The sequence below is a fragment of the Arthrobacter sp. SAFR-023 genome (assembly GCF_051965295.1).
Taxonomy (GTDB): Bacteria; Actinomycetota; Actinomycetes; order Actinomycetales; family Micrococcaceae; genus Arthrobacter.
Genome location: NZ_JBQCMF010000016.1, coordinates 56,769 through 110,258 on the forward strand (window position 1 = coordinate 56,769; position 53,490 = coordinate 110,258).

60 protein-coding genes (2 of these 60 running past the window's edge) are annotated in these 53,490 nt (G+C 66.7%); 30 read left to right on the top strand and 30 right to left on the bottom strand.

Features of this window, described 5'->3' with window-relative positions; translation table 11 throughout:
• The 5 genes from ACTHQX_RS16990 to ACTHQX_RS17010 all read left to right on the top strand — a co-directional run.
• A protein-coding gene (locus ACTHQX_RS16990; RefSeq protein WP_440158407.1) for a hypothetical protein crosses the window boundary here: on the top strand, window positions 1-450 show its 3' portion. 18 nt of this gene lie to the left of the window's left edge; 450 of the gene's 468 nt are visible here — the last part of the coding sequence; the start codon falls outside the window, past its left edge; the stop codon is at window positions 448-450.
• Window positions 451-1,338 (top strand): LssY C-terminal domain-containing protein, encoded by an 888-nt coding sequence (locus ACTHQX_RS16995; RefSeq protein WP_440158406.1) that lies wholly within the window; start codon window positions 451-453, stop codon window positions 1,336-1,338.
• 164 nt (window positions 1,339-1,502) lie between these two features.
• Window positions 1,503-1,988, top strand: coding sequence for an ASCH domain-containing protein (locus tag ACTHQX_RS17000; protein WP_440158458.1), 486 nt, complete (start codon window positions 1,503-1,505; stop codon window positions 1,986-1,988).
• Between the two features lie 786 nt (window positions 1,989-2,774).
• Window positions 2,775-3,377: a DUF1992 domain-containing protein gene (locus ACTHQX_RS17005; RefSeq protein WP_440158405.1), complete on the top strand. Its 603-nt coding sequence runs from the start codon at window positions 2,775-2,777 to the stop codon at window positions 3,375-3,377.
• 28 nt (window positions 3,378-3,405) lie between these two features.
• Window positions 3,406-4,248 carry an HNH endonuclease gene (locus ACTHQX_RS17010; protein WP_440158404.1) on the top strand — a complete coding sequence of 281 codons (843 nt, stop codon included), beginning with the start codon at window positions 3,406-3,408 and terminating at the stop codon, window positions 4,246-4,248.
• A 51-nt stretch (window positions 4,249-4,299) separates the two neighbouring features.
• Here ACTHQX_RS17010 and ACTHQX_RS17015 read toward each other — a convergent pair whose 3' ends face one another.
• Genes ACTHQX_RS17015 through ACTHQX_RS17025 form a run of 3 tightly spaced genes read right to left on the bottom strand, consistent with a single transcriptional unit; the run spans window position 4,300 to window position 7,460 of the window.
• Complete coding sequence (locus ACTHQX_RS17015; protein WP_236805158.1) at window positions 4,300-4,623, bottom strand: DUF6221 family protein; 324 nt, start codon at window positions 4,621-4,623, stop codon at window positions 4,300-4,302.
• Between the two features lie 39 nt (window positions 4,624-4,662).
• Window positions 4,663-5,622 (bottom strand): NUDIX hydrolase, encoded by a 960-nt coding sequence (locus tag ACTHQX_RS17020; protein WP_440158403.1) that lies wholly within the window; start codon window positions 5,620-5,622, stop codon window positions 4,663-4,665.
• Window positions 5,619-7,460 carry an ABC transporter ATP-binding protein gene (locus ACTHQX_RS17025; protein ID WP_440158402.1) on the bottom strand — a complete coding sequence of 614 codons (1,842 nt, stop codon included), beginning with the start codon at window positions 7,458-7,460 and terminating at the stop codon, window positions 5,619-5,621. The genes ACTHQX_RS17020 and ACTHQX_RS17025 overlap by 4 nt, the downstream gene beginning before the upstream one ends.
• 262 nt (window positions 7,461-7,722) lie before the next feature.
• Here ACTHQX_RS17025 and ACTHQX_RS17030 point away from each other — a divergent pair, with 262 nt between their 5' ends.
• Window positions 7,723-8,082, top strand: a complete 360-nt coding sequence (locus ACTHQX_RS17030; protein ID WP_440158401.1) for a hypothetical protein — start codon at window positions 7,723-7,725, stop codon at window positions 8,080-8,082.
• Here the strand turns inward: ACTHQX_RS17030 and ACTHQX_RS17035 are convergent.
• From ACTHQX_RS17035 to ACTHQX_RS17045, 3 genes are all read right to left on the bottom strand, one after another.
• Window positions 8,079-8,378 carry an antibiotic biosynthesis monooxygenase family protein gene (locus tag ACTHQX_RS17035; RefSeq protein ID WP_236805154.1) on the bottom strand — a complete coding sequence of 100 codons (300 nt, stop codon included), beginning with the start codon at window positions 8,376-8,378 and terminating at the stop codon, window positions 8,079-8,081. The genes ACTHQX_RS17030 and ACTHQX_RS17035 overlap by 4 nt on opposite strands.
• Before the next feature lie 103 nt (window positions 8,379-8,481).
• Window positions 8,482-10,347, bottom strand: a complete 1,866-nt coding sequence (locus ACTHQX_RS17040) for a Na+/H+ antiporter (protein ID WP_440158398.1) — start codon at window positions 10,345-10,347, stop codon at window positions 8,482-8,484.
• Window positions 10,348-10,413: 66 nt separating this feature from the next.
• A complete protein-coding gene (locus ACTHQX_RS17045) occupies window positions 10,414-10,575 on the bottom strand; it encodes a hypothetical protein (protein ID WP_236805152.1) in 162 nt (53 codons plus the stop codon).
• Window positions 10,576-10,806: 231 nt separating this feature from the next.
• Between ACTHQX_RS17045 and ACTHQX_RS17050 the strand changes: the two genes are divergently transcribed.
• Window positions 10,807-11,418 carry an NADPH-dependent FMN reductase gene (locus tag ACTHQX_RS17050; RefSeq protein WP_236805151.1) on the top strand — a complete coding sequence of 204 codons (612 nt, stop codon included), beginning with the start codon at window positions 10,807-10,809 and terminating at the stop codon, window positions 11,416-11,418.
• An 84-nt stretch (window positions 11,419-11,502) separates the two neighbouring features.
• Here ACTHQX_RS17050 and ACTHQX_RS17055 read toward each other — a convergent pair whose 3' ends face one another.
• From ACTHQX_RS17055 to ACTHQX_RS17065, 3 genes are read right to left on the bottom strand one after another with little or no spacing between them, the layout of a single operon-like run.
• A complete protein-coding gene (locus tag ACTHQX_RS17055; RefSeq protein ID WP_440158456.1) occupies window positions 11,503-13,026 on the bottom strand; it encodes a carboxyl transferase domain-containing protein in 1,524 nt (507 codons plus the stop codon).
• 20 nt (window positions 13,027-13,046) lie between these two features.
• Complete coding sequence (locus tag ACTHQX_RS17060) at window positions 13,047-14,285, bottom strand: CaiB/BaiF CoA transferase family protein (protein WP_440158397.1); 1,239 nt, start codon at window positions 14,283-14,285, stop codon at window positions 13,047-13,049.
• A 52-nt stretch (window positions 14,286-14,337) separates the two neighbouring features.
• Complete coding sequence (locus tag ACTHQX_RS17065; protein WP_440158395.1) at window positions 14,338-15,726, bottom strand: SLC13 family permease; 1,389 nt, start codon at window positions 15,724-15,726, stop codon at window positions 14,338-14,340.
• 128 nt (window positions 15,727-15,854) lie between these two features.
• On the opposite strand from ACTHQX_RS17065, the gene ACTHQX_RS17070 reads away from it, so the two are divergent.
• The 6 genes from ACTHQX_RS17070 (at window position 15,855) to ACTHQX_RS17095 (ending at window position 22,118) form a co-directional block, all read left to right on the top strand.
• Window positions 15,855-16,556, top strand: a complete 702-nt coding sequence (locus ACTHQX_RS17070; RefSeq protein ID WP_440158393.1) for a FadR/GntR family transcriptional regulator — start codon at window positions 15,855-15,857, stop codon at window positions 16,554-16,556.
• Window positions 16,557-16,560: 4 nt separating this feature from the next.
• A complete protein-coding gene (locus tag ACTHQX_RS17075) occupies window positions 16,561-17,292 on the top strand; it encodes a glutamine amidotransferase (RefSeq protein ID WP_440158391.1) in 732 nt (243 codons plus the stop codon).
• A gap of 308 nt (window positions 17,293-17,600) precedes the next feature.
• The gene (locus ACTHQX_RS17080) at window positions 17,601-17,945 is read left to right on the top strand and encodes a hypothetical protein (RefSeq protein ID WP_440158390.1); all 345 of its coding nucleotides are present in this window, start codon (window positions 17,601-17,603) and stop codon (window positions 17,943-17,945) included.
• Window positions 17,946-18,181: 236 nt separating this feature from the next.
• Window positions 18,182-18,580 carry a cupin domain-containing protein gene (locus ACTHQX_RS17085; RefSeq protein ID WP_440158388.1) on the top strand — a complete coding sequence of 133 codons (399 nt, stop codon included), beginning with the start codon at window positions 18,182-18,184 and terminating at the stop codon, window positions 18,578-18,580.
• A 144-nt stretch (window positions 18,581-18,724) separates the two neighbouring features.
• Window positions 18,725-19,741 carry a magnesium and cobalt transport protein CorA gene (locus ACTHQX_RS17090; RefSeq protein ID WP_440158386.1) on the top strand — a complete coding sequence of 339 codons (1,017 nt, stop codon included), beginning with the start codon at window positions 18,725-18,727 and terminating at the stop codon, window positions 19,739-19,741.
• A gap of 313 nt (window positions 19,742-20,054) precedes the next feature.
• Window positions 20,055-22,118, top strand: coding sequence for an Ig-like domain-containing protein (locus ACTHQX_RS17095; RefSeq protein ID WP_440158385.1), 2,064 nt, complete (start codon window positions 20,055-20,057; stop codon window positions 22,116-22,118).
• A 94-nt stretch (window positions 22,119-22,212) separates the two neighbouring features.
• Here the strand turns inward: ACTHQX_RS17095 and ACTHQX_RS17100 are convergent, their stop codons facing one another.
• Together ACTHQX_RS17100 and ACTHQX_RS17105 are read right to left on the bottom strand one after the other, a co-directional pair.
• Window positions 22,213-22,743 (bottom strand): hypothetical protein, encoded by a 531-nt coding sequence (locus ACTHQX_RS17100; RefSeq protein WP_440158383.1) that lies wholly within the window; start codon window positions 22,741-22,743, stop codon window positions 22,213-22,215.
• Between the two features lie 299 nt (window positions 22,744-23,042).
• Window positions 23,043-23,879, bottom strand: a complete 837-nt coding sequence (locus tag ACTHQX_RS17105) for an alpha/beta fold hydrolase (protein WP_440158381.1) — start codon at window positions 23,877-23,879, stop codon at window positions 23,043-23,045.
• 141 nt (window positions 23,880-24,020) lie between these two features.
• On the opposite strand from ACTHQX_RS17105, the gene ACTHQX_RS17110 reads away from it, so the two are divergent.
• From ACTHQX_RS17110 to ACTHQX_RS17120, 3 genes are read left to right on the top strand one after another with little or no spacing between them, the layout of a single operon-like run.
• Entirely contained in the window at window positions 24,021-25,055 is a 1,035-nt protein-coding gene (locus tag ACTHQX_RS17110) for an LLM class flavin-dependent oxidoreductase (protein WP_440158379.1), read from the top strand.
• A 40-nt stretch (window positions 25,056-25,095) separates the two neighbouring features.
• Entirely contained in the window at window positions 25,096-25,827 is a 732-nt protein-coding gene (locus tag ACTHQX_RS17115) for a DUF4386 family protein (RefSeq protein WP_440158377.1), read from the top strand.
• Between the two features lie 53 nt (window positions 25,828-25,880).
• Window positions 25,881-26,126, top strand: coding sequence for a hypothetical protein (locus ACTHQX_RS17120; RefSeq protein ID WP_440158375.1), 246 nt, complete (start codon window positions 25,881-25,883; stop codon window positions 26,124-26,126).
• On the opposite strand, the gene ACTHQX_RS17125 is transcribed toward ACTHQX_RS17120, so the two are convergent.
• From ACTHQX_RS17125 to ACTHQX_RS17135, 3 genes are all read right to left on the bottom strand, one after another.
• Window positions 26,127-26,792: a nucleoside/nucleotide kinase family protein gene (locus ACTHQX_RS17125; protein ID WP_440158373.1), complete on the bottom strand. Its 666-nt coding sequence runs from the start codon at window positions 26,790-26,792 to the stop codon at window positions 26,127-26,129.
• A 54-nt stretch (window positions 26,793-26,846) separates the two neighbouring features.
• Window positions 26,847-27,320, bottom strand: coding sequence for a sensor histidine kinase (locus ACTHQX_RS17130; protein WP_440158372.1), 474 nt, complete (start codon window positions 27,318-27,320; stop codon window positions 26,847-26,849).
• Between the two features lie 153 nt (window positions 27,321-27,473).
• A complete protein-coding gene (locus ACTHQX_RS17135) occupies window positions 27,474-27,704 on the bottom strand; it encodes a hypothetical protein (protein ID WP_236805135.1) in 231 nt (76 codons plus the stop codon).
• A gap of 156 nt (window positions 27,705-27,860) precedes the next feature.
• Between ACTHQX_RS17135 and ACTHQX_RS17140 the strand changes: the two genes are divergently transcribed.
• Window positions 27,861-28,475: a TetR/AcrR family transcriptional regulator gene (locus ACTHQX_RS17140; protein ID WP_236805134.1), complete on the top strand. Its 615-nt coding sequence runs from the start codon at window positions 27,861-27,863 to the stop codon at window positions 28,473-28,475.
• 50 nt (window positions 28,476-28,525) lie between these two features.
• Here the strand turns inward: ACTHQX_RS17140 and ACTHQX_RS17145 are convergent, their stop codons facing one another.
• Window positions 28,526-29,011, bottom strand: a complete 486-nt coding sequence (locus tag ACTHQX_RS17145) for a hypothetical protein (protein ID WP_440158370.1) — start codon at window positions 29,009-29,011, stop codon at window positions 28,526-28,528.
• Window positions 29,012-29,568: 557 nt separating this feature from the next.
• Here ACTHQX_RS17145 and ACTHQX_RS17150 point away from each other — a divergent pair.
• Complete coding sequence (locus ACTHQX_RS17150; RefSeq protein ID WP_440158368.1) at window positions 29,569-30,057, top strand: Hsp20/alpha crystallin family protein; 489 nt, start codon at window positions 29,569-29,571, stop codon at window positions 30,055-30,057.
• A 6-nt stretch (window positions 30,058-30,063) separates the two neighbouring features.
• Here the strand turns inward: ACTHQX_RS17150 and ACTHQX_RS17155 are convergent, their stop codons facing one another.
• Window positions 30,064-30,807, bottom strand: a complete 744-nt coding sequence (locus ACTHQX_RS17155) for a GAF and ANTAR domain-containing protein (RefSeq protein ID WP_236805130.1) — start codon at window positions 30,805-30,807, stop codon at window positions 30,064-30,066.
• A 289-nt stretch (window positions 30,808-31,096) separates the two neighbouring features.
• Between ACTHQX_RS17155 and ACTHQX_RS17160 the strand changes: the two genes are divergently transcribed.
• Window positions 31,097-31,969, top strand: a complete 873-nt coding sequence (locus ACTHQX_RS17160) for an NAD-dependent epimerase/dehydratase family protein (RefSeq protein WP_440158366.1) — start codon at window positions 31,097-31,099, stop codon at window positions 31,967-31,969.
• Between the two features lie 32 nt (window positions 31,970-32,001).
• On the opposite strand, the gene ACTHQX_RS17165 is transcribed toward ACTHQX_RS17160, so the two are convergent.
• From ACTHQX_RS17165 to ACTHQX_RS17175, 3 genes are all read right to left on the bottom strand, one after another.
• Complete coding sequence (locus tag ACTHQX_RS17165; protein ID WP_440158364.1) at window positions 32,002-33,588, bottom strand: alkaline phosphatase D family protein; 1,587 nt, start codon at window positions 33,586-33,588, stop codon at window positions 32,002-32,004.
• A 163-nt stretch (window positions 33,589-33,751) separates the two neighbouring features.
• Window positions 33,752-33,949: a hypothetical protein gene (locus tag ACTHQX_RS17170; protein ID WP_236805119.1), complete on the bottom strand. Its 198-nt coding sequence runs from the start codon at window positions 33,947-33,949 to the stop codon at window positions 33,752-33,754.
• A gap of 124 nt (window positions 33,950-34,073) precedes the next feature.
• Window positions 34,074-34,316, bottom strand: coding sequence for a hypothetical protein (locus ACTHQX_RS17175; protein WP_236805118.1), 243 nt, complete (start codon window positions 34,314-34,316; stop codon window positions 34,074-34,076).
• A gap of 124 nt (window positions 34,317-34,440) precedes the next feature.
• Here ACTHQX_RS17175 and ACTHQX_RS17180 point away from each other — a divergent pair, with 124 nt between their 5' ends.
• Complete coding sequence (locus ACTHQX_RS17180) at window positions 34,441-35,217, top strand: phosphatase PAP2 family protein (protein ID WP_440158362.1); 777 nt, start codon at window positions 34,441-34,443, stop codon at window positions 35,215-35,217.
• A gap of 4 nt (window positions 35,218-35,221) precedes the next feature.
• Window positions 35,222-35,527 carry an MmcQ/YjbR family DNA-binding protein gene (locus ACTHQX_RS17185; RefSeq protein ID WP_440158361.1) on the top strand — a complete coding sequence of 102 codons (306 nt, stop codon included), beginning with the start codon at window positions 35,222-35,224 and terminating at the stop codon, window positions 35,525-35,527.
• A gap of 10 nt (window positions 35,528-35,537) precedes the next feature.
• On the opposite strand, the gene ACTHQX_RS17190 is transcribed toward ACTHQX_RS17185, so the two are convergent.
• The gene (locus tag ACTHQX_RS17190) at window positions 35,538-35,852 is read right to left on the bottom strand and encodes a MerR family transcriptional regulator (protein WP_236805116.1); all 315 of its coding nucleotides are present in this window, start codon (window positions 35,850-35,852) and stop codon (window positions 35,538-35,540) included.
• Window positions 35,853-35,989: 137 nt separating this feature from the next.
• On the opposite strand from ACTHQX_RS17190, the gene ACTHQX_RS17195 reads away from it, so the two are divergent.
• From ACTHQX_RS17195 to ACTHQX_RS17205, 3 genes are all read left to right on the top strand, one after another.
• Window positions 35,990-36,412: an Hsp20/alpha crystallin family protein gene (locus tag ACTHQX_RS17195; protein ID WP_236809437.1), complete on the top strand. Its 423-nt coding sequence runs from the start codon at window positions 35,990-35,992 to the stop codon at window positions 36,410-36,412.
• A 90-nt stretch (window positions 36,413-36,502) separates the two neighbouring features.
• Window positions 36,503-36,841, top strand: a complete 339-nt coding sequence (locus tag ACTHQX_RS17200; RefSeq protein WP_440158359.1) for a J domain-containing protein — start codon at window positions 36,503-36,505, stop codon at window positions 36,839-36,841.
• A 32-nt stretch (window positions 36,842-36,873) separates the two neighbouring features.
• Window positions 36,874-37,263 carry a hypothetical protein gene (locus ACTHQX_RS17205; protein WP_236805114.1) on the top strand — a complete coding sequence of 130 codons (390 nt, stop codon included), beginning with the start codon at window positions 36,874-36,876 and terminating at the stop codon, window positions 37,261-37,263.
• A 12-nt stretch (window positions 37,264-37,275) separates the two neighbouring features.
• Here ACTHQX_RS17205 and ACTHQX_RS17210 read toward each other — a convergent pair whose 3' ends face one another.
• Window positions 37,276-38,802, bottom strand: a complete 1,527-nt coding sequence (locus ACTHQX_RS17210; RefSeq protein ID WP_440158357.1) for an AAA family ATPase — start codon at window positions 38,800-38,802, stop codon at window positions 37,276-37,278.
• Between the two features lie 154 nt (window positions 38,803-38,956).
• Here ACTHQX_RS17210 and ACTHQX_RS17215 point away from each other — a divergent pair, with 154 nt between their 5' ends.
• Both ACTHQX_RS17215 and ACTHQX_RS17220 read left to right on the top strand, forming a co-directional pair.
• Entirely contained in the window at window positions 38,957-39,349 is a 393-nt protein-coding gene (locus tag ACTHQX_RS17215; RefSeq protein ID WP_440158355.1) for a VOC family protein, read from the top strand.
• 66 nt (window positions 39,350-39,415) lie between these two features.
• Window positions 39,416-40,984 (top strand): glycoside hydrolase family 1 protein, encoded by a 1,569-nt coding sequence (locus ACTHQX_RS17220; RefSeq protein ID WP_440158354.1) that lies wholly within the window; start codon window positions 39,416-39,418, stop codon window positions 40,982-40,984.
• A gap of 13 nt (window positions 40,985-40,997) precedes the next feature.
• Here ACTHQX_RS17220 and ACTHQX_RS17225 read toward each other — a convergent pair whose 3' ends face one another.
• Genes ACTHQX_RS17225 through ACTHQX_RS17235 form a run of 3 tightly spaced genes read right to left on the bottom strand, consistent with a single transcriptional unit; the run spans window position 40,998 to window position 43,558 of the window.
• Window positions 40,998-42,071 carry an App1 family protein gene (locus ACTHQX_RS17225; RefSeq protein ID WP_440158352.1) on the bottom strand — a complete coding sequence of 358 codons (1,074 nt, stop codon included), beginning with the start codon at window positions 42,069-42,071 and terminating at the stop codon, window positions 40,998-41,000.
• A gap of 52 nt (window positions 42,072-42,123) precedes the next feature.
• Complete coding sequence (locus ACTHQX_RS17230; RefSeq protein WP_440158351.1) at window positions 42,124-42,861, bottom strand: DUF72 domain-containing protein; 738 nt, start codon at window positions 42,859-42,861, stop codon at window positions 42,124-42,126.
• Between the two features lie 10 nt (window positions 42,862-42,871).
• Window positions 42,872-43,558, bottom strand: coding sequence for a GAF and ANTAR domain-containing protein (locus ACTHQX_RS17235; RefSeq protein WP_236809434.1), 687 nt, complete (start codon window positions 43,556-43,558; stop codon window positions 42,872-42,874).
• A 197-nt stretch (window positions 43,559-43,755) separates the two neighbouring features.
• On the opposite strand from ACTHQX_RS17235, the gene ACTHQX_RS17240 reads away from it, so the two are divergent.
• The 3 genes from ACTHQX_RS17240 (at window position 43,756) to ACTHQX_RS17250 (ending at window position 46,703) form a co-directional block, all read left to right on the top strand.
• The gene (locus ACTHQX_RS17240; RefSeq protein WP_440158349.1) at window positions 43,756-45,561 is read left to right on the top strand and encodes a glycoside hydrolase family 15 protein; all 1,806 of its coding nucleotides are present in this window, start codon (window positions 43,756-43,758) and stop codon (window positions 45,559-45,561) included.
• A 75-nt stretch (window positions 45,562-45,636) separates the two neighbouring features.
• Entirely contained in the window at window positions 45,637-45,972 is a 336-nt protein-coding gene (locus tag ACTHQX_RS17245) for a YegP family protein (RefSeq protein ID WP_440158348.1), read from the top strand.
• An 11-nt stretch (window positions 45,973-45,983) separates the two neighbouring features.
• Entirely contained in the window at window positions 45,984-46,703 is a 720-nt protein-coding gene (locus ACTHQX_RS17250) for an HAD family hydrolase (RefSeq protein WP_440174633.1), read from the top strand.
• Between the two features lie 58 nt (window positions 46,704-46,761).
• On the opposite strand, the gene ACTHQX_RS17255 is transcribed toward ACTHQX_RS17250, so the two are convergent.
• The gene (locus ACTHQX_RS17255) at window positions 46,762-47,064 is read right to left on the bottom strand and encodes a hypothetical protein (protein WP_440158346.1); all 303 of its coding nucleotides are present in this window, start codon (window positions 47,062-47,064) and stop codon (window positions 46,762-46,764) included.
• A gap of 196 nt (window positions 47,065-47,260) precedes the next feature.
• Here ACTHQX_RS17255 and ACTHQX_RS17260 point away from each other — a divergent pair, with 196 nt between their 5' ends.
• On the top strand, window positions 47,261-48,436 hold the full coding sequence (locus ACTHQX_RS17260) for a zinc-dependent alcohol dehydrogenase (RefSeq protein WP_236805104.1): 1,176 nt from the start codon (window positions 47,261-47,263) through the stop codon (window positions 48,434-48,436).
• Between the two features lie 100 nt (window positions 48,437-48,536).
• Here ACTHQX_RS17260 and ACTHQX_RS17265 read toward each other — a convergent pair whose 3' ends face one another.
• From ACTHQX_RS17265 to aceB, 5 genes are all read right to left on the bottom strand, one after another.
• Window positions 48,537-49,346 (bottom strand): SDR family oxidoreductase, encoded by an 810-nt coding sequence (locus tag ACTHQX_RS17265; protein WP_440158345.1) that lies wholly within the window; start codon window positions 49,344-49,346, stop codon window positions 48,537-48,539.
• A 33-nt stretch (window positions 49,347-49,379) separates the two neighbouring features.
• Window positions 49,380-49,736, bottom strand: coding sequence for a VOC family protein (locus ACTHQX_RS17270; protein ID WP_111904956.1), 357 nt, complete (start codon window positions 49,734-49,736; stop codon window positions 49,380-49,382).
• A gap of 169 nt (window positions 49,737-49,905) precedes the next feature.
• Window positions 49,906-50,718: a bifunctional allantoicase/(S)-ureidoglycine aminohydrolase gene (locus ACTHQX_RS17275; protein WP_236805102.1), complete on the bottom strand. Its 813-nt coding sequence runs from the start codon at window positions 50,716-50,718 to the stop codon at window positions 49,906-49,908.
• Between the two features lie 15 nt (window positions 50,719-50,733).
• Window positions 50,734-52,008, bottom strand: coding sequence for a DUF6986 family protein (locus ACTHQX_RS17280; RefSeq protein WP_440158344.1), 1,275 nt, complete (start codon window positions 52,006-52,008; stop codon window positions 50,734-50,736).
• A 3-nt stretch (window positions 52,009-52,011) separates the two neighbouring features.
• Window positions 52,012-53,490: the 3' portion of a malate synthase A gene (aceB, locus tag ACTHQX_RS17285; RefSeq protein ID WP_440158343.1), read on the bottom strand. It continues 120 nt past the right edge of the window; only the last 1,479 of its 1,599 coding nucleotides appear in the window; its start codon lies beyond the right edge, outside the window; it ends in the stop codon at window positions 52,012-52,014.

Consider the following 53,490-nt stretch of genomic DNA (forward strand, 5'->3'; position numbering starts at 1 on the left):
CTCGTGAACGGAGCGCTCGCCGGCGCGGCAGGAACCACGGCGCTCAATGCCGTCAGCTACCTGGACATGGTGTGGCGGGGCCGGGCGGCCAGCACGACGCCCTCCGACTCAGTGGAGCGGCTGGCGGAACGGGCAGGTGTGACCATTCCGGGAACCGACGCCCAGCGAGGGAACCGGGTGGAAGCCCTTGGCCCGCTGCTCGGGATCGCCACCGGCATGGGCCTCGGCGCTGTGCTGGGGGCGGCCGGATCACTGGGCGTGCGCACCGGGCCAGCCCGGTCGGTGGCGGTGGCCTCCGTGGCCGCCCTGCTCGTCTCCAACGTGCCCATGACCGCCCTTGGCGTGACTGATCCGCGGACCTGGAGTGCCGCGGACTGGGTCAGCGACATCGTGCCCCACGTCGCATACGGCGCTGTCACGGGGCACCTGCTGGAGCACCTGCCCAAGTAAGTGGCCAGCCAAACGATTCAGGAGCCGGAGCACTCCCGGCCGGAGAGCCGGAAGGCGCGCTGGGGCACCCGCTGGGCCACCGTCGTCGCCGTCCTCCAGCGGCTGCTGTACGTGGCCATCACCGGAGCCATGGGCTGGGCGGTCTATTTCTTCCTGCTCGCCCGGCTGGCCAGGGGACCTGAGCAGGTGTGGGTGTTCCTGCCCGTCTGGCTCATTGCGGCCTATGCCTTCCTGCCCCGCGTCCACAAGATCTTCAGCAGCCTGTACCTGCCGAATTACTTCATCGGGCGTGCCCGCACCGGCGACGGCGTGCTGGGCGATCCGGTCAACCTCGCGGTCATCGGACCCGCGGACGAGCTCCGCACCGCGATGCTCACGGCAGGATGGATTGAGGCCGACCCCGTCACCCCTGCCACTGCGTGGCGGACGCTCACCGCGACCCTTCTGGGCCGGAGCTATCCGCAGTCACCGGTCAGTGCCCTGTATGTCTTCGGCAACAAGCAGGACATGGTGTTCCAGCGGGAGATCGATGGGAACCCGCGCAAGCGGCACCATGTGCGGTTCTGGAAATGCCCGGACGGCTGGATGCTTCCCGGCGGGTTCGCCGTCGACTGGGTGGGCGCCGGTACCTACGACAAAAGCGTTGGCCTCTCGCTCTTCACGTTCCAAATCACACACAAGATCGCCGACGGGACCGATGAGGAGCGCGACTTCATCATCGGCACGCTGCAAGCGGCCAAGGCCGTGGAATCCGTGCACGTGATTAGGCATTTCTCCTCGGGATACCACCACCGCAACGGTGGCGGGGACAGCATCCGCACGGACGGGCACCTTCCGATCATCGACCTCCGCCCGCCCGGCCGGACGGACCCAGTGCGGCCCTTTTAGTACTGGGCGGGAGAACGACGGCGGGACGCACCCGGCGTCGTCCTCTCACCTTTGGCGCAATTGTTCTTTGGCACAATGGCCGTGGGAATTGACCGCGTGCCGGCGCCTGTTCCTGACCGCCGGCTGAAGGAGGCGCTCGCGTGAGTGACGCAGATTTTTTCGGCATGGACACAGCGGCGGCCAAGCTTTTCTGGTCCGAATATGCCGCCGCCTGCCCCGGAGCCGTCCGCCTTTGCCCTGACTACACGGTGGGGCGCTTCGGGGATTCCGCGGCCCTGGCCGACGAGCTGCTGCGGGCAGTGACGGAGGGGCCCAAGCGCGCCACCTCTGAACTCGCCGACGAATTCCTTGCGGCCGGGGACAGCCTGCCCCGCATCGGGTCGCATTGGATAGCCTGTGACGGTGCCGGCATCCCGCGCGTCGTGCTGCGGACCGTCGAGCTGCGCCTCGGCCCGTTTACCAGCGCCGACGAAGGCTTCGCGCGGGATGAGGGCGAGGATGACGGGTCGCTAACCAGCTGGCAGGCGGAGCACCGTAAGTACTGGACCCGGACCCGCGCCCGCCGTGGGCTGGAATGGACGGAATCCGACGAGATTGTTTTTGAACGGTTTCGGGTGGTCTGGCCGCCCGAGCTGGCGGACCCGGTCTAGGTCCGCCGGCCGGGCCAGCCTGGCCGGCTCGCTCCGCCCCAACGAGTGCCCAAGTAGCGGCCACCGCGTAAATTCGAGTACCTGCTGCCGGTGCCGTTTCGCGTCTCAGCCCCTAGGGTTGACCTACTGGGTGGCGGAAAGAGTGACGGTGGAAGCAAATGCCGGCACGCTCTGGGCTGGGACGGCCGCCACGGTTGTTGCCGGACCGGCCGGTCCTCCCCGGCTGATTCGGCACGTCGGTGATCGCTGAGAATCTAGCCGAAGGGCCCGGAAGGCCCCGGCTGAGGACCGGCGATCATTGTTGAGTACCCGATCCGGCCTAAAGTTGCCGCCCCACCTGCGAGGGCCCCCATGAAGATTCCGAGGTCTGAACTTCCCGCCATCACGGCGGCTGTGAAAACGGCACCTGTGAAGGTGATCCCCGACCAACCATCCGGCCCGGCCGCAGCAGCCGGGCCCCGCAAAACTGCGACAACTCAGGCCCCGCCCGGTCACGGTTCGGCTGCCGCCGCCCCCAGCGGTGCGGGCGCGCGGGCCCAAGGCGACGAGGTCGCCGCCGTTCCGGCGCGTGCGAACATCGGCAACTGGCCCGATCCCATGTGAGCCGGGTCCACACTGCACGCGCACGACGACGGGAAGTCCCGCCGTCGTTGTTATAGCCCGTACCTGCCACTACTGCTGCCAGTGCAGAAAAGCACTCTCTAGACGCAACGCTCCGTTGAAGACTCCGGCACGCGCCGGAATACTGGAAACGGGACAGTGTCCGGCGGCAGGGGCGGTGAAAACGTGACGGGTTCAGCAGCAGGCGGCAACTTCAGGCGGAAGGTGGAGCGCGCGGCCGAACTCCGCGCCCTCCGGTACTCCGGCGGGACAGCGGAGGATGACGCGGAGCTGTCCGCCGCGGAGGCGGAATTGCGGGACAAGCGCCGGAAGGTCGGCAATGCGGCCCGGGCTGATTACCTGATCCGGGACGCGATGGCGCAGGGAAAATTCGACAACCTGAAATACTCCGGCAAACCGATTCCCGGGCTGGGGGAGGGCTACGACCCCGACTGGTGGGTCAAGGGCTTCATTGAGCGTGAGCACCTTAGCGGCCTGGGACCAGCTGCGATCCTGCTGCGCACCGAGGACGCGGAGCTGGACGCCAGCCTGGACGCCCAGTTCACGGAAAAGCAGGTGCGCGGCATGGTCGAGGACTTCAATGCCCGCGTCATCGACGCCCGCCGGCAGCTGCAGGGGGGACCGCCCGTGGTCACGAACACACGTGACGCAGACGCCGAGGTGCAGCGGTGGCGCGAGCGCCGGGCAGCGGCGGCCGCGGCCGAACCGGAACCTGCCACGGAAGCCAAACCGCGGTGGTGGCGGCGCCTGGGCAACCGCTCCTCCTAAAAGCCACATCAGGTGGCACGATAAGGGAATGGTGGCTGTTCTGCTGGGCTGGAACCCGGGTGTAGGCGATACCTGGCCGGGCTATTCGCGGGTGGTGGAAGAGGTGGGCGCTGCAGGCGTGCACCGCCGCGTGTGGCCCACCGGAACCGGCGCCCAGCCGGAGCCGGGAGCGGACGCATGGCTCCTATTGCACGGAAAGACAGGCAGCGGGCTTATTGGCCACGGCGTTGTGGCCTCCGCGCCTTATCTTGCTGGGGCCGAACCCTGCGTGGACGTGGACTTTGACGTGCTGCTGCCGCTCGGAGACCAGATTCCGGTGGACATCCTGGCCGCCCGCGCGCCGCTGACGGACTGGGCTGCTGCTGCGACGGGCGCGTGCCAACCGGTTCCGGAGGAGCAGGCACGCGCCGTCCGGGAACTCTGGGCAGAGTGCCGGCCGGCCGACGAGATCGATCCTGTCCTGCCGGTGCCCGGCACGCTGCCGCAGGGCGCCCTGGCCCGGGTGTGGGTGAACCGCTACGAGCGCAACCCGCACGCGCGGCGTATCTGCCTGGCGCACCACGGAACCTCATGCGCCGTTTGCGGGTTTTCCTTCGACGCCGCGTACGGCCCGGAAGGCGAGGGCTTCATCCATGTCCATCATCTGGTCCCGGCTGCCCAGTTGGGCCCGGGCTACGAGCTGGACCCTGTGGGGGACCTGGTGCCGCTGTGCCCCAACTGCCATGCCATGGCGCACCGGCGCCGGATCCCCTATACCGTGGCGGAACTCCGCGCCATGAGGGCCCGCGCGGGGTACATCAGCGGGTCGGTCGTGTCCCAGCAGGAGCTGGACGCCCAGGCCGATGCCCGCCGCATCCTGGGCAGCACCTGAGCCGCGCCCACTGCGTTCCTCCTGACTGCGTTCCGCCTGGCGGCGTTCTGCCTACGGGGACCAGAGCCAGTCCCGGTTGAAGTCGGGATGGTCACTGTAGGGGACTGCCAGCGCATTGAGGGACAGGGTGGTCCACTCCAGCGCCTGCGGAATCCACTCGGTCTCGTCGCCGAAGGGATCGCTCACGAGCGTGGCCAGAGCGGTCTGCCTGGCCGCCTCGACGATGCCGATCAGGCGCCGCTTGGCTTCGCACTCCAGCAGCAGGCGGCGTTCGTACCACTTACCCGATTCCGACGTGGTGCGGTCGCCGAGCAGCTTGCGCGCCACGGCCTCGTCTTCGGCAATGCGCGCGGACAGGAACTCCACAATGTCCACTGTTTGAGCGTACGCCCGCCGCAATGCCGGCACACGAAGCTAGACAGCGGGGCGAAGATCCGCAGCGGGGCTGAGGTCCAATGCCGTGCTGAGGTCCGCCGGGGACAATGGCAGGTAGTAGGCGGAACGGTAGCGGGTGCGGTCGCCGGTCACCACCCAGGCCGATCCCTTGCGGACGCGAAAGCGCTTGGTCAGGAGCGTCCGGTCGTGATGGACGAGGTGGGTCAGGACATCTGCCATGACATCCTCGTGCGTGCACAGGACCGTTCCTGTCCCGCGGGCCTGGGCCACGAGATCCAGCGTTGCCGCCAGCCCGCCGCCGGCCAGGTGGTTTGAACGCTCCACTTCGAGGGATTCCCGCCGCGCAAGTTCCGCCACGGTTTCGACACAGCGGTCCGAAGGCGCGGCGAGGATGCGTTCGATGGCAAACATGGCTCCCAGCGAAGCCAGCGACCTGGCGGCCTGCTCGCCGGCCGGCGCCAGCGGCCGGCTGCCTGCTGCTGGGTCCCACTGGTCCCGCTTCGTCATTTCGGCCCCGCGGACCAGCAGCAGCATTTTTTCCCGCCTGACCGCCGGATGGACGCCCAGCTCATGCTGGAGCAGGCTGCCCAGGGCAATAATGGCGGGCCTGTCCCGCGGCTCGGTCACCGTGCGCAAGGCCTCCGGCAGCGAAAGCCACCGGACGGCGTCGACCTCCTCATTAGCGGTGAAGCGGCCTGACTCCGCCGCGGCAGCCCAGTAACGGATGGTCTTTATCCGGTGCTTGCTGTCCTCGTAGCGGATGCTGGGCAGTTCCGTGCCCAGGCGGCAACGCAGCCCCGTTTCCTCCCGCACCTCACGTTCCGCGCATTCGCGGCCGGTTTCCCCGGGATCCGCCTTGCCTTTGGGGATGGACCAGTCGTCGTGCGCCGGCCGGTGGATCAGGAGCACCTCAAGGGCTCCCTTTTTTCCGATCCGCCAGGGCAGTGCACCGTACGTGGGGGCCTTCGTCTTGCTCATGCGCTTGTCTCCGTCTGAAGGCTGCCGCTCTCGGCAGGAACGAGGGTGAGGGCCGGGGCGACTTTGGCGTGCTGCAGATTGTCCAGCAGGCTGTACAGGCCCCCGGACGCGGCGAGTTCGGCATGCCTGCCGCTTTCCACGATCCGCCCCTGGTCCAGCACGTAGATGCAGTCGGCCCGTTTGAGCGTCGAGAGCCGGTGCGCGATGACGATCACCGTGCGCCCCGCCATCAGCCTCTCCAGACCATGCATGACGTATTGCTCCGAGATCGCGTCCAGGCCGGACGTCGGTTCGTCGAGGATAACGATGGGGGTGTCCCGGACCAGCGCCCGGGCAATGGCGATGCGCTGGCGCTGCCCGCCCGAAAGCGTGACGCCCCGTTCGGCCACGGGGGTGTCGTATCCGAGGGGCAGGTTGCGGACGAACTCATCCACGTGGGCTGCCTCGGCTGCGGCCAGAACCTGCTCCCTGCTGGCGCCTTCCGAGCCGTAGGCGATGTTGTCGTAGATGGTCCCCCGGAACAGGATCGATTCCTGCAGCACGATGGATATCTGCCTGCGCACGGTTGCCACCTGCAGGTCCCGCACATCGATGCCGTCAAGGAGAACTTCCCCCTCGTCCGCATCGTAAAGCCGCGGAATCAGGCTGACGACGGAGGACTTGCCGGCGCCCGTCGGGCCCGTGATCGCCACGACGCTGCCAGGTTCGGCCTTAAGGTCAATCCCGTGCAGCACATGCCGGGCACCCTGGTAGCCGAAGCTCACGGAGCGCAGTTCCACTGAACCGGCCAGCGGCGGGGCCGGCCGCGCGCCGGGCAGGTCCGAGATGGCCGGTGCGGTGTCCAGGATTTCCAGAATGCGTTCGGCGCTGGCCTGGCCGCGGCTGATGACGGTGGTGAGCTTGGCCAGGGCCTTCATGGGGGAATACATGGCCTTCAGGTAGGCGATGAAGACGAGGAGCAGGCCCAGCGTCAGGGTCCCGTCCATTACCCGCTGGGCGCCTATCCAGAGGACCAGCACCGTGCCCAGGGTCGCGATGACATCAACCAAAGGCGAGAACATGGACTGCAGCCGGATGACCCTCAGGCCGGCGTCCCGCCGTCCGTTATTCCGGGTGCGGAAGTCCTCCTCGTGGCGCGCCTCGCTGGTGTAGGTCTGCATCACCCGGACCGAGGCGAACGTCTCCGACATTGTGGCCGCGATATCGCTGTCCCTCTTGCGGGCCTCCTTCGACGCGCCCTTGATGCGCCGCCGGTAGAAGAGGACCGTGGTGTACAGCAGTGGTGCCACCGCCAGGCCGATCAGTGCGAAGGTCGGGTCGATCAGCACGCAGATCGTGATGACAAACCCCAGAATGAAGATGTTGGGCAGCAGCACGGCCAGGATCGACACCATGAGCGCCCGCACGTAGTCGACGTCCGTCGTGGTGCGGGTCACCAGGTCGCCCAGCCGCTGCTTGTCGTGGAAAGCCAGGGACAGCCGCTGCAGATGGGTGAAGACTTCGGCCCGGATGGTGGCCATGGCCTTCTCACCAACGCCGTTGAGCAGGCGGGTGCCGAGGTAATCCGCTCCCGCGTTGAGCACTGTCATGGCAAGGAGTGCCGACGCCGCGAGCAGGAGCAGTTGGAGCTGGCTTAGGCCAGCCAGGCCGAGGAACGCGGGCATCTCGTGGACCTTGGAGCTGCCTGTCGGCTGCAGCACGTCGTCGACGATGACCTTCATGGGCCAGGGCAGGGCCACTTCCATGGCGGCGACGAACACCACCAGCAGCGCGCCTCCTGCCAACGCCCAGATGTGCGGGGCTATCGCCCCGCGGAACCGCCAAAAGGTTTGCAACATCTCTCCCCCTCAAAACCGGCGGCCGCGGGCATAGCCGAACGCTTGCGTTGGCTGTGCTCTGAGACCGGCCAGGGTTGATCCCTGGTCCGGCCCACTATTGCCTGAGGAGCTTTGGGAAAACCTGCCGGAGCTTGGGGAAAACCTGCTGGCAGTTTGGAGCCCGACGGCGGCCGCACGGTTTGGGGGGCTTACATCCGGGCTTTCACGGACTACCGTTTGCAAGTAGAGGCAAATTCAAGCCTCCGGCAGCAAAGGAGACCCGATGGGTGACGTGTGGATCCGCACGATCAGCCATAGCCTGGTGCGGGCCGATAAGGTAACGGAGATCGCCTCGTCCCGCGGTTCGGTTCATGAGGAGCGCGGGTACTCGATCAAAGCGGTGGCCGAGGGCAAGGCCTATATCCTCGTCGACAACAGCGACTTCGAGGGCACGGTGAGCTCAAGGTTCGGTCATGCCAGCCGCATGCAGGCGGCACTGCTGCTCGCCATAGACGCCGCAAGCAATGCCGCCGCGGCCATGGTGATCAGTTACGAAGAGCACGGGGAACGCTGGATCCTCACCCCGGCGTCGGACATTGCAGGCGTATCTGTGCCGGCCGCGCCGATGGCGGCCAGCACCTAGACGGATACCGCGAGGTCGAAATCGGCGCCGTGCATGTTCTCGCACAGGGCCACGCACGCACCCATGCGGTTCTTGAACTCAGGTGCTTGCTTCCAGGCGTCCCGCGACGCCTCATCGGTCCACTCGGAAAACGAGACGTAATGACCGGCGGTGCCCCTGTCCCGGAGCAGTTTCGCTTCTACCATGCCTGGATGGTTTTCCCGCGACCACTGCAGAAACTCCCGCCACCGCTCCACGAATTCGTCATCCTTGCCCTGTTTGACCTGCCAGACCCCCGAGGCGTAATGCTCTGCCATCGGTCTCACACCCTTTCCAAGATGCCGGATACGACAATTTTAGGTCCGCGGCATGGAGGAGGGGAGGGCAGGCCAGCCTTGCGCTGGGCGGGCAGGAACGTCACTATCCGAGCAGATCGTCCTCGTAGCACCACCGCCAGTCCTCGCCCGGTTCGATGCTGCGCATGACGGGGTGCCCGGTCGCCTTGAAGTGCCGGGACGCGTGGGTGGCGGGCGAGGAGTCACAGCAGGCCACATTCCCGCACTCCAGGCACATGCGCAGATGGACCGTGACGGTGCCTTCGCGGACACACGCGTCACAGCGTGCGTCGCGGGGAACCTCGGGATCGGGTGCGGCCTCCAGATGCGTGCAGTCGCCTCCCGGTCTGGCGACGGCGCGGGAGCCGGAAACATCGGCCTCCTCGATGACGGCGTCAAGCATCGACTCTTCGACGTCGAGCCTCTCCAGGACGTTGCTCAGAACGTCGTGCGCGTAGTTTCCGCCGCTCCTGAGTTCGAGGACCTTCGCCCGCTCCGCCTCGAGCATGGCGAGCCGCAGCTGGGCATAGCGCTGGCTGGGAGTGGCGGCCTCCGCCGTCGGCCTGCCCAGGCGTTCCCACGCTGCCAGCCCGCGCTCCAGCGTCCGCCGCTTGAGCATGGCCACCACCTCCGGAGGGTCATCGTCGGTCCGCAATTCGTGCAGCCGCTCCACTCCGGCCGCCGTGGCCTGCTGCGTCAGCGAGGCCTGGGCCAGCGCGTCCTCGCCCGCATCTGGCCCCTGCACGCGGAGCAGCCGCACCAGGGCCGGCAGCGTGAACCCCTGCAGCGCCAGGGTGCCGGCCACCACCACCATCGCCGCGAGGATCAGCACGGTGCGGTGCTCCAGATCCTTGGGCAGCGTGAGGGCTGCGGCGAGCGTCACCACGCCACGCATGCCGGCCCAGGAGATGATGGCCGGGTACTGCCAGGGCGGCGAAGGGTCCTTCCGGGCCACGGCGGGAATAAGCCTGGGCAGGTAGGTGGCCGGAAACACCCAGACCGGCCGCAGCAGCAGCACGGCCAGCAGGATCACAGCGCAGCCCGCCCAGATTCTGGCAGCGCCCAGGGAGTCGTCCTGGACACCCTCGATGATGGTGCGCACCTGCAGGCCGATGAGGAGGAACACCGAGTTTTCCAGCAGGAACTGCACCGTCTCCCAGTTGCTCCGCTGGCTCTGCCGGGCGGCACCGTTGGGCATGGAAGGCGCCTTGGTGCCCATGATCAGGCCGGTGACCACCACGGCCAGGACGCCCGACGCGTGGATTGCCTCCGCGGGCAGGTACGCCACAAAGGGCGCCATCAGGGACGTTGAGGTATTGATGGCAACGTTGCGGATCCGCAAGCGCAACTGCGTGAGTACGTAGGCTGCGGCCAGCCCCACCACCAGCCCGCCGCCGGCGGCCAGCAGGAAGTCGGCGCCGATCTCCACCACGGACACGGTTCCGGCAAGGGCGGCGACGGCTGCGCGCAGGCACACCAGGGCGGTGGCGTCGTTGACCAGCGATTCGCCTTCCAGGATGCTGACGATCCTGCGCGGCATCCCCACCTTGCGCGCAATGGCCGTGGCAGCCACCGCGTCCGGCGGCGCCACCACGGCGGCGAGTGCGATGGCAGCAGCCAGCGGTATCTCCGGGAACAGCCACCAGACCACCAGCCCGACGACGATGGTGCCGAAGATGACGTAGCCCACCGAGAGCAGCCCGATGGCCCGCCGGTTGGAGCGGAAGTCGAACAGCGAGGTCCGCAGGGCGGCGGCGTAAAGGAGGGGCGGCAGCAGTCCCACGAGGACAAGCTCAGGGTTGAGGTCGACCCGGGGCACGAACGGGAGGAAGGAGCCGGCCACCCCGGCGAGCACCAGTAGCAGCGGGACCGACACGTCAAGCTTGCGGCCCAGCGCACTGACCGCGCAGACCACCGCGGCGAGCGCCAGCAACCCCAGGGCGACTTCCATGCGGCTATTCTCTCAACCCGATTCTCTGCACGGACGCAGCTGCCCGACGGCGGGCGGGGACTTCCGTCAAGATGTCCCCGCAGGCTTGGGCGCAGGTTCTGCGACGTCGTCAGCACCTTCCGCCGGATCCTGCGAATGCATGCGGATGTCGGTGGGGTCTGCCGTTTCATCCCCTTCGGCTGGGGCCTCGCTGTGGATGCGCTGCAGCGACTCCGGGATCTCGCTCATGACTGCCGCTCCTCTGTTGCGGGTGGGTGGTGTGGCCATCGCTTACGTTCATCTAGCTACCGCGCCAGTCACACTGTCAAGGACCGGCGCCTGCGCTCTGGCCGGGGCTGGTGTTCTGTGCTGAACTGTGGGGGTTGCACCCGAAATGCCCCCGCGGCTGCCAGCCGCAGCACTGCCCTTTGCACCGTTTACCCAGCCGGTCCGCGCCGGCTGTTGGGAAGGAACACCACTATGGCAACGCACAAGATCGGCTATTTCGTAGGGAGCCTGGCCAGCGGCTCCATCAACCGCACGCTCTCCCAGGCACTCATCAAGCTTGCCCCCGAGGACCTCGAGTTCACCGAGATCCCCATCAAGGATCTGCCGCTGTACAGCTACGACTACGACGCCGATTTCCCGCCCGAAGGACGTGCCCTCAAGGAGGCCGTCGAAGGCTCCGACGGCATCCTCTTTGTCTCGCCCGAATACAACCGCTCCATTCCGGGGGCGCTGAAGAACGCCATCGACTGGGGCTCCCGTCCCTGGGGCACCAACTCGTTCGCCCGCAAGCCCACCGGCATCATCGGCGCCTCGCCCGGGAGCATCGGCACAGCGGTGATGCAGTCCTCCATGCGGGCCGTGCTGAGCTTCCTGGACGCCCCGCAGCTCAATGCCCCCGAGGCGTACGTGAAGTTCAACCCGGACGTGTTCGGCAGCGACGGCGAGGTCAAGGACGAATCCACTGCGGCCTTCCTGCGCCACTACATGGAGGAGTACTGCGCCTTCGTCCAGCGTGTCCTGGCGGCCAATGCACCGGGCCACATCGGCGATCCGGAACCCGACACCCAGAAGCTTTCCCGCTGAGTCTCGAGTTTTTGTCCAGATAATGGCCGCTCGGAGGCTCCGAAGCCCCATCATCTGGACAAAAACTCCTTGCGGGGGCGGCTTCTAGAGGGGGAGGGGGACCAGACCGCCGAGGTTGCGGTACTTTTCGAGCCGCTGCGGGAGGAGTTCGTCCACCCCGGCCGCCGAGAGCGCGGCCAGCTCGTACTCGATCGCCTGCCCCAGGCGCTGGCAGAAGGCCCTGCCCTCGTGGGCGGCGTCGGGGCGTTCGTCCACGATGTGCTCCACCATGCCGTGGGCGTGGAGTGAGGCGACGTTGACGCCCTGCGCCTCGGACATGGCCGGGGCGAACTCGGTGCTGCGGTGCACGATGGCACTCGCGCCCTCGGGCGGCAGCGGGGACAGCCAGGCATGCTGGGCCGCGATGGTGCGGTCGGCAGGAAACAGCGCCAGCGCCCCGCCGCCGGTTCCCTGGCCCATCAGAACGGACACCGTGGGGGAGTTCAGGCCGATGAGATCGTGCAGGGACCGCGCGATTTCGCCGGCGAGCCCGCCTTCTTCCGCTTCCTTGGACAGTGCCGCGCCGCCGGTGTCAATCACCGTCACCAGGGGCAGCCCGAGCTCCTCGGCCAGCCGCATGCCGCGGCGGGCTTCGCGCAGCGACGCCGGGCCCATGGCGGTCTGCTGGGAGGGCCGGGGACGGGTGTGCCCGATCACCACGCAGGACTTCTGCCCGAAGCGGGCCAGAGCCAGCAGCAGCCCCGGGTCCTTTTCGCCCTGGCCGGTGCCGTTGAGTGGAAGCACGTCGCGGGCGCCGTAGGCGAGTAGTTGCCGCAGGTCCGGGCGGCGCAGGTTCCGGGAGATTTCAATCGATTCCCAGGCTCCGGCGTCGGACGGTTTTACGGACAGCGTCCGCGGCGGCCGGATCTGCGCGGGAGGGCCGGCGACGAGGATGCTCAGGGCGCGGTCGACGACGTCGGACAGCTGCCACGGCGGGACCACAGCGTCCACGAGCCCCTTGTCGAAGAGGTTCTCGGCCACCTGGACGTTCTCCGGAAACGGTGCACCGTAGAGCGCCTCGTAGACCCGTGGCCCCAGGAACCCGAGGAGGGAGCCGGGTTCGGCCACGGTGATGTGCCCGAGGGAGCCCCAGGAGGCCATGACGCCTCCGGTGGTGGGGTGCCGGAGATAGACCAGGTACGGCAGGCCCGCCTGCCGGTGTGCCCGGACCGCCGCGCTGATTTTCACCATGGAAAGGAACGCGATGGTGCCCTCCTGCATGCGGGTGCCGCCCGACGCCGGACCGGCCAGGAGCGGAAGCCCTTCCCGGGTGGCGCGTTCGACGGCGTTCACGATCCGTTCCGCTGCGGCGAGGCCGATGGAGCCGGCCAGGAACCGGAACTCGCTGACAATGACGGCCACCCGGCGGCCGCGGATGAGGCCCTCACCGGTGAGGACGGATTCGTCGACGCCGGTCTTCTCCCGGGCCGCCGCCAGTTCCTTCCGGTATTCCGGGCTGGGATCCGGGTCCACCACGGGCGAGTCCCAGGATTGGTAGGAGCCGGGATCGAGCACGGTGGCGATGAGCTCGGCAGCATCAAGGTGCCGGACCTTCTGGCCTGTGCCCATACTCTGATCAGCCGCCATGCTCAGCGGCCTTCCCCGGAGGCGGCGGCAGCGGCGGCGTCGGCCGGGACAAGCCCCAGCCACTGACGGATCTGATCGCCGTCCTGGTCCAGCAGCGGCGGCGCAGTGTGGTCCTTGAGCGTGGTTTCGGCGGTGTCCGCGGCGCTGAAGAAGCGCAGCGGCGGGCCGGGCAGGGTGACGTTGCCGAGAATCTTGTGGTCGACGTCGATCACCAGGCCCTGCGAATGGACCTGTTCCCATTCATAGACCTCGTCCAGGGTGCGGACCTTGCCGGCCGGGATCCCGGCGTCGTTCAGCTTCGCGAGCAGCGGCTCCGCCTCGTAATCGGCGAATGCGCGCTCCACCTCCTCGATGACCTTTTCCCGGTTCCGGACGCGCTCTGCGTTGGACGCGAACTCCGGACGGTCTGCGTCAATCCCGAACGTGGATGCGAACGTGCGCCACAGCTTCTCGCTGCCCACGCTGATCTGCACGCGGCCCTGCCGGCAGTGGAACAGGCCGTATGGGGCGATGGACGGATGGTGGTTGCCCTGCGCCTTGGGCACCTCACCCGCAACGGTGGCGCGCGTGCCCTGGAACGCGTGGACACCGATCAGCGCGGCGAGCAGGGACGTCCGCACGATCTGCCCCTGGCCGGTGCGCTCGCGCTGCAGCAGTGCCGCCAGCGTGCCGAACGCCCCGTACATGCCGGAGAGCAGGTCCGCTATGGGAACGCCCACCCGCTGCGGATCGTCCGGACCGGAACCGGTCAGGGACATCAGCCCGGCCTCACCCTGCAGGATCTGGTCGTAGCCGCTGCGGCGTGACTCGGGGCCGTCGTGGCCGAAACCGGTGATGGACAGGACCACCAGGGCAGGGTTCAGCGCGTGCATCTCCGCGGCGGAGAAGCCGAGCCGGTCCAGCACGCCGGGGCGGAAGTTTTCGATAACGACGTCGGCGCGTTCCAACAGTTCACGCAGCACCGTCCGCCCGTCGTCGCTCTTCAGGTCCAGGGCGATGGATTCCTTGTTGCGGTTGCAGGAGAGGAAGTACGTGGCCTGGGGATCATCCTCGGGGCCGACGAAGGGCGGCCCCCAGCCGCGCGTATCGTCTCCGGTGCCGGGGTTCTCAACCTTGATGACCCGTGCGCCGAGGTCCGCGAGCATCATGCCGGCGTGGGGTCCGGCCAGTGCGCGGCTCAGGTCCACCACAAGGTAGCCGGCGAGGGGCCCTTCGGGCTGGGGCGTGGATTCATGGCTCATGCTGGGTGTTCCTTCTCTTGCTTGGAGGGGCTGGTGGTGCTGTTCGGGCCGGCTACATCCAGCCGGGGAGGACCATGACCAGCCAGGCGATGGCGGGGCCGGCGACGACGACGATGCCGCTGTACGCCAGGATCTGCTTGTAGAACTTGTCCTTGTCCACGTCCTCCGGGGCGTTGGCCAGTACCAGGGCTCCGTTGGTGGAGAACGGCGAGACGTCCACGATGGTGGCAGCGACGGCCAGGGCGGCGATCACGCCGACGGCACCGATTTCGCCGCTGGACAGGAACGGGACGGCCAGCGGGATGAGCGCGGCAAGGATGGCCGTGGAGGAGGCGAAGGCCGAGACAATGGCGCCGATGTAGCAGATCAGCAGGGCCGCGAGCAGGGGCATCGCGAGGTGGGCGACGCCGTCGGAGACGAACTTGATGGTACCGGCTTCCTCGAGGACGCCCACGAAGGTGAGCATGCCGCAGATGAGGAGGACGGTGGACCAGCTGATCTTGTTGATGGCGCCCTTCTGGGCGGCCGGTGAGACGAGTGCCAGGACCATGGCGATGGTGATGGAGACGAAGCCGACGTCCACCTTGAAGCCCAGCGAGATGACGGCCAGGGCGATCAGGCCGGCGATGGTGACCAGCTGCGGAACAGTGGCGCGGGCACCGCCGGCATCGGCGGACTTAGCGGCAGAAGAGGCGCCGGAGGTTCCCTTGGCTGCCACGCCGGAGGAGGAGATGTCGGTGCCGGAGCCCCTCAGGGTGGCACCGGCGGCGCGGGCGCCGACGCTGACGGCCATCCTGGACTCGGCGGCCTGTTCAACGAGCCGGCCGGTCTTCGTGGAGAGCAGTTTGCTGCCGCCCAGGACGATGAAGAGCACTACAGCGATGGCGAGGTTGAAGATGAAGCTGGCGAGGAAGATCGCCATCGGACTGGCTTCCAGGTCCGTCTTGGCGATGATGCCGTTGACCGTGACGCCGTAGACGGCGATCGGGGAGAAGCCGCCGGCCTGCGCGCCGTGGATGACCATCATGCCCATCATCAGCGGATTGATCTTGTGCTTCGCCGCGAAGCTCAGGGCGATCGGGGCGATGATCGCGACGGCGGCGGGGGACAGGGCGCCGACGGCGGTGATGACAGCCGTGATGGCGAACATGACCCACGGGATGAGCGCCACCTTGCTGCCCACCATTCGGACCGCGCCGCGGACCAGCAGGTCGATGGTGCCGTTGTTCTGGGCGATCGCGAAGAGATAGGTGACCCCGACGATCGTCAGGAACAGGCCGCCGGGGAAGTTGGCGAGAATGTCGCTGGTGGACATTCCGAGCACCACCGAGCCCAGCAGGAACGCGCCTACAAAAGCCAGGGCGCCCATGTTGAGGGGCAGCACAGTGGCCAGCAGGAACATCACCGCCAGGATGATGATGGAGAGGACGGGAGCGGACATCGTTGTGCCTCCGGGGTGAGAAATGATGTGATGTGGCTTACAAGCTCACTGGCCTAGCCTCCTAGACACTAGGTGACTTTGTCAATACTCCTCCGCTAAGCTGGACCCAAATCGCCGGAAGGACGCGCATGCCAAGGAAGACAGCAACGCAACAGATTTCCCGTGTCGCCCGGCCCCGGCTCTACGAACAGCTCGTGGAGCAGCTCATGGATTTCATCGAGTCCGCGCAGCTGGGGCCCGGGGACACCCTTCCCGCCGAGCGGGACCTGGCCGAGCGGCTGGGAGTCTCGCGGGCCACACTTGCCCAGGCGTTGGTGGCCCTGGAAGTCCTGGGCGTGATCGATGTCCAGCACGGAACCGGCGCAGTGCTTGTCTACCGGCCCAACGTTCCCTCGGTACTCAAGGGACTTCGGGAGCACCGCAGCCGCCTTCCCGAGATCGTCGAGGCCCGCAGCACGCTCGAGGTCAAGCTGGCCGAGCTTGCCGCCGAGCGCCGCACCGAGGAGGACATGCAGGCGATCGACAAGGCCCTGGACGTCATGGCGGAAGAGGTGGCCTCGGGCGCAAAGGGGGCCCACGGCGACGAGCTGTTCCACCAGGCCATCACCGCCGCCGCGCACTCCGGCGTGCTTGCCCAGCTCATGACCTTCATCGCCGAGATGATCCTCGAAACGCGGCTCGAATCGCTGGGACAGCCCGGCCGGCCGGAGCAGTCACTTGCATCCCACCGCAAAATCGCGGACGCCATCCGTGTCCAGGACCCGGAGGCCGCCGCGGCGGCGATGCTGGACCACATCACCCTCGTGTCCGACGTCGCCCTGCTGAAATAAGCCCGTGAAGCCGTTTCTGCTGCTCGCCTCGCGGGCCGAGGACGTCGCCGCGGACGATGAATACGAGTCGTACCTGCGCTTTTGCGGGCTGGAACCGCACCAGCTGAAGCGGATCCGGATGGAGCGCGCGCCCCTGCCGGAACTGGATCTGGATGACTATTCGGGCGTCATCGTGGGCGGCAGCCCGTTCACCTCGAGCGACCCGCCCGAAAAGAAGACCGAAGCCCAGCATCGGGTGGAGCGCGAACTGTCCGGGCTGCTGGACCGGGTCGTGGCGGAGGACTTCCCGTTCCTGGGCGCCTGCTACGGCGTCGGCACCCTCGGCCTGCACCAGGGCGCCGTGATCGACCGGACCTACGGCGAGCAGCTGGGCGGCGTGACCGTCAGCCTGAGTCCGGAGGGCCTGCAGGATCCGCTGCTGGCCGGCCTTCCCGCACAGTTCACCGCGTTCACGGGCCACAAGGAAGGGTGCACGGTCCTGCCCGCGCACGCGGTGCTGCTGGCCAGCTCCGCCGCCTGCCCCGTACACATGTTCCGGATCAAGCAGAACCTGTACGCCACGCAGTTCCACCCGGAGCTCGACGCCGAAGGCCTGGTGACCAGGATTGATATCTACCGCCACGCCGGATACTTCCCGCCCGAGTCCGCCGAGGAGCTGATGGCGGAAGCCCGGACGTACACGGCCACCGAACCCATGAAGATCCTGCGGAACTTCGTAAAGCTCTACGGCCGGTAACCTCCGGCCCGGGCTCGGGGCGGGCCCTGTCGCTGGAACCGCGGCAACCAGGCTGACGGGAAGCAGCAGCAGGCGCTCGCCGGCTCTGTGGCTGCGTTTGCCGGCTTCCTCGTCAACGATCCACCCACCTGCCGGACCATCTGCTGTCCCGCATTGCCCACAAACACGTGTCACTGGGGCTGAGCCCCGACCAGTACGACATAGTCCATGACAACCTGGCGGGTCACCGAAAAAATCCAGGAGACCGACGACGTCATCACCTTCGTGGTCGAGCGCACCGATGAGCGCGAGGTCAAACCGTCGCTGCCATGTCCGGCTCGCAACGGAAAGTGTTGTTCCTCCATGCGGGCGACTCGATGGCATCGTTCGCGCTCCGCAGCCAGGTGGCGGGGGACCTCAAGAAGATGCCTGATGCTTCCCTGTCAACGTGGCTCCTGAATCCGGAAGGGGCGGACGGCGCGCAGGGGGAGGTGCACACCGGATTCATGGATATCCGGGCCGCGAACCTGCCGGAGGACGCCGAATATTACCTGTGCGGACCGGTGGTCTTCATGCAGTCCGTCCGCACAGCGCTCATTGCCGCCGGCGTCCCGGCAAAGCATATCCAGTACGAAGTCTTCGGTCCGGATCTCTGGCTGGCCGACTACCAATAGGACCAGCCGGACGCCGGCGAATTCCCATTGACTTCATCCTGCAGAGGTCTACGGTTGAACTACGTCAACATGTGATCTGTTGAGTGCGTGCGCGTGCGGCGAGGGGGAAGCCACACCAAAAAAGATGCGGCTGTTGTACTGTCACGTTCGGCGGCAGCCCGCACCTCGCCAGCGTGGGCCTCTCCCGGAAGCCGCCTTCAAATTTCAGGTCTCAACCAAATCTGCAGGTACCGTTCATGACCGCCAATTTCATTACCGCCCTTGCCGTCAAATCCTTCGATGAACCGGACAAGAAGAGGTGCCCGGACAAAGCCGAGGTGGACCTGGTCAGCGTCAACGACTTCTCCGTTGCCCGGCTGATCCTCGCCCCCGGCTGGCGCTGGTCCGAATGCACCAAGCCCACCGAACAAACGCCCTTCTGCCAGCACAACCACCTCGGGTTCTGCATCTCCGGTGTCATGGAGGTGGAGACACCTGAGGGGGCCCGCTCCTCGATCCGCGCCAATGACACCTATGCGATTCCTCCGGGACACGATGAGTGGGTGGTGGGTTCCGAGCCGTTCGTGGCCGTTGAGTTCCTCGGCGCGGCATCGTTCGGGCGGCCGGTCAGCCGCGGCCTCCACGCCCGCATCTGACCCTGCCACTCTGAACCACCACTCGGGCCGCCGGCAGCTGAGCCGGCGGTCCTTGTGGCGCGGGCACGTACCTTATTGGCACGGCGTCCGGGAAGGGATAACGTCACTGCCATGGGATGCCGTTCCAGCTGAGGAGGCGCCGCTGTGGCCATCATCGACAACGCGGTGTACGTGGATGGGCACCGGACGGCGGATCCCGAAGGACTGGAGGAGACATACTTCCTGCTGCGGCAACGCGAGGGCATGGCCTGGATCGGGCTCTACCGGCCGGACCCACGCGAACTGCGGTCAGTGGCGGACGAATTCGACCTGAGCCCGCTTGCGGTTGAAGATGCGCTGACCGGGCACCAGCGCGCCAAGCTGGAGCATTACGGTGAAACGCTCTTCCTGGTCCTGCGCCCGGCGCGGTACCTCGACGACGTCGAAAAGGTGGAGTTCGGCGAGATCCACGTTTTTGCCGGCCCGGACTTCGTGGTTACTGTCCGCCGTGCGGAGTCCCCGGACCTGGCACGGGTCCGCCGCCGCATGGAATCGCAGCCGGAGTTCCTTGCCCTGGGTCCCGATGCCGTGCTGTACGCCATCCTGGACCAGGTGGTTGACGAGTACGAGCCGGTTGCGGCAGGCCTGGAAAACGACATCGACGAGATCGAGGACGAACTGTTCGGCGCGGACCCTGAGGTGTCCCGCCGAATCTACGAACTGTCCCGCCAGGTCATCACGGTGCAGCGGGCCACCGGGCCGCTCGCCGGAATCATGCAGGCACTGGTCACCGGAACGCCGGACCACCACCCCGGCCCCGAACTCCAGGACCACCTCCGCGATGTGCTGGACCACGTCCTGCGGCTCAATGACCGGATCGCATCCTTCCGGGCCCTGCTGCAGAACGCGCTCGCGGTCAATGCGGCCCTCGTTGCCCAGCGCCAGAACGACGAGATGCGCCGCCTCACCGAGTCCAGCTTCGCGCAGAGCGAGCAGGTCAAGAGGATCTCTTCCTGGGCGGCCATCCTCTTCGCCCCCACGCTCATCGGCACCATCTACGGGATGAACTTCCATACGATGCCTGAACTGGACTGGATCTTCGGCTATCCCATGGCGCTGGGGCTGATGATCGGCATGGGACTGGTCCTGTACGCCACGTTCAAGCACAACAACTGGATCTAGAACCGACGGCGCACCCGTCGGACACCCCATGTGGGTGGGAACAGCAGACCTGCGGCTCCCAGCCGCAGGTCGGCCTTTTTCTCAGGCAAACGCAGGGTTTTGCCGGGTTTAGCGCAGCTTTCGAAGCTTCGCCGAAGGTTCGAGCCAGCAACGGGGTTGCGGCGGACCGCTGAAAATACACTGGAATCAGCTTCCTCTGGCTTTCCCCGCCGGCACTCAGTTCGTTCGAAGGAACCCAATTAGCGCTTCGTCTGTTCTCCGTCCTGCCCTGGCTGCGCTGCTGCTGACGGCCCTGGCTGCCCCCATCGCCGGAGTGCCAGCCGGTGCTGCCGCCTCCGAAACCGGGGCGGGAGCACCGGCTGCCCGCTACATCGTGCGCTACTCCGCCGGGACCGACGTTTCCTCGGCCGTGCGGAACCTGGGCTCGAGGAACATCGCCGTGGGACGCACGTTCGCCAAAGCCATCAAGGGCGCCGTGGTGACGGCAACGCCCGGGCAGGCCGCGGGCCTGTTACGCTCGGCGGGCGTTGCCGCCGTCGAACTGGATGCCCCTGTGACGGCCGCCGACACCCAGCAGTCCGCAACGTGGGGCCTGGACCGTATTGATCAGCGCACCCTGCCGCTGTCCGGGACCTACACCTCGGCGTCCACCGGCGCCGGCGTGAGCGCGTACGTGGTCGACTCCGGCGTGCTGTCTGCGCACGCGGAGTTCGGCGGCCGCGTTGCTCCGGGGTGGTCGGCGATTTCCGACGGACTGGGCACAGGGGACTGCAACGGCCACGGCACGCACGTTGCCGGCACCATCGCGGGAAAGACCTACGGCGTGGCCAAGGCGGCCACCGTGGTCCCTGTCCGGGTGCTGGACTGCAATGGCTCAGGCTTCAACTCGGATGTGATTGCCGGGCTGGAGTGGGTGGCCTCGCACCACCAGGCCGGAACCCCGGCGGTGGCTAACCTGAGCCTCGGCAGCAGCACCAGCGCCATGGTGGACGCTGCGGTGCAGGGCATCATCAGCGACGGCGTCACCGCAGTGGTAGCCGCCGGAAATTCCGCAACCGATGCGTGCAACAGCTCCCCGGCCCGCGTTGCCGGCGCGCTGACCGTTGCCGCGAGCGACTCCGCGGACAAGCAGGCGGCGTTCTCCAACTACGGCAGCTGCGTTGACCTGTTCGCGCCGGGCGTCAGCATTAAGTCCGCCTCCTCCAGCTCGACCACGGCGACGGCCCTGATGAGCGGCACCTCGATGGCATCCCCGCACGTTGCTGGCGCCGCAGCGGTGGTGCTGTCCCGGTCGCCGGGCCTGGCGCCGGCGGACGTGGCGGCGAAGCTGCTTTCCGAAGCCACCTCCGGCGCGGTCTCCGCAGCCACCGCGGGAACACCTAACCGATTGCTGTTCACCGACTCTTCCGCTGCCGTCCTCACCGCACCGTCCGTGTCCGCGCTCAGCCCGGCGGCCAACTCCTCAGGCGCCGCCGTGGCAGCAAACGTTACCGCCACCTTCCGTACCGCCGTCCAGGGCGTAAACGGTTCCACCTTCGTCCTTCGGAACGCCGCCGGCGCAGCGGTGCCCGCTGCCGTCAGCTACGACGCCGCCACGCGTACCGCAACGCTGAACCCCGGGGGGCTGCTCGACGCGTCGCAGAAATACACGGCAACAATGACCGGCGGACCCTCGGCCGTCCGCGACGCCGCAGGCACCCCGTTCGTGACGGGCAGCTGGTCCTTCATCACCGCCGCAGCCCCGACGGTCACGGCGCGCACGCCCGGTGCGAACGGCACCGCCGTTGCCGCCGGAAGCAACATCACGGCCACCTTCAGGACGGCTGTCCAGGGCGTTACCGGCAACAGCTTCCTCGTGAAGAACGCGGCCGGGACCGTGGTGCCGGCTGCCGTTACCTACAGCGCCACCACTCGGATTGCGACCCTGAACCCCGCAGCCAGCCTCGCCAACGATGCCAAGTACACGGTGACGCTCAGCGGGGGAGCCGCCGCCATCCGCGACACCGCAGGCACCCCGCTGCCAACTACCAGCTGGACGTTCACCACCGGCCCCGCCCCGGTCATCACGGCCATGACGCCGCGTCCGGGCGCCACGCTGGTGCGACGGCCCAGCAACATCGCGGTGACCTTCAGTGAGGCCATCCAGGGCGCAAGCACCGCCACCGTCACGCTCAAGAACGCCGCCACCGGTGCCACGGTGACGGCCACCGTTTCCCGCAACGGCAGCACGAACCAGTGGATTCTGGACCCCTCGGCTGCCCTGGCCGCACGGACCAAATACGCGGTGACCGTGACCGGGGGCTCCACGGCCGTCCGTGACCTGGCGGGCAACCCGCTGAAATCGGCTGGCTGGACCTTCACCACCGGTTCTCTCTGAGAAAGCACGCAGAGGCCGACGGCGGCACCCGGGTGCCGCCGTCGGCCTTTTCGGTTAGTTGGGAAACAGGGTCAACCTGAAACTCCTGGCCGTGTCAGTAGCGGCCGAAGTCGACCGTCCCATAGGCGCTGTCTTTCTTGGTTACGGTGTGGGAGTACTTGCCGTCCTTTTCCTTGTAGCTGATCTTGACGACGTGGTAGACCTTCTCCTCGCCACCCTTGCGGCCGGTGTCCTTGACCTCGGCTTTGGTGTGCTTGGTGACCTTGTCCTTAACGTTGTCAATCTTGCCGGAGCGGTCCTTGATCAGCACCCACTTGCCGTGTTTCTTCTGGAAGATCCAGTGGTCAAACTTCACGTCGGTCTTTTTGTCGCACCAGACTTTGAACTCGAACTTTACGTCCGCCGAATTTTTCTTGGAGTACTTGCCGTAGTCCGCTTTCTCATGCACGTCCTTAGCCTTGACCCAGCACTCGATCTTTTTGTCTGGTTTGGCGTCGTAGCCGGCAGCCGATGCCGGGCCTGCGACCGCCAGGGAACCCCCGATAAGGCTCAGGGATGCCGCTGATACCAAGGCGAGCCGGGTTGCCATGGGGCGCCGCTGCCGTGATGGCATGGTGGTTGTCATTGTTTCTCCTGCGAGGTGTGTGTTCGGGCATCGCTGGCCGATCACGTGACGCGTGGAGACCTATCAACCACTTCTGTCCGCTTTATGATCGTCCACCCGGGTTGGCCGGGTGGGCCTGGTAACCGGACCCGCAAGACTATTGCTGGTCCGGTGTTCAAATTTTACCCCCGGAAGTGGGTGTCAACCCTTATTTACCGGAACTGTCAACCAGTAGCGGTTGTTTCACATGGTTTTGGCCACCTGTCGAGCGCGACGGCGGCACCCGGGTGCCGCCGTCGGCCGACCTCCCGTTGTGCCGGCTACTTCCGCAGGAAGCCGAGCAGGGTCTCGTTGACCTCTGCTGCGTGGGTCCAGAGGAGGCCGTGCGGGGCGCCGTCGATCTCCACGTAGTCGGCCTCCGGCAGGGCCTTGGTGAACTCCCGGCCGGTGGCGTCAATCGGCAGGATGTTGTCCGCCGTGCCGTGCACGATCAGGGCCGGGACATCGATCTTCGGGATATCGGCGCGGAAGTCGGTGATCCAGGTGGGCTGGGCGGCCACCGAGGCGAATGCACCGGAGCTGGCGGCGAGGTTCCAGCTGGCCTTGACGGACTCCTCGCTCAGGCGGGGCGTGCCCAGGAAGGTGTCGCTGTTGTAGAAGTTCTTGAAGAACTCGGTGAAGAAGGCGTAACGGTCCGCTTTGACTGCCTCGGCAAGGCCATCGAAGACCGACTGCGGCACCCCGGTGGGGTTGTCCTCGGTCTGCAGGAGGTAGGGCTCCAGCGATCCCAGGAAGGCAGCCTTGGACACGCGGGCCGACCCGAACGTAGAGAGGTACCGGGCCACCTCGCCTGTTCCCATGGAGAAGCCCACCAGCACCGCGTCGTTGAGGTCCAGGGTGGTCAAAACGGTGTTGAGGTCGCCCGCGAAGGTGTCGTAATCGTAGCCGGCGGTGGGCTTGCTGGACTTGCCGAAGCCGCGGCGGTCGTACGTGATGACGCGGTAGCCGGCGTCGAGCAGGGCGGCGGTCTGCTTCTCCCAGGAGGATCCGTCCAGGGGATAGCCGTGGATGAGGACAACAGCCTGTCCGGTTCCGTGGTCTTCGTAGTAGAGCTCGATATCGGTGCTGTTTTCCTGTCCAACGGTGATGAAAGCCATGTCTTAGATCCCTTCGGTCTCGCGAGAACGGACGTCCTCAAGCGGTGTTACCAACCTATCGGGATCGCACCCGGTGCGCAGGGTCTGTCACAGGGCGTAGCCTGCAGGAATGGCAGCGGCGGCGCGGATGTTGAGAACGGCATGAAACGAATTGGCTTCCTGTCCTTCGGCCACTGGGGACCGGTGCAGGGTTCCCGCACAAGGACTGCGCGGGATGCGCTGCTGCAGGGGATTGAGCTGGCCGTGGCCGCGGAGGAGCTTGGCATTGATGGCGCGTTTTTCCGTGTGCACCATTTCGCGCGCCAGCAGGCGTCACCGTTCCCGCTGCTTGCCGCGGCCGCAGCCCGCACCAGCCGCATTGAGCTCGGCACTGCGGTCATCGACATGCGGTACGAGAATCCGCTGTACATGGCGGAGGAGGCCGCGGCAACGGACCTCATCAGCGGCGGCCGGCTCCAGCTCGGCATCAGCAGGGGTTCACCCGAGCCCGCACGGAACGGTGCGGGGGCATTCGGCTATGTGCCGCGAAACGGCGAGACGGACGCCGACATGGCGCGCCGGCATGCGGAGGAGTTCCGCCGGGCCATAGCCGGCGCCGGAGTGGTGGAGGCTGACCCGCGGTACGCCGGCGGAGCCACCGGGCTGCTGCCGGTCCAGCCCCGGTCCGAGGGGCTGCCCGAACGGATGTGGTGGGGCGCCGGGACCCGGAAAACGGCGGTCTGGGCGGCCGAGCAGGGGATGAACCTGATGAGTTCCACCCTGCTGACCGAGGATACCGGGGTGCCGTTCCACGAGCTCCAGGCCGAGCAGATTGCGATGTTCCGCGGAGCGTGGGCGGCGGCCGGGCATGACCATGAGCCGCGGGTTTCAGTCAGCCGCAGCGTCCTGCCGCTGGTCGACGACGAGGACCGGCAGTACTTCGGCCTGAGTGCCCTCCGCGAAGGCAGGGACCAGGTGGGCGCCCTCGACGGCACCCTTTCCCGCTTCGGTAAAAGCTATATCGGGGAGCCGGATGTCATCGCCCGGGAACTCGCCGCCGACACCGCGGTGCAGGCCGCGGACACGCTCCTGCTCACCGTCCCCAACCAGCTCGGCGTGGAGTACAACGCCAAACTCCTGGGGACCATCGCCCGGCACGTGGCCCCGGCGCTGGGATGGGCACCCGTGCGGGCGTAATCTACAGGGATCGGACGGTTTCTCCCGAAGGGCGGCTGCCATGGACGCGGATCACGCTCCTGCAGGCCAAAATCTCCACTACGGCCAGAATCACGACGGCGGCCAGAGCGCCCGGCGGCTGGCCGCGGTCCTGCTCGTGGCCGGCGTCGTGGTGTCCTTCGCCGCCGGGGCCCTGCATCCGGAAGGGGCGAATGCGAACGACCATGCTGCAGCGTTCGCCGAGTACGCCCGCAGCAATCTGTGGATCGTCGTGCACCTGGGGCAGTTTGCGGGAATGGCAGCCCTGATTGCCGGACTGCTGGTGCTGGGGTCCGTAGCCGGCGGCGCGCCCGGGCGCCCACGCTGGCCGGCACGGCTCGGCAGTTGGGCCGCGGCCGCCGCGCTTGCCCTCTATGGTGCACTTCAGGCAGTGGACGGTGTGGCATTGAAGCACTCCGTGGACGCCTGGGCTGCCGCCCAAGGAGCCGAGAAGGCCGTTCGCTTTGCGGCCGCGGAGGACATGCGCTGGCTCGAGTGGGGGATGCGCAGCTACCAGAGCTTCGTGCTGGGTGCGGCCCTCATCCTGATTGGCATCGCAGTTGGCAGTTCACGTGGCTTCCCGCGTCCGGTGGGCTATCTCATGGGACTGTCCGGGATCGCGTACCTGGCTCAGGGCTGGATTATCGGGGCCGAAGGCTTCTCCGGCAGCAACGCCGTGCCCACCCTTGCCGGCATTGCGCTCATCCTGGTCTGGACGCTCTGGCTCCTGGCAAGCTCGCTGCGCAGATCCTAGGCCCGGTGCCTAGACTGGGACGCGACCGGCATTTCCCAGTGAGAGGCAGTGGTATGACCGACAGCAAGCGCAACGCGGAAGAGCCAAGCGACCTCCGGGGCCCCGGCGACCCGGACGCCGTCGAACAGCAGAAGCCCCATCCCGAGGCGGGTACGGCACGCAACATCCGTGAGGAACAGATGACACAGCCGGGCGGAACAGTGCCCGCCAGCTACGTGGGCAGTGGAGCGCCGGAGAGCGAGCATAAGCCGGAAGAGGCCGCGAACGAATCCGGCATGTGGGACGCCGAGGACACGTAGCTAAAACCAGGGGATGATCCTGTCGGCGCGGGAGCGTGTGGCTTCGATCAGGCGCGCATTGGCCGCGTCCGGCCCGTTTGCCCAGGCCTCGGCCGCAGCGCGGTCCATGCCATAGAACATGTGCCGTTCAACCAGCCGGGCAAGGCGCAGCTCATGCGGCGTGTCGATGAACCACACCTCATCCAACTGTGCCCGCACCTGCTGCCAGCGGGGATCGGAGCTGAGCAGGTAGTTGCCCTCGGTGATGATGACGGGGAGGGCGGCCGGGATGGCCAGCGATGCGGCCACGGGCTCATCGATTGTCCGCCGGAAGTCGGGCGCATACACCACGTCCTCGTCCCGGCGCGCAAGCCGCTGCAGGAGCGAAAGGTAGCCCCCGACGTCGAACGTGTCCGGCGCGCCTTTGCGCTGCCGTAGGGGAGTGCCGTCAATAATGGCGTTGCCCAGGTGAAAACCGTCCATGGGCACCACAAGGGCGGACTCGGGGCCGAGTGCGTCGGCCAGGCAGGCCGAGAAGGTGGATTTTCCGGACCCCGGGGAACCAGCCACACCGAGGAGAATCCGCCTTCCAGTGCTCAGCTGGCCGCGTAGTCCGGCCAGAGCCTGCTGGATTTCCACGGATTCGAAAGCCCGGACGGCGCGGGGCTCGGCGTTCGGCAGGGTCATGTACAGCATCCTAAGCGAGGCCCGGGACGCAGGCGTGCCGCGATGCGCTGCGGTTCAGTCGAGCGGAATGGTGATGGTCATGGCCGTGCCGGTGCCCGGAGCCGAGGTGATGTCCACGGTCCCGCCCACTTCATCGACCGCCTGCGAGATGGTCCTGAGTCCGTGGCCGTTGACGTGTCCCGCTGCAGGCGAAACCGATTCGAAGCCCGTGCCGTTGTCGGCGACCATGAGGCGGATGCCGTGGAATACGGCGGTAAGCCGGACAGTGACATCGGTGGCGTGCGCATGCCTGAACGTGTTGCTCAGCGCCTCCTGTGCGGACTGGTAAAGCACCGACGCGCAGCCGGACGAGATCTCGACGCCGTGGTGGGGAGTCTCCCAGTGCACGCAGGTACCCTCGCGGCGCAGGGGGACTGTGAGCCTGTCGATGCAGCCGGCGAGCCCCAGCCGGTAAAAGTCCAGCGGCTGGCGATCGGTGATGACACCGCCGACTTCGACGACTTCCTCGAGAGTTGCTGATTGGTTCATGGCGCCCCCCGCTTCCTGGCGGTCCTTGTTGCATGCTTTCCCTGGAAAATCACTCCTCAGGGCTGATGCTTAAGGGTGGCGCGGGCAGATCAGGCTCGCCGCAGGTTTACCCCGGGATGCAATCAAGTTTCCGCGAGGTCTTGCGCGCAGCTACTAGGCCATCCATGGCTGCATCGCCTGCTGTGGATACGTGACGGCGTCGGCCGCGTCCAGGACCTCCAGGGCAGTCATGTGTGCCGCCGCGGCTACTTCGCGGATCGGCTTGCCGTGGGTTACGGCCGCCGCCACTGCGTGCTGCAGGGTTGCAGCCGCGGGGTCGTGCTCTACTATTGCGGATTCCAGCGTCGCCACGGCCTCTTCCACCGCGCGCATATCTTCGTCCATCGGTACCCTCCTGTTCCTGCCCCATTGCAGTGACGCCCGCGGCTCGGGATCCGGCGCTGTTGCCAGGACGCGGTTTCCAAGACGAAGGGTCATGTTCCTAAAACAATAAGACAGACAGGTCTGTCTCTACTAGTACCAAGGTACACTGATTCTCTGATGAGTGCTCCTGATGCAACCGGGGATGCCTTGCTTCCTCTAGGAGTGCGTACCGGCCATAGTGAACCAGTGGACCGGATCCTGGCCACCGCCTACGAACTTTTTTCCCACCGCGGTGTCCGCGACGTCGGGATCAATGAGCTGATTGAACGGTCCGGCGTCGCCAAGTCCACGTTTTACCGCCACTTCCCCTCCAAGGACGCGCTGGTCCTGGCTTTTCTCGCACTCCGTGACCAGGTTTGGACCGTGGACCTGATTGTCTCCGAGGCGAGGCGCAGGGGGACCACCCCCGAAGGGCGCCTGCTGGCCATCTTTGACGTCTTCGGTGACTGGTTCCAGCGTGACGATTTTGAGGCGTGCACCTTCATCAACGTCCTCCTGGAGATGGGCCCGGATCATCCGCTTGGCGAGGCCAGCATCGGTTACCTCGCCAGAATCCGCGGGCACATCCAGGCGCTCGCCGAGGAGGCGGGACTCGAACGCCCTGACGAATTCGCGCGCTCCTGGCACATCCTGATGAAGGGCTCCATCATCTCCGCAACGGAAGGCGACTTCCTCGCTTCCAAGCGGGCGCAGCAGATGGCAGGCTGGCTGATCGGGCACCACCGGAGCTGACACTGCCGGAGGCCGGCCGCCGCCAGGCCCTCTTCAGCGGCCGGTCCACATCAGTCGCGCCGCAGCAGGTTCCGCAGTGGGGCCGGGAGCCACCTCGACTTCGATCCTTCACCCGAGTCCCCGCTGCCTTGCGCGGGCCGGTCCGCCGCCCCAGCCGCGAAGTAGTCTGCGCCCGCCGGGAGGAAGCCGCCCGCCGGAAGACTGTCTCCGTCCGCCGTCAGGCTGTCGCCGCCCGCGGCCGGCGGAAGGCAGGCGTTCTCGCTCAGGTGGCACAGCAGCGCCTGCTCGGGGGACCCCGGATGCAGGGCCAGGTGCTGCAGCAGTCGGTGCCTGGCTTCCGATTCCACATCCGTGGTGGCGAGGATGTCCAGGATGAGTTCGATGACCTGGGCGCGCATCACCGTCTTGTCGATCGACCTCAGCGATTCGCTGCAGAACTCCTCCAACTCATTCGCTGCATCCTCGGGGTATCTCCCACGTTCGGAGGGGACGTTGAGCCGATTGGGCTCGCCAGGGGTGGCAGTGTTAGCGTCCATCAGGACCTCCGTGAATGGTCTCGTTTCCCGCCGTGAATTCTGCACTGGCTGATGTGGAGACCTCCGCCACCACTATGCCTGGTTCCTTAAGAGGCGTGGGCTCCGCAACCGCCTGGTTCCAGACGTTGAGTGCTGCGAAAGCAACCACCGGAATGCACAGCAGTAACAGCGTCTTCACCGGGGGCTCCTCCTTTGGCTGCCTGATCCCTTGCATGGTGCCAATGTGCGGCATGCCTCCTGTGAAAAGCTCGGTGCCCGCACCCCTCGATAGCAGGTTCCGTGCGGATTCTGGGGGGTCCGGGCGGCGAAAACGTGCGCATTGGCGCACGGCCTGGAGCTGCAGCCGGAAACTTCCCGGGTTTTCCCAAGGAAATCTCAGGATCGGTGCCAGATCGGTGTCCTGCTGGCGGGGCCGGAGGCTGCATGGGCAGCGGTTGGCACGCGCCCCTACTGCGCCTTAACAAGCGCTCCGCAGGAGCGTAGCTTTGTGGTGTTGGGACCCGTTCCGGTCCTCCGCATCCTGCATTGGGGCCGGAAGCTGACAGGAGGTAAGAGCGATGACCAACATATTCAGGCGGGGCGGCGTGGATATCCCGGAACCCTTCCGCCGTTTCCTGGAGGGGGATATGGACGCGTGGCTCCGGGTGGAGGAATACCGGGAAGCCGGTTCCTTGGTGGTAAAGGCCGAAGCACCGGGCATCGATCCTGACAATGACGTCGACATCACCCTCGCCGGCAGCCAGCTGCAGATCACAGTCCGCCGTGAAGAAAAATCGGAGCACAAGGACAAGGAAGGGTACCGCTCGGAATTCCGCTTCGGCACGTTTTCGCGAATGGTAAGCCTTCCCGGCCCGGTGAACCAGGAGGACATCCGCGCCTCGTACACCGACGGCGTTCTGGAAGTTCGAGTTCCGCTGTCCGAGGAGCCCGCTGCCGGAGCCAGGAAGGTCCGCGTCTCCAGGGGTGCGGGAACTGGCGGTACCGGAACCGGGGGTTCACGGGACATGGGGCAGGAACCCGAAGGCCAGAGTTTCGGTGGCCCCTAGGCTGGCTTAGCCCTGGTAGTGGGTCTTCGCCGGGCCCTGGCCCAGCGAGTCAACGATCGACGTCGCAACGCTGTGCAGCTTGATGTTGCGGGTGCTCGACGCTGCTTTGAGCAGCTCGAAGGCTTCCTCCTGGCTGCACCTGTTCTGCGCCATGATCACGCCGACGGCGACGTCGATTACCGTCCTGGTTTCCAGCGTGGCCTTGAGGTTGGCCGCGGCGTCGCTGTAATGGGCGAAGCGGACGGCCAGCCGGAGGGCCATTGAGGTCTGGCTGACGAAGTCCTGCGCCAGTTCAAGGACCCGGCCCTCGAAGCGGCCCTTTCGGTGCGAGTAAAGGTTCAAGGCGGCCCGGGTCTCGCCCTCGAGCACGAACGGGATGGCGAGGATGGAGCGGACGCCGTACCCCACGACCTTCTCGGCGTAGCTCTTCCAGCGGTCGTGGTTTTCCAGGTCCGTGATATGGATCGTGACCTGCTCGCGCGATGCCGTCATGCAGGGGCCGTCGCCGAAGTCGTACTGGATCTCGTCCATGGCCTGCGCCTCGGGGCTGCTGCTTGCTACGGTTGCTGCCTTGCGGTGCCGCAGCAGGGTCACGCCGCAGAGGACCTCGTCGCCCGGTTCGGAGAGGCTGCGTGCGGAGATCCGGGCAAGTTCATGGAGGAATTCGCCCACGTCGGAGCTGCTGAGCACAAGCTCGTTGAGGTGCTCCGTGATTGAGGTTTCAGGTTTTGCGGTGGACTCGCTGGCCACGATTTTTCGGTACCGTTTCGCTCAGGTCAAGACGAACCGGCGGGCGTGCAGTGCAGGGGACCCCGTGGCCGGGGCGGTAGCAGCAAGCAAGGTGCCGGATCGAACAACAATCCAACGGCCTTCTGCTAAACCGTACCGAGAAAATATACACCAGTTCTTCATGAGCCATGGCAGCGGTTACAGCCGCGGGCCCTAGGCTGGGGGAAGGTGCCGGGCGGCGATAGCCGCTGCGGCCATCGGAGCACGGCCGCCCGGACCAGGGCCGGCCAGCGAACAGGAGGAGGCCGCGGTGAGAATTGCCGTAACGGGAGGCAGCGGAAAACTTGGACGGAACGTGGTCCGCAGGCTTGTGGGGGACGGCCATTCGGTCCTCAACCTGGACCGGACGGGGAGCCGGAGTCCACAGTTCGCCGCCGTGGACCTGCGGAACTACGGGCAGGTCGTTGACGTCATCATGGGTTTGGACGACCGGCACCAGGGCTTCGACGCGATAGTCCATCTGGGCGCCATTCCGGCACCCGGCCTGGTGCCGGACGCCGCCACCTTCGAAAACAACATGCTGTCCACCTACAACGTGTTCCAGGCGGCCCGCAGGGCCGGGATCAAGAAAATCGTGTACGCCTCCAGTGAGACGGTGCTGGGACTGCCGTTCGACGTCGACCCTCCCTACATCCCCGTGGACGAGGAGTATCCGGCCCGGCCGGAAAGCACCTACTCGCTGGTGAAGCACCTGGAGGAGCAGATGGCCGTCCAGATGACGCGGTGGGACCCGGCGCTGAGCATCGTTGGCCTCCGGTTCTCCAACGTCATGGATCCGGAGGACTACGAGGAGTTTCCGTCCTTTGACCGGGACGCGGCCCTGCGCAAGTGGAACCTCTGGGGCTACATCGATGCGCGCGACGGCGCGCAGGCGGTGGCACGCGCGCTGGAATACCGCACACCGGGGTTCGAGGCGTTCATCATCGCCAACGAGGACACCGTCATGAGCCGCTCCACCGCCAGCCTGGCAGCGGAGGTGTTCCCGCAGGTGAAGGTGACAAAGGAGCTCGGCGAGCATGAAACCCTGCTGTCCATCGACAAGGCCAAGCGGCTCCTTGGCTACGCGCCCGAGCACAGCTGGCGGAACTACCACTCGACCCGCACCACGCCCACCGAGGACTGACCACCCACAGCTGTCCCGTGGGAAGCGGGGAACTAGGCGCGGGGCTGGAGGCCGGGCACGCCGTCGTCGATCCGGAAGGACGCCTTGGTGCTGACCGCTGCGCCCGGGGTGTTGACGTAGTCCAGCACCCGGAAATCTGCCGTCAGGGAATCCTTCGCGATGGTGGTCCGGACATAGCCGCGCTGGTCGTTGAAGAACTTCAGGTGGTCGTTCCAGGCCATGGTGGGGTCCGAGACGGAGCCCGTGCCGTTGCCTGTGGAGGTGACGGATGTGCACACCAGTTCCGAGCCCACCACCGGCGCGTCCGGATCCTTGTAGTCGACCTTGACGTCGTTGGCCCAGTTGCGGTGGACGTCGCCGGTGAGGACGACGGCGTTGCGCACCTTGGCGTCCACCCAACCCTGGGTGATGCGGCGGCGGGAGGAAGCGTAGCCGTCCCAGCCGTCCATGGACACGTCCTCGATGTCGGCGGCCTGGTTGCGGTCCCGCTCGGCGAAGAACACCTGCTGCCCCAGGAGGTCCCAGCGCGCCTTGGACTTCCGGAAACCGTTCACCAGCCACTGCTCCTGATCGGCCCCGGTGATGGTCCGGTTCTCCGCCAGACGCTCCTGGACGTTCTTGCGCCAGCCGTCCCCCGCCAACTGGTCGTCGCGGTACTGGCGGGTGTCCATCATGTGGAAGCTGGCAAGCTGGCCCCACTGAACCGTGCGGTAGATCTTCATGTCTGCGCCGGCGGGCATGGACGGTGCGCGCAGCGGCATGTTCTCGTAGTACGCCTGGAACGCGGCGGCCCGGCGCTTCCTGAAGTTGGCCGCAGTGTTGTTCAGCTGGGCCGGGTCCGCGTTTTCCGGGACCTCGTCCGCCCAGTTGTTATCCACCTCGTGGTCATCCCAGACCACCAGCCACGGCGCCGCGGCATGCGCAGCCTGGAGGTCGGCGTCGGCCTTGTACTGGGCGTGGCGCTGGCGGTAGTTCTCCAGCGTCACCGTCTCCGGGCCCTCGTGGTCGCGGACGTTCCCGCCGCCGGTCACGTAGGAGCCCTTCTTGTACTCGTACTGGTAGTCGCCGAGGTGCAGCACCAGATCCGGCTGGTCCTCGGCGAGGCGGCGGTAGGCCGTGAAGAAACCGTGCTCGTACTGGGCGCAGCTGGCGAAGGACATGGACAGGGCCGCCGGCGTTTCGTACCAGGCCGGGCTGGTCAGTGTGCGGCCAATAGGACTGATGTGGCGGCCGGCGCGGAACCGGTAGAAGTACTCGCGCCCGGGCTGCAGGCCGCGCACTTCCGCGTGGACCGAGTGGGCGCTTTCCGGCAGGGCCTGCTCCACGCCGCGCTGGACGACCTTCCGCATCGCAGGGTCCTCGGCAACCTCCCAGGCCACGGCGACAACGCGGGAGGGCATGCCGCCCAGTCCGTCTTCTGCGAGCGGGTTGAGCGCGAGCCGGGTCCAGAGCACGAAGCCATCGGGCCAGGGGTCGCCGGACGCGACGCCCAGGGTGAAGGGATCTGTGGGGAGGCTCGCTTCTGCGTTCCGGGGATCGGCGACGGCGGTGCCGGGCAGGGCGATGACGAGGCCTGCACCGAGGCTGCTGGTGATGAGTGTTCTGCGAGTGATGTCCATGGCCCCGAACCTAACGGGGCCGCTTGGACGGGCGAGGACGCGCGCGTGAATCGCGAGTGAACGGAAACGCGCCGTCCGGGTAAGCGGGCAGCTGCTGCACCCGGAAGGCCGCTGCCAGTTGGAAGGCGCCCTTACTAGGAAAGCTGCCTACTTGGAAGGCTGCCTACTTGGAAGGCTGCGGCACTTCGCAGGTCAGCTTGGGGTTGGCGCCCATGTAGTTCAGCGGCCCCGCGGCTATGGTGATCGCCACGGTTCCGGCCTCCGTGCACGAGTTCGGGGAGCCGCCAAAGTAGCCCCGCTGAAACGCGGCAAATACGCCGATGATGAGCCAGATGACCACAAGTAGTCCGATGATCCTCACGGCAGCCTCCGTAGCCCCGTTGCCACTTGAATGTGGAACTAATTATCCACCGCGCCTGTCATTCACGACAGGGCTACCGGAACTGGCCTCGCGGTTCTGCATGCGGCTCGGGGGCGCAGCCGGGTCAGCTGGGTTCGGTGGTGTCCACCGGTGTTTCCTCGACGTCCGGCGTGTCCTCCGCCGTGGCAATCTGGTCGCTGCCGGGCGCTCCGGTCCGCGTGCTGTCCGTGCCTTCTTCCGGCTCAAAAGTATTCGGCTCGCCGGCGCCCACCGCGACGCCGCTACCGGAGTCCGGGACGCCATCCCCCTGGGTCTGCGGTGAAGTTCCGCTGTTCTGGTCTTCCTGGCCGTTTCCTTCAGTGCTCATGTCGTCTCCTGAGACCTCGTGGGGCTGGAAGTTTTACCGTAACAGCGGGGAAGGACATCCGTAAGGGGGCTTAGGATTTCACTTCTAAGGCAGTTTTCCCCGGCGCACACAGGCGGTCTTTCAGGTGGCAGAAGAATCAGCGGACAAGCAGGGGTGGTGGCGCGTCTTCCACGACAAGTTTGTGGTTGAAGAACGCTACATGGAACCTGGTGCGCGGAAGGCGCTCTACGTGACGGCGGTCGTCCTTGCGGTTGTGGGGGCAGTCGTCTTCTTCTTCGCTCTCGCAGGCGTCCAGGATCATGACGGGCTGGCCAGCGCTGATGACGAGTCCTGGAGGTGGCTCCTGACGACGCGCTCGCAGGTCCTGACCGTGGTGATGATTGTCCTGGCTGTCATCTTCGGGCCCGTGGCGCTGCCCATCATCGTCCTCGTTGTCACGGTGGCATGGGGCATCCTGGCGAAGCATGCGTGGCGGCCGATTCTGCTGGCGGCGGCAATGCTCACCGGCGTGGGGCTGGCGCAGCTCATCGGCCGGTCGGTCGACAGACAACGCCCTCCCGTGGACCAGATGCTGTTCGGCGCAGACCACACCTTTTCTTTCCCGTCGGGCCACGTTTTGGGGGCCTCTGACTTCCTGCTGATTACGGCATTCCTGGTCTTTTCCCGCCACCGGAAACCAAAAACAACAGTGGTCGGTTTTGTCTGTGCCATCATCGGAGTAATCCTGGCGTCCGTCAGCCGGCTGTACCTGGGCTATCACTGGGTGAGCGACGCCGTCGCTTCCGTGGCACTCTCGCTGGTGGTGCTCGGTGCCGTGATAGCCGTCGACACCTGGCGCACCGCCCGGGTGCCGGGCGAGGAAGTTACGGGCGAGCTTTCCAAGGCCGACGCCCCGGACTGAAAGCATGGCCACTGAAGCGGATGTCCGCAGGATCTGCCTTGCACTGCCGGGCGTGACCGAGCGCGTCAGCTGGAACCAGCCAGCCTGGTTCGCTAAAACCCTGATGGCCCGCATCTGGGAAAGGGACGTGCTCACGGTCAAAACCGAGGAGCGCGAGGCTCTGGCCGGCACGGATCCGGAGACATATTTCTGGACCCCGCACCATGAGCGTTCACCGCAGCTGGTCCTCGTCCGGCTTTCAAGGGTCGACGGCGGCCTGCTCGCCGAACTGCTCGAGGAGTCCTTCCGGCTTGCCGGCGGCCGGCTGTAGCCTGCAGGGATCAATCGCCCTCGTCCGGGCGGGCGCTTCGGGCCCGGGCAAGCTTCAGCTGCCGCCGGAGACGGGCGTTGTCCATTTCCAGTTCCAGCACCTTCGCCACGCCCGCCAGGTTGAGCCCTTCGTCCAGGAGTTCTCCGATGCGGCGCAGGACGGCCAGGTCCGATTCGCTGTATTGGCGGGTGCCGCCGTCGGTCCTTTCCGGGGTCAGCAGGCCGCGGCGCTCATAGAGCCGGATGTTTTGCTGGCCTGTTCCCACGAGCTCCGCCACCACCGAAATGGCGTACAGCCCGCGCCCAGTGCTGTCCCGGTTGGCCATGTGATTCCCCGTCCAAATTTTCCTGATTTTCCCCTTGCCCAAGTTTGTCACCAGTGCTATAAAAAATCTATATCCACCACCATAGATAACGGTGATGGGTAGCCATAGAACCTACATGCTGAAGGGAGTGGGAAATGATGCTAATCCGTACCGACCCGTTCCGTGAGCTGGACCGTCTCACCCAGCAGGTCTTCGGAACAGCAGCCCGTCCGGCGGCCATGCCGATGGATGCCTGGCAGGAAGACGGGGAATTTGTGGTGGCCTTTGACCTGCCAGGGATTTCGCCGGACGCCGTGGACCTGAACGTTGAAAGGAACGTCCTCACTGTCCGGGCGGAGCGCCGGGATGCCACCCAGCCTAACGTCGAACTGGTGGTTTCCGAGCGGCCACGCGGCGTCTTCAGCCGGCAGCTCATTCTCGGGGACACGCTGGACGCGGACAACATCAAGGCCAGCTACGACTACGGAGTGCTGACTCTCCGGATCCCGGTCGCCGAGCAGGCAAAGCCACGGAAGATCGAGATCGAAAGCAAGGGACAGCTGCAGCAGATCGAGACGTAGCCGGCCGCCACGCTGGCGGGGCGGCCTTCACCTACCCGAAGGCCGCCCCGGCCACGGCTATAGGAACAACCACCTGAACAGGCTTCAGTGATGACCACACCCGCACCGGACTACTATGCGGTGCTGCAGATTCCGCACCGCGCGTCGCAGCAGGAAGTCGCCCGTGCCTACCGCGCGCTGCTGCGCCGCCACCATCCGGATCTCGCCAACGGCGACGCGGTACCAGCCGAGCTGCAGCTCGTCATGCAGGCCTTCTCCGTGCTTCGGGACCCGAAGCGCCGGGCGGCCTACGACCGCCAGATCCTTCGTGCCGGGGCTCCCGACCCATCAACCAGCCAGCCACACAGTATTCCGGTCCATGTAGTCCGGCACCGTGAACCGCCGCTGCGCGTCACCCGCGTCAGATGGGAGAGCGGACCCTGGGCCTGAACCGACCCGAGCGTCAGAGGAGAACCACAGCCATGAGCGATTGGCGCCGCTACGACTCTCACCTGATCCCGGCCTTCCATGAGCGCTTCGAGCAGCGCTGGGGCAAGGGCACAGCGCCGTTCCTGGATCCCGAGGCCCATGAGGAGCCACTTCCCCGCGCACAGTGGATCAATCCCACAACCGGTGCCGCCCTGGCCGTGGTGCCCATCTGGTCCGACGACGACCGCCAGCACCGTACGTTCGGAGTGTTCTACCTGCCGCCGGCCGGGGACATTTGGGTGCTTCGCCCTGGCCTCACACAGTTCCTTGAGCCTGGCGAGGCCGGCTCCGAGAACCTGGTGGGCTTGCGGAATGACGCCTTCCGCAAGGCCGTGTCCCACGCCAACGAATTCCTCTTTGGGCCGCCGCCGCTGGTGGACTGATCCGCAACGGGACTAACCCGGCCCGGCGAAACCAACGCTGCCAAAATCAGGCCCTGGAAAATCAGGCCCTGGGAAGAAGCCCGGCCGGGGTGAACCCGGCCCGCCAATTCCCGGGCCAGTGAAGCCTGGAACAGCGAAGCCGCCCTGCCCGTCCCCGCCGCCGGCGGGGCCGCTGCCCAGCAGGCTCCTGGTGAGGGTCTCGCCGTCGGCCATCAGTTCTTCCACCGCCCCGAGCAGGTGGTTGTCTGCCACGGGTGCGGCGTGCAGTGCGGCACGCACGACGGCACGGCGGACCAGCTCGCGTGCGAACGAGGCCGTTGTTCCTTCGGTGCGGGCGGCAGCGTCCCGGACAGCCTCCGGACTGAACGGAATGCCGCGCGCGTACAGCGTCACCAGCCTTACGCGCTCGTCCGCTGCCGGCAGCGGAATATCCACGGCGAGGTCCACGCGGCCGGGGCGCTGGGCAAGGGCGCGTTCGAGCATGTCCACGCGGTTGGTGGTGAGGACGAATGCGACGTCGGCGTCGTGGTCCAGGCCGTCCATGGCGTCCAGCACCTCGAACAGCAGCGGCTGCGGCCCGTGCCCGAAGCTCCGGTCCTCGGCGATCAGGTCGCAGTCCTCAAGCACAACGATTGAAGGCTGGAGGGCCCGGGCCATAGCGGCCGCCTCGGAGATCCTGGCCAGGGATCCTCCGGACAGCAGGATCGCGGTGATGCCGGCACTCTGGCTCAGCAGGTACCGCACCGTGTGGGTCTTGCCGGTCCCCGGTTTCCCGTAGAGCAGGATGCCACGCTTGAGGTGCTGGCCGTACTCGTTCAGCGACTCCCGGTGCGCGGCGATGCCGAGGGCGTGATCAGCGACTTTCTGGAGCAGCCCCTGGGGCAGGATGACGTCGGAGGCGGTGAGTTCCGGCCGGGCGTGGAACGTCACGCCTCCGGTGCTGGGCCCGTACTCTCCCATGACCAGGGAAATGACCTGGCCCTTCAGGACGCTGCCGCGCTGCATGCGCCGGCGGAACTCGGCCAGGAAGTCCGCGGCGTTCTTGGCGTCGGCAGCCAGAACCTCCAGGCACGCAGTCTGCCGCCCGTACCGTGGAGCCGCGTCCCGCTGCAGGACAGCAACAGGGCTGCCCGCATGCCTGAACAGCCACAGGCCCAGCGCCACGGCCTGCCGCTGTTCATCAGGCCCCACAGCCAGATTGATGTAATCGGGCTGCGACAACGGAAACTGCGGGAAGAACTGCGACTGCTGCAGCATGTCGCTCAGGGACTGGTGGTGGCGCTGGTCACCGCCGCCGATGCCCACCAGCCGGAACTCCGCGTCCTCGGCGGCGAGCTCGGCCATCAGGATGTCTGCGTCCATGAACCGGTGCGCCGGCACCTCCTCCACCACCACAGCAAGTGATTCGGCCGGCATCGCCAGATGTTCGGTGATTGTTGTCAGCAACTGCCGCCCGGCCTTTACGCGGTGCTGCCCGGACTGGGCGATCTGCACCAGCTGCGCGAAATCATCGATGAACTTCCCCAATTTTTCATCCATGCCGCAGACCCTACCAGCGCCGGTCAAGGTCCCCTCGTCAGCGGCCCCGCCCTGTGCCATTCTGGGAGGTACCGCAGTCCAGGGGTGCCACAGTCCATCGGTACCGCAGTCGTCTTGAGCTGTTGAAGGACCGGAGCCGTCGAAGGAGAAGGCCATGTTTGCGCCCAAGGGTTCGTTTTCCAGCTTTAGCGTCAACGATGTGGCCCGCGCCCGGGAGTTCTATGGGCAGACGCTCGGCCTGGCCGTCTCCGACGGCGCGATGGGGACGCTGGAGCTGTCCATGCCGGAAGGCCACAGGATTTTTGTCTACCCCAAGGACAACCATGAACCGGCCACCTTCACCGTCCTCAACCTGGTGGTGGACGACGTCGAAGCGGCGGTTGACGAGCTCAACGCGGCCGGCGTCCAGACCAAGATTTACGACGATCCCGGCCTCCCCACGGACGAAAAGGGAATAGCCCGGGGGATGGGCCCGGATATCGCATGGTTCAAGGACCCGGCCGGGAACGTGATTTCTGTGATCAATCCGGGCAGCGCGGCGCCCTGAGCGGTAGACTCCGGCAATCTGAAGTTTTGGCCCACCGGCCTTTCACAACGTCACAGAGGTCCAGCGATGCATCCTTCCGCCAAAGAACTGGCAGCCATGGTTCCGGCCGATTTCACCCTGGGGGTGGCGACAGCCGCCTTCCAGATTGAAGGGGCGCTCGATGAGGACGGCCGCGGACCCGCGGGCTGGGACGTCTTTGCCGCCAAACCCGGGAACATCGTGGACGGGCACAGCCCCGCCGTGGCGTGCGACCACTACCACCGCATGCCGCAGGACGTGGCCCTGATGAAGGAGCTGGGCGTCGACTCCTACCGGTTCTCCCTGGCATGGCCGCGGATCCAGCCGGACGGGCGTGGAGCGGTGAACCGGGCCGGCCTGGACTTCTACGACCGGCTGCTGGACGAGCTGCTGGCCAACGGAATTTCGCCGATGGTCACGCTCTACCACTGGGACACTCCGCTGGCTCTCGATGAGGACGGCGGCTGGCTCAACCGGGACACCGCCTACCGGCTGGGGGAGTTTGCCGCCATCGCCGCGGCCGCCTACGGGGACCGGGTGGCGCGCTGGGTGACCATCAATGAACCCGCCACCGTGACCACCAACGGTTATGCCCTGGGCCTGCACTCCCCGGGAAAGGCTGACTTCGCCAACGGCCTGCCCACCGTGCACCATCAGCTGCTGGGCCACGGCCTGGCCCTGCAGGCCCTTCGGGCCGCCAGGGTGCCCGGAGAAATCGGCATGACCAACGTGTACTCACCCGTGGTGCCCAACTCCGGCAACCCCCTTGACTGGATGAGTGCCGGAGCGATGGACATGGCGCAGAACCGGCTCTATGCGGACCCCGTGCTTACCGGGAAGTATCCGGACCTGATCCGCCTCGGGAAGTTCTTCTCGTCCTTCGACCATCCGGACGAGGACATGGCCGTCATTTCCCAGCCGCTGGATTTCTACGGCATGAACTACTACATGCCCACCCGGGTGGCGGCGGGCGGGGGCGACAGCCCCGTTCCGGCGGCGATGGCGGAGGCGATGGGAGATGACCTCAAGGACGCCACGCCCGGTGCTCCGCTCCACATCGAACCGTGGCCGGACACGGAAACCACTGCCTACGGCTGGCCGGTGAAGCCCGAGTACATGGCCGTGGCGCTCAAGGAAATGGCTGAACGGTACCCAAACCTTCCGCCCGTGATTATCACCGAGGGCGGGGCCAGCTTCGAGGACATCAGGGTCCTCGACAAGTCCACGAACCGGACCTTCATCCCCGACGAGCGGCGGGTCCGCTACCTCTCCGATCACCTCGGCACCGCCCTCCGAGCCACGGCCCCCGGCGGCGAGGCCGAGGCGATCGACCTGCGCGGCTATTACGTCTGGTCCTTCATGGACAACTTCGAATGGTCCGGCGGGTACAAGCAGCCGTTCGGACTGGTGCATGTGGATTTCGAGACGCAGGTGCGCACGCCGAAGGCCTCGTTCTATTGGTTCCAGGAGCTCCAGGAGGAACGGAAGCTGGCCGCGTCCGCGGATGCTGCCGTCGCGGCTGCGGCTGCAGAACCGGACGGAGCCATGGCTGATGGAATGCTGACCGATGCAGGGATGTCCGACGGCGGAACGCCCGACGGCGGGCCGGTCACCTAAGCAGGCCGGGCACCTAGAGCAGTTCGAGGTTCCGTAGCTGGCGGGCTATGCCCGCGCCGTCCGGGGAGTAGATCCATGGCACTGTCGAGGCGCTGTGGTCCCCGTCTTCAGAGTGCCCGCCGGCGAAGACGGCCTCGCTCACGGACAGTTGCCGGATGGCGATGGCTGCCACCTTGTCCGCGTTGTGCTGAGTGAACTGCGAGTAGATCTGCTCGTCATGCTGGCCGTTGTCGCCAATGAGCAGCCAGCGCATGTGCGGGAACTCCGCCGCCAGCCGCTCAAGGTTGCGGCGCTTGTGCTCCTGGCCGCTGCGGAACCAGCGGTCCTGGGTCAGTCCCCAGTCTGTCAGCAGCAGCGGGCCGGCGGGATACATGTTCCGGGTCAGGAACCGTGCGAGCGTGGGCGCCGCGTTCCATGGCCCCGTTGAGAGATAGATGACCGGCGCGTCCGGATGCTCAACGGTGAGCCGGTCCAGCAGCACGGCCATGCCGGGGGTGGCCATCCTGGCCCGCTCGCTCAGGACGAAGGTGTTCCAGAGCGCCAGGAAGGGCCGGGGGAGTGCCGTGACCATGACGGTGTCGTCGATGTCGGAGACAATGCCGAACTGGGTACCGGGGGCAATGACAAAGATGCTTGCTTCCGCCGGCTCGGCGCCCGCGGAACGCAGTACGGCGGTGTGCCAGCCGGGCGCCAGGGACACCGGAATATCGATGTCCACCAGGCCGCCGCGGTCCGCCTTGACCTTTGTGACTGTTCCGCCGATCTCAATCTCCACGTCCGAGCCGGGAATGGGAACGCTGGTGAACGCTCGCCAGCCGCGCACATTCTCGGTGCCGTTCCGGGCGGCATGGTCGGCGCGGCTGCCGGGCACGGGCTTGCTGGCCAGCACCACCCTGCCCAGGACCCGGACCCACTCGGTGGAACCATAGCCCTGATACGCGACGGTCTTGGGTTCGAACTTCCAGCGCCGGGCGGTCTTCAGGCGCGCCGTATTGATCGCATCCGAGAGCCAATGGGCCAGGCGGAAGACGCGCGTTCCTGACAAACTCGTCCCTGCCAACGGTGATTCCTGTGACGCCATGTACATGCCTTCACTCTGCCACAGGGCAGGGGCCCATGGGTTGCCGTCCCGTTCTCTGTTACTCCCAGCCGTCTCCCAACATGCCGCGCAGGGTGGCGGCGTTGCGCACGGCGTTGCCTCCGCCGTCGTTGTTGAAATACGCGAAGACGTCCCGTCCGGAGCCGCGCCACTCCCGGATCCTGTCAGCCCACCAGCCCAGTTCCTCGTCCGAGTAGGAGCCGCCGTACAGGTGCTGGTGGTCGGGCCCGTGCAGCCTGACGTAGACGAACGGGGCGGTCGCCTGCAGGTTGCAGGGCAGGTTGGCGCCGCTCATGATGGTGTACGCCGCCCCGTGCCGTTCCAGCAGCCCGTACACCTCCGGCTGCTCCCAGCTCGGATGGCGGAATTCCACGGCCACCCGGATCCACTCGGGCACGGCGCCGAGGAAATAGCCCAGGCGGGCGTCATCCCTCGCCATGCCCGGAGGCAGCTGGACCAGCAGCACGGCGCGCTTGTCGCCGAGTTCGTGCCAGCACCGCGAGATCCGTTCGATCCAGACTTCGGGACCGTACAGCTTCTTGCCGTGGGTGAGGCCGCGCGGGGCTTTGACGGACAGGGAAAACCCGTCCGGCAACCTGGTCCGCCAGCCGGCGAACGTGGTGTCCCGCGGCCAGCGGTAGAAGCTGGCGTTCAGCTCCACTGTGCTGAACCGTGCCACATAATGCTGCAGCCGGTCCCGGGTGGGAAGCCCCGGCGGATACAGCACATTCTCCCAGTGGTCGTAGCTCCAGCCGGACGTTCCGATGTGGATGTTCATCCGTGGGAACTCAGTCGAAGTGGGTGGCTAGGGGGCCGCCGCCGGCGGACTCCACGATGGCAGCAGCGACGTCGCGCAGCTTCAGGTTGCGCGTGCTGGACGCCGACTTGATGAGGTTGATGGCGTCCTCCTGGCTGCAGCGGTTCTGCGCAATGATGATGCCGACGGCCGTGTCAATCATGGTTCGCGATTCCATCGCCTTCCTCAGGTTGGCCGCGTTGTCGGTGCGCTGGGCGAGCAGGACCGCGAGCCTGAGGCCCTTGGAGGCCTGCCGCACGTAGTTGACTGCCCTCTCCACGGCGGAGGCGTCAAAGGCGTTCGGCTTCTCGGAGTACAGGTTGAGGCCCGCGCGCGCATCGGCCCCGGGCAGCTCGAAGGGGACCGCCAAAACCGAACGGATGCCGTTCTTCAGCACGGTGTCGTTGTAATCCGGAAACTCTGAATCGAGCTCGAAGTCCGGTACGTGGACCAGGACGCCCTCCCGGCAGGAGCGCAGGCAGGGGCCGTCGCCAAACTGGTACTGGATCTCGTCCACCGCCTGGGCGTGCTCGCTGCTGCTGGCCACGGTGGCCGCCGAACGGTGCCGCAGGAGGGTGATGCCGCAATAGACCTGGCCGCGCGGCCCCGACATGCTCTCCGCCGAGAACCGGGCCAGCTCGTCGAGGAAATCCTGGACATCCTGGGTGTCCAGCAACATGTCCTGGACGTGCCCCACCACGTCGGCTTCATTCACGCGACTATCCACTCAGGGCTCCAATTCCGCCCCGCAACCCGGCACAGCGCCGGGAAGACGAGGCAAGGTTGACTGGCAGGCTCCGGCGGCCGCTCCGCCTAACCTCAGGCTACACCCGGCCACCCCTCGTGCGGCGGGTCCGGCTGTGGCACTGTAAGGGCATGGTACGCATCGAGGATTATGCGGTGGTCGGGGACCTGCACACCGCGGCCCTGGTCAGCACTGAAGGTTCCATTGACTGGCTGTGCCTTCCTCGGTTCGATTCCCCCGCCTGCTTCAATGCGCTCCTGGACACCCCCGAAGCCGGCCGCTGGCTCCTCGCCCCGGCAGCCGGGGGCGGCTGCACGCGGCGCCGCTACCGCCGGCACACCCTCATCCTGGAAACCGAGTGGGAAACCGACGACGGCGCGGTCCGGGTTATTGACTTCATGCCGCCCCGTGACGAGGTCGCGGACATCGTGCGGATCGTGGTGGGGCTGCACGGACATGTCCGGATGAGAAGCGAGCTGGCCCTGCGCTTCGACTACGGCCACATCATGCCCTGGGTGCGCCGGGACAGCCACGGTCTCCATGCCATCGCCGGTCCTGATTCTGCCTACCTGGTGACCACTGCCCCGCTGCGGGGCGAACGCATGCACACCGTCAGCGACTTCACCGTGAAGGCCGGCGAACGGGTGCCGTTCGTGCTGACGTGGGCGCCCAGCCATGTGCGCCGGCCCCGTTCCGTGGATCCGGAAGAAGTGTTGGACTCCACCGAGCGTTTCTGGCAGGAGTGGGCAGACAAATGCAAGGTGGCCGGGCCGTACAAAGATGCGGTCCAGCGCTCGCTGATTACCCTCAAGGCCCTAACCTACGCACCCACCGGAGGGATCGTTGCGGCCGTGACCACGTCGCTGCCGGAGCAGTTGGGCGGGCCGCGGAACTGGGACTACCGGTACTGCTGGCTCCGCGATGCCACTCTGACGCTGCAGGCGCTGCTGGCCGCAGGCTACACCTCCGAGGCCGCGGCCTGGCGCGACTGGCTGCTGCGGGCCGTGGCAGGCGACCCGGCCGACCTGCAGATCATGTACGGGATCCACGGCGAACGCAGGCTGCCGGAAATGGAACTGCCTTGGCTGTCGGGCTATGAGAATTCGGCGCCGGTGAGGGTGGGCAACGCCGCGGCCGGCCAGTTGCAGCTGGATGTGTGGGGTGAAGTGCTGGACTGCCTAGCCCTGACCCGCAACTCGCTGCTAAAGCACACTGACGAAGCCTGGGACGTCCAGGTGGCGCTGATGGAATACCTCGAAGGCGCCTGGGACCAGCCGGACAACGGGCTGTGGGAGATGCGCGGTCCGCGCCGCCATTTCACCCACTCCAAGGTGATGGCATGGGTGGCGGCAGACCGGATGGTCAAGGGGGTCCGGGATTCCCGGCTTCCCGGTCCGGCGGACCGCTGGGAGGCACTCCGCGACACCATCCATGCCGAGGTCATGGCGAACGGTTTCGACCCCGGCCGGAACACCTTTACGCAGAGCTATGGCCGGCCCGAACTCGATGCCAGCCTGCTCCTGATTCCCCGCGTGGGTTTCCTTCCGCCCGACGATCCGCGGGTGCTCGGCACCATTGATGCGATTCAGCGTGAACTGACGGAGGACGGGTTCGTGCTCCGGTACCGGCCGGAAGCGAGCGACGACGGGCTGCCGGGGGCCGAGGGGGTGTTCCTCGCCTGTTCCTTCTGGCTCGTGGAGGCGCTGCTTGGAGCAGGCCGGCGCAGGGAGGCCACGGAATTGTTCGAGCGGCTGCTGTCGCTGCGCAACGACGTCGGCCTGCTGAGCGAGGAATGGGGTGTCCAGAGTGGTCGGCACTTGGGGAACACCCCCCAAGCGTTCAGCCACTTCGCGCTGGTGACCAGTGCGCTGGAACTGAACCAGCGCCGGCCCCGCCGAAGCGACAGGCCGCTCCCGTCCAAGGCCGGTACCGGATGACAGCTCTCATCTTTGGCGTTAGGTAAGTATACTTACTAAACACGTCACCGAAGGGTGAAGAAGGAGGAGAGCCAAATGGCTGGATATTTCGAGTTGGTGGACGCTCCCGACGGCGGTTACAGGATCCGGCTGCTGGATGGATCGGGGGCGCTGATGGCGGTATCCGTCACCTTTCCGACGAAACGAGCAGCAGTTGCCGGGGTTGCCCAGGCCAGGGAGATTGCCGGTACGGGGCTGATTCGTGACCGCTGCAAGGACGCAGTGAAGCGCCCGGCCCCTAAGCGTCATGGAAAGCCGGCAAGGCAGGCGATGAAGTCGACGGTGGGCATCGGTTATGGGTCGCCGAGGGCCGCGTCGCACCGGGTGCCCGGGTCTGACCGCGTCCCCGCGCCGATGCTGGCCGAGCACTGAGGTCGGCTGGAGTGTCGGAAAGTAAAGGGTCGCAGAATCAGTTGTCACCGGGGAAGCGCAGAGAGAAGGGGGTCCTGTTCGATGTTGACGGGACCCTGATCGACTCCGCCTATATCCACACCCTTGCCTGGTGGCAGGCGTTCCGCCAGTCGGGCTTCGATGTGCCCATGGCCCGGATCCACCGCTGTGTGGGGATGGGTGGGGCGCGCCTGGTTGACAGTCTGCTGCCGGACTCCCGGAACAAGGACGTGGACGAGACTATTCTGTCCGCCCATTCCGGGGTTTTCGGCACCTACTGGCCGTCACTCCGCCCCTTGGATGGGGCCCGCGACCTGCTGGCCAAGTGCAAGGAAAATGGACTGGCGGTGGCTCTGGCCTCTTCTGCGAGGGAACAGGATCTCGAAGCGCTTCGCTCGGCCCTGTCGGCGGATGACTTTATCGACGCCGCGACGAGCTCCAATGATGCGGAGAACAGCAAGCCCGAGCCGGACATCCTTGTGGCGGCGCTGGAGGCCGTGGGGCTTGACGCCTCCGGGGCCGTCTATGTGGGGGACGCGGTTTGGGATGTCATGGCGGCCAGCAAACTCGGTATCCCCACCATAGCCCTCACCTGCGGGGGCACCAGCGAAGCTGAGCTGCGGGAAGCGGGGGCCGTTGAGGTCTATGACGGTCCGCGGCAGCTCCTCGACAACCTGGACGGCAGCGCGATCGGCAGGTTGCTGGCCGGATAGGGCTTCGCGGTTTGAAGGGGCCGGGCTTGAGGGTCCCGGCTTGGAGGCCCAGATGCGGTCAGGCCCCGGCCGTGTCTGCCCCGGACTGGGTGTTCGTAGACTGGGTGTTCGTGGACTCGGTGTTCGTGAACGCGCCCCCCTCGGGCTCGTCGGCGTAGGTCCCCTTGTTCCACGACACCGCGACTGCCACGGAGCCGTCGTCGTTCCGGACCACCTCGGTGAGCACGTCCGAAACCGCCGCCCCCATGGCGAGGATCTTTGCTTGGTAGGTGCTCACCAGTTCCTCGAGGCTCGCCTCTGTCCATTCGCCTGGGCGCATGCGTGTGGAGATTTCCACCGGTTCGGGCTGGTACAGCGACATGACGGGCGCCTTTCCTTGGGGGCAAGAACAGTTCCTACGCTAGGAGCCTTCTCTGGCCGAAACAAGAGAAAAGGCAAGGATGCGTCCTTCCGCCTCCGCGGCCTCAGACAATTGATAAGCATACTGATCTTCACATTGTGACCGGAGCACGTTACGGTCGAAAGGACGCGACGTGCAGCTACAGGAAGGCATTTCATTGAAGGCACTGACTTGGCAAGGCAAGCGCTCGGTGAGCGTGAAGGAGGTACCGGACCCGGTCATCAAGGAGCCCACGGATGCGATCGTGAGAATCACGTCGTCCGCGATCTGCGGCTCGGATCTCCACCTGTACGAGGTGCTTGGCCCCTACATGCACAAGGACGATGTGCTGGGGCATGAACCCATGGGCATCGTGGAGGAAGTGGGGAGCGCCGTCACCAACCTGAAAAAGGGCGACCGCGTGGTCATACCCTTCAACATCTCCTGCGGCCACTGTTACATGTGCTCGCAGGGCCTGCAGTCGCAGTGCGAAACCAGCCAGGTCCGGGAAAAGAACTCCGGGGCCGCGCTGTTCGGGTTCTCGGAACTGTACGGCTCCGTGCCCGGCGGGCAGGCGGAGTACCTGCGGGTGCCATTCGCGGACTACGGCCCCGTCAAGGTGGGGCAGGAACTGCCGGACGAACGGTACCTGTTCCTCTCGGACATCCTTCCCACCGCCTGGCAGGGCGTGAAATACGCCGATGCTCCGGCCGGCGGCACCCTGGCGGTCTTCGGGCTGGGCCCAGTGGGGCAGTTCGCCTCCCGCATCGGCACCTACCTGGGCCAGCGCGTGATCGGCGTGGATCCGGTACCGGAACGCCGCGAGATGGCGGCGCGACACGGCGTCGAGGTCCTGGACTATGCGAAGGGCGTGGCTGACGAACTGCGCGAGATGACCGGCGGCAGGGGACCGGACGCGGTGGTGGACGCCGTCGGTATGGAGGCGCACGGCTCGCCGGTGGCAGCCTTCGCGCACCAGGCGCTGGGGCTCCTGCCCGACAAGGTGGCGCAGAAGGCCATGGAAACTGCCGGAGTGGACCGTCTCGCGGTGCTGCACACGGCCATTGACGCGGTCCGCCGCGGCGGCACGCTGTCCCTGAGCGGCGTGTACGGCGGCACGGCCAGCCCCATGCCGTTGCTGACCATGTTCGACAAGCAGATCCAGCTCCGCATGGGCCAGTGCAACGTCCGCCGGTGGACGGACGAGCTGCTCCCGCTGGTGGAGGACGACGCCGATCCGCTGGGCGTGATGGATCTGGTCACCCACACCGCGGGGCTGGCCGACGCGCCGGAGCTGTATGAGAAGTTCCAGAAGAAGGAGGACGGCTGCATCAAGGTGGTCCTCAAGCCCTGACCGGCAAGTGCGGCACCGGGATATAGACACCGGGCTTTAGCAGCGAGGTCCGGGACGGCGGCTGGCGGGTGACTCACCCGCCAGCCGCTTTCCGTTTCTCCTACTGCTCGCGCCACTCGTGGCCGGTGATGTGCGAGCCGGCCTGCGGCCCCATCTGGAGCATCCCGCCGTCGACCGCCCATGACGCCCCGGTGACGTAGCTCGACGCCGGAGAGGCAAGGAACGCGATGACCGCGGCCACCTCCCGGGCATCGCCGGGCCGCCCGAGGGGAACGCCGGGCCGGTCCTTGGTGCGGGGGTCTTCATCGGCTTGGCCCGTCATCGGCGTCGCGATTTCGCCGGGGGCCACCGAGTTGGCGGTGATGCCGTGGCTGGCCAGTTCCAGCGCAATGGTCTTGATCAGCCCGCCCAGCCCATGCTTGGACGCGTCGTAGGCCGACGAGCCCACCCGCGGCTGCGTCTCGTGGACGCTCGTGACGGCGATGATGCGGCCGCCCCGCCCGGCGTCGACCATCCGGCGGGCTGCCGCCTGGATGCAGAGGAAGGCGCCGTTGAGGTTAGTGTCCAGGGTCTTGGCCCAGGTCTCATAGTTCAGCTCGAGGAACTTGGTGCCGTCACCCGTGCCGGAGTTGTTGACAAACACGTCGACGCCGCCCAGGTCCTCTGCCAAGGCCTCGATGACGCCGGCGCACGCCAGGAGGTCGGTGGTGTCGAGCTGCCGGACCACCGCGTTCCGGCCCGCTGCACGGACCTCCTCCGCCGTCCGCTCGGCACCGTCCCGGTCCGAGTGCCAGGTGACACCGACGTCCAGTCCCGCCTCGGCCAGGGCCACCGCGGTGGCGCGGCCGATCCCGGAGTCGCTGCCGGTGACGATGGCCGTGCGGGGCGAGAAGTCGGGCGAGAAATTCATGGTGCGTCCTTCCGTGTGGTCCCTTTTGAGGGGTCAGGCCGCCGCATCGACGACGCAGAAGCGGTTTCCGTCCGGGTCTTCCAGCACGATGAAGTCCGGGTCATCCGGATACGAGTCCCAAGCCACCCTGGCTGCCCCGAGCTCGACGAGCCGCTCCACCTCCGCTGCCTGGTCGTCGGCATAGAGGTCCAGGTGAAGGCGCGGATGGGACTGCACCGGAGTCTCGCTGAGCATGAGGGCGAGCCGGGCGCCGTCGCCCTTTTGCGGGACGAGCACCACCCACGTTTCGTCGCCGTCCTCCCGGGGGATGTAGCCGAGGGCGTCACACCAAAAGGCGGTGGCGCGGGCGACGTCGTCGACGCCGAGGACAGTCGTTCCGATCGTCAGCATGCCCCCATGCTTCCGTGCGTGCAGTTGTGACGCAAGGGGTTTCGGGCGGGCTGACGTGCACGCGGGAATCGAAATCGCCGGAGACACGCGAAACCGCCGGAAGCTTCCAGCGTGCTGGCAGTCTTCCGGCGGTCTCGGCGATGTGGGATTGGGGCGACGTGGGATTGGACTAGGTCAGGCGGACCTGGCGGTTCATGTCCTTGTAGAGCAGGTAGCGGAATTCGCCTGGGCCGCCGGCATAGCAGGCCTGCGGGCAGAAGGCGCGCAGCCACATGAAGTCGCCGGCCTCCACCTCCACCCAGTCGTTGTTCAGCAGGTACATGGCCTTGCCCTCCAGGACGTACAGGCCGTGTTCCATGACATGGGTTTCCGGGAAGGGAATCACGCCGCCCGGCTGGAACGTCACGATGTTCACCTGCATATCGTGGGCCAAATCGCTGGAGTCCGTGAAGCGGGTGGTCTTCCAGACGTCATTGGTGTCCGGCATCGACGTCGGCTCCACATCCTTCTCGTTGGTCACGAAGGACTTGGCTTCATAACCCTCAAGCCGTTCGTAGGCCTTGCGGATCCAGTGAAAGGACACGACGTCGTCGGAGACATTCTCCAGGCCCCACTCCGAACCGGCGGCTAGGTAGGCGTAGCCGCCCTCCTCAAGCTGGTGCAGTTCGCCGTCGAGGGTGAGGCTGACCTTGCCGCGGGTCACGAAGATGACGCCTTCGACGCCGGCCTCGAACTCGGCCTTGGGCGCGCCGCCGCCCGCGCCGATCTCAACAATCAGCTGGGAAAACGTGGTGGCGAAACCGGAAATGGGGCGGGCGATAATCCAGGAACGGGTGTTGCTGAATCCCGGCAGGTTGCTGGTCACGATGTCGGTCATGACGCCCTTGGGAATGACCGTGTAGGCCTCGGTGACGATGGCCCGCTCAGTGGTCAGGTGGGTCTGCGGCGGCAGTCCGCCTTCGGGGGAGTAGTACTTTCCCATGGGGAGATTCCTTACTTAGGAGTTGGAAGTGGTGGCCAACCGTGGGTGGGCCAGTGCAGTCAGCTGGGGGATCCCGACGGCGGCGAGTGCCTGGACCTCTTCGGCCCCGACGGCGCCACACTGCACGCCGCGCAGCACGAACGCGGCGAGCGCACGCGCCGTGGCCGGCTCGTCCATGACGCCGCCTTCCGTCTGCTCCACATAGTTCCGCAGCCGGGCCGCCGCGGCCGGCAGGCCCTGGCGGTAGAAGGCATACGTTGCCGCGAAGCGGCTGGGGAGCTGGGCCGGGTGCAGGTCCCAGCCCTGGTAGAAGCCGCGCTCCAGGGAACGGCGCACCAGGCGGCCGTGCAGCTGCCAGGCGTTTTCCACGTTGTCGCCCACAGGAATGATGTTCGTGGATCCGTCGGACAGCCGGATGCCGGTACCTGCCACGGCCAGCTGCATGACTTCCTTGGCGAAGTCGGCCACCGGGTGTTCCATGGACTGGTATTCGGCGGAGATCTGCAGGGAGGCGGAGTAGTCGTACGTGCCGTAGTGCAGGCCGCTGATCCGGCCGGGGACGGCATGCGGCAGCTGTGCCACAGGGGAGGTTCCCTCCGGTCCGAGGATGAGCTGCGGCGTCTCCACCTGCACCTCGAACCGGAGCCGGCCGGCGGGGAGCGAATGGATTTCCTCCAGCCGGGAGACCGCGTAATCCATGGCCTGCACCTGCGCCACGGTGGTGACCTTGGGCAGCGTCAGGACCAGGCCCTCGGGCAGTTCGCCCGCTGCGGCCAGGCCGGAGACGAACAGGTCGAGGGTTCGCAGCCCGCGGGCGCGAGTGGGGGCCTCGAAGCACTTGAACCTGATCCCGATGAACGGCGGCGCGGAGCCGGCCGACACAGCGGCCGCCACGGCGGACGCCGCGGCAACCGCGGCGGCGTCCTCGGCGTCGTCGCCCCGGTCCCCGAACCCGTCCTCGAAGTCGAGCCGGAGGTCTTCGATCGGTTCTGCGCCCAGCTTCGCCTCCACCCGGGAAGCGACGGCCTCGGCGAGCTCGGCGTCCTGGCCCAGCAGCGAACCGAGCCGGGCCAGCCCGCCGTGGGCGGCCGCCGTCGCCAGCGCCTGGGTTCCCCAGTCGGCGGCGAGCGACGGCGTGAAACGGTCAGCGGGGACGTACACGGTGTGGACGGGCTGGCGGGAGCCGTCGTCGCCCGGGTAGTTCTGCTCGAGCAGCCGGTCGGTGTCCGCCAGCTGCCCATCGATCCGGGCCAGGTCCGCCGCGGTCAGCGATGTTTCGGGTACCGCCATGCCTCAGCCCACCAGTTCGTAGGCGGGGGTGGTGAGGAAGTCCGTGTAGTCCTCGGAGAGGCAGATGTCGCCGATCAGGGCGCTGGCGGGCTGGTAGTAGCGGACGAACGCTTCTTCGCCCACCTCGCCGCGCAGCTTTTCGGTTTCCTCGGCGAGGATCCGGGTGACCAGCTCGCGGGTAACTTTGTTGCCCGTGTCCGCCAGGACCACCTCGTTGCGGATCTGCTGCCAGACCTGTGAACGGGAGATTTCCGCCGTCGCGGCGTCCTCCATCAGGTTGTGGATGGCCACCGCGCCGTTGCCGGAGATCCAGACGGCGGTGTAGGCCACCGCGACGTTGAGGTTCAGGCGGAGGCCGGCTTCGGTGACCTGGCCCTCGGCAGAGGCGATGTCCAGGAGCTGGCCGGCCGTGACCGAGACCTCGGGGCGCTGCTTGTCCAGCTGGTTGGGGCGGTCACCGAGCACTGAATCGAAGACCTCCTGGCAGACGGGCACGAGGTCCGGGTGGGCCACCCACGAGCCGTCGAAGCCGTCGTTCGCCTCGCGGGTTTTGTCCGCGCGGACCTTCTCGAAGGCCTGGGCGGTGACCTCGGGTTCGCGCCGGTTGGGGATGACCGCGGCCATGCCGCCCATCGCGAAGGCACCGCGGTGGTGGCAGGTCTTGACCAGCAGCTCCGTGTAGGCCCGCATGAACGGCGCCGTCATGGCCACGGTGGCGCGGTCCGGCAGCACGAAGCTGGCGCCGGCGTCGCGGAAGTACTTGATGATGCTGAACAGGTAGTCCCAGCGGCCGGCGTTCAGGCCCGAGGCGTGGTCCCGCAGCTCGTAGAGGATCTCGTCCATCTCGAACGCCGCCGGGATGGTTTCGATCAGGACAGTGGCGCGGATGGTGCCCTGGCCGAGGCCGAGGTAGTCCTGGGCGAACACGAACACGTCGTTCCACAGCCGGGCCTCGAGGTGGCTCTCCATCTTCGGCAGGTAGTAGTACGGGCCCTGGCCGTTGAGCACCAGCTGCTTGGCGACGTGGAAGAAGTGCAGGCCGAAGTCCACCAGCGCGCCGACGGCGGGTTCGCCGTCGAGCAGCAGGTGCCGCTCCTCCATGTGCCAGCCGCGGGGGCGGGCCACGACGACGGCCAGCGGGGCGTCGCTGCGGAGCCGGTACTCCTTGCCCTCGGGGGAGGTGTAGCTCAGCGTCCCGGTGGCGGCATCGCGGAGGTTGAGGATGGCGTCGATGACGTTGTCCCACGTGGGGGTGCTGGCGTCCTCAAGGTCGGCGAGCCACACCTTCGCGCCGGAGTTCAGCGCGTTGATGGCCATCTTGGCCGGCGAAGCCGGCCCGGTCATCTCGACCCGGCGGTCCTGCAGGGCCGCTGGTGCCGGCGCAACCTTCCAGTCGCCGTCGCGCACGTTCTTGGTTTCCGGCAGGAAATCCAGGCTGCCGGTCCTGGCCACCTGCTCGCGCTTGGCCTTGCGGGCCGTGAG

Coding starts and splice junctions, on each gene's coding strand:
- ACTHQX_RS17000 (WP_440158458.1), top strand. CDS start 1,503: ATGGACACAGCGGCGGCCAAGCTTTTCTGGTCCGAATATGCCGCCGCC.
- ACTHQX_RS17010 (WP_440158404.1), top strand. CDS start 3,406: ATGGTGGCTGTTCTGCTGGGCTGGAACCCGGGTGTAGGCGATACCTGG.
- ACTHQX_RS17020 (WP_440158403.1), bottom strand. CDS start 5,622: ATGAGCAAGACGAAGGCCCCCACGTACGGTGCACTGCCCTGGCGGATC.
- ACTHQX_RS17025 (WP_440158402.1), bottom strand. CDS start 7,460: ATGTTGCAAACCTTTTGGCGGTTCCGCGGGGCGATAGCCCCGCACATC.
- ACTHQX_RS17030 (WP_440158401.1), top strand. CDS start 7,723: ATGGGTGACGTGTGGATCCGCACGATCAGCCATAGCCTGGTGCGGGCC.
- ACTHQX_RS17035 (WP_236805154.1), bottom strand. CDS start 8,378: ATGGCAGAGCATTACGCCTCGGGGGTCTGGCAGGTCAAACAGGGCAAG.
- ACTHQX_RS17040 (WP_440158398.1), bottom strand. CDS start 10,347: ATGGAAGTCGCCCTGGGGTTGCTGGCGCTCGCCGCGGTGGTCTGCGCG.
- ACTHQX_RS17045 (WP_236805152.1), bottom strand. CDS start 10,575: ATGAGCGAGATCCCGGAGTCGCTGCAGCGCATCCACAGCGAGGCCCCA.
- ACTHQX_RS17050 (WP_236805151.1), top strand. CDS start 10,807: ATGGCAACGCACAAGATCGGCTATTTCGTAGGGAGCCTGGCCAGCGGC.
- ACTHQX_RS17055 (WP_440158456.1), bottom strand. CDS start 13,026: ATGGGCACAGGCCAGAAGGTCCGGCACCTTGATGCTGCCGAGCTCATC.
- ACTHQX_RS17060 (WP_440158397.1), bottom strand. CDS start 14,285: ATGAGCCATGAATCCACGCCCCAGCCCGAAGGGCCCCTCGCCGGCTAC.
- ACTHQX_RS17065 (WP_440158395.1), bottom strand. CDS start 15,726: ATGTCCGCTCCCGTCCTCTCCATCATCATCCTGGCGGTGATGTTCCTG.
- ACTHQX_RS17070 (WP_440158393.1), top strand. CDS start 15,855: ATGCCAAGGAAGACAGCAACGCAACAGATTTCCCGTGTCGCCCGGCCC.
- ACTHQX_RS17080 (WP_440158390.1), top strand. CDS start 17,601: ATGTCCGGCTCGCAACGGAAAGTGTTGTTCCTCCATGCGGGCGACTCG.
- ACTHQX_RS17085 (WP_440158388.1), top strand. CDS start 18,182: ATGACCGCCAATTTCATTACCGCCCTTGCCGTCAAATCCTTCGATGAA.
- ACTHQX_RS17100 (WP_440158383.1), bottom strand. CDS start 22,743: ATGACAACCACCATGCCATCACGGCAGCGGCGCCCCATGGCAACCCGG.
- ACTHQX_RS17105 (WP_440158381.1), bottom strand. CDS start 23,879: ATGGCTTTCATCACCGTTGGACAGGAAAACAGCACCGATATCGAGCTC.
- ACTHQX_RS17110 (WP_440158379.1), top strand. CDS start 24,021: ATGAAACGAATTGGCTTCCTGTCCTTCGGCCACTGGGGACCGGTGCAG.
- ACTHQX_RS17115 (WP_440158377.1), top strand. CDS start 25,096: ATGGACGCGGATCACGCTCCTGCAGGCCAAAATCTCCACTACGGCCAG.
- ACTHQX_RS17120 (WP_440158375.1), top strand. CDS start 25,881: ATGACCGACAGCAAGCGCAACGCGGAAGAGCCAAGCGACCTCCGGGGC.
- ACTHQX_RS17125 (WP_440158373.1), bottom strand. CDS start 26,792: ATGACCCTGCCGAACGCCGAGCCCCGCGCCGTCCGGGCTTTCGAATCC.
- ACTHQX_RS17130 (WP_440158372.1), bottom strand. CDS start 27,320: ATGAACCAATCAGCAACTCTCGAGGAAGTCGTCGAAGTCGGCGGTGTC.
- ACTHQX_RS17135 (WP_236805135.1), bottom strand. CDS start 27,704: ATGGACGAAGATATGCGCGCGGTGGAAGAGGCCGTGGCGACGCTGGAA.
- ACTHQX_RS17140 (WP_236805134.1), top strand. CDS start 27,861: ATGAGTGCTCCTGATGCAACCGGGGATGCCTTGCTTCCTCTAGGAGTG.
- ACTHQX_RS17145 (WP_440158370.1), bottom strand. CDS start 29,011: ATGGACGCTAACACTGCCACCCCTGGCGAGCCCAATCGGCTCAACGTC.
- ACTHQX_RS17150 (WP_440158368.1), top strand. CDS start 29,569: ATGACCAACATATTCAGGCGGGGCGGCGTGGATATCCCGGAACCCTTC.
- ACTHQX_RS17165 (WP_440158364.1), bottom strand. CDS start 33,588: ATGGACATCACTCGCAGAACACTCATCACCAGCAGCCTCGGTGCAGGC.
- ACTHQX_RS17175 (WP_236805118.1), bottom strand. CDS start 34,316: ATGAGCACTGAAGGAAACGGCCAGGAAGACCAGAACAGCGGAACTTCA.
- ACTHQX_RS17185 (WP_440158361.1), top strand. CDS start 35,222: ATGGCCACTGAAGCGGATGTCCGCAGGATCTGCCTTGCACTGCCGGGC.
- ACTHQX_RS17190 (WP_236805116.1), bottom strand. CDS start 35,852: ATGGCCAACCGGGACAGCACTGGGCGCGGGCTGTACGCCATTTCGGTG.
- ACTHQX_RS17195 (WP_236809437.1), top strand. CDS start 35,990: ATGCTAATCCGTACCGACCCGTTCCGTGAGCTGGACCGTCTCACCCAG.
- ACTHQX_RS17200 (WP_440158359.1), top strand. CDS start 36,503: ATGACCACACCCGCACCGGACTACTATGCGGTGCTGCAGATTCCGCAC.
- ACTHQX_RS17205 (WP_236805114.1), top strand. CDS start 36,874: ATGAGCGATTGGCGCCGCTACGACTCTCACCTGATCCCGGCCTTCCAT.
- ACTHQX_RS17210 (WP_440158357.1), bottom strand. CDS start 38,802: ATGGATGAAAAATTGGGGAAGTTCATCGATGATTTCGCGCAGCTGGTG.
- ACTHQX_RS17215 (WP_440158355.1), top strand. CDS start 38,957: ATGTTTGCGCCCAAGGGTTCGTTTTCCAGCTTTAGCGTCAACGATGTG.
- ACTHQX_RS17220 (WP_440158354.1), top strand. CDS start 39,416: ATGCATCCTTCCGCCAAAGAACTGGCAGCCATGGTTCCGGCCGATTTC.
- ACTHQX_RS17225 (WP_440158352.1), bottom strand. CDS start 42,071: ATGTACATGGCGTCACAGGAATCACCGTTGGCAGGGACGAGTTTGTCA.
- ACTHQX_RS17230 (WP_440158351.1), bottom strand. CDS start 42,861: ATGAACATCCACATCGGAACGTCCGGCTGGAGCTACGACCACTGGGAG.
- ACTHQX_RS17235 (WP_236809434.1), bottom strand. CDS start 43,558: ATGTTGCTGGACACCCAGGATGTCCAGGATTTCCTCGACGAGCTGGCC.
- ACTHQX_RS17240 (WP_440158349.1), top strand. CDS start 43,756: ATGGTACGCATCGAGGATTATGCGGTGGTCGGGGACCTGCACACCGCG.
- ACTHQX_RS17245 (WP_440158348.1), top strand. CDS start 45,637: ATGGCTGGATATTTCGAGTTGGTGGACGCTCCCGACGGCGGTTACAGG.
- ACTHQX_RS17255 (WP_440158346.1), bottom strand. CDS start 47,064: ATGTCGCTGTACCAGCCCGAACCGGTGGAAATCTCCACACGCATGCGC.
- ACTHQX_RS17265 (WP_440158345.1), bottom strand. CDS start 49,346: ATGAATTTCTCGCCCGACTTCTCGCCCCGCACGGCCATCGTCACCGGC.
- ACTHQX_RS17270 (WP_111904956.1), bottom strand. CDS start 49,736: ATGCTGACGATCGGAACGACTGTCCTCGGCGTCGACGACGTCGCCCGC.
- ACTHQX_RS17275 (WP_236805102.1), bottom strand. CDS start 50,718: ATGGGAAAGTACTACTCCCCCGAAGGCGGACTGCCGCCGCAGACCCAC.
- ACTHQX_RS17280 (WP_440158344.1), bottom strand. CDS start 52,008: ATGGCGGTACCCGAAACATCGCTGACCGCGGCGGACCTGGCCCGGATC.